The following is a 57,671-nucleotide window of genomic DNA, read 5'->3' as shown; positions in this document are numbered from 1 at the left end:
TTCAAGATGCTCGCTTTGATCAAATCTCTAGCAAGCGTCGCTTTGGTTCCCTAGTCACTCGCTTGCCCTTTGTCCCCGGAGAGCCACAGGACTGGCGTAGCGATGAGGCTGCGGTGCTATATGAAACGATTCCCGATTTATTGCGCCGGTTGCCAACGTGGTCGCACTATGTGTTCACCGGCAATCGCAAGCTTGAAGACCTGCTAGGGCGTCCAGCTGATCGCCGTCGTAAGCTGTATGACGGCAAGTTCTCGTGCACCTATTATCAGTTTCATGGCCCCCGGCCAGTGGTTGAACAGCGATCGGTCAACGAGGCCGCGACGACGGTCAATGAATCAGACGCCAATCCTGGCCAAGAGGTCGCTCAGGCGCCCAGTACGATGACCCTTGTTCATGCTGAGGGTAAAGCAGCGTTCGGGGAGCTCAATGACAAAGCGCTGCACCAGGCGGGGCTGTTTACCAGTCGGCTAACCAAGCGTGCCAAGCATCTCCGTCGTTGGCCGACCCAGCGTGGTATCACTTGCTTTCGATTGTATGAACGAGACATTCCCGAGATTCCATTGGTGGTCGATCGGTACGAAGATCATTTGCACATCACGGAGTTTGAGCGACCACATGATCGTGATCCAGCGCAACACGGCAACTGGCTGGACTTGATGGCCGAAACCGCTGGCAAGGCGTTGAATGTGCCCAGCAATCAGATTCACTTCAAGCGTCGCGGCCGGCAAGAGAACTTTTCGCAGCATGAAAAAGTGGCCCAAACCGGGAATCGGATGGAGGTCGGGGAAGGCGGTTTGAAGTTCTGGGTGAACTTAAGTGACTACATCGATACAGGCCTGTTCTTGGATCATCGCGTCACCCGCGACATGGTACGCAAGGAATCCGCCGGCAAAGACGTTCTGAATCTCTTTGCGTACACCGGATCGTTCTCCGTGTATGCGGCGGACGGTGGTGCACGCAGCACAACAACGGTCGATCTTTCCAACACCTACACGCGCTGGGCAGAGGACAATCTAAAGCTCAATGGCTTTCTAGATGATGGAGCCGTTGGGGATCATCAGTTGATCACCCGCGACGTAGGCCGCTTTGTTAAAGACCAAATAGGGCAAGCGGAGTACGATTTGGTTGTGCTCGATCCGCCCACGTATTCGCGTAGCAAGAAGACTGACCAAGACTGGAACGTTCAGCGTGATGCGCTGCCGTTATTGCAAGACCTCTTGCAGTTGGTTCGGCCTGGGGGAGTGGTTTACTTTTCAAACAACTTTCGTCGTTTCAAGTTTGATCCACAGTCGCTTGAACTGTCGGCTTGTCATGAGATTTCCAAGCAGACGGTGCCAGAGGATTTTCGCAATCGGCGGATACACCGCTGTTGGCGAATGGTGCGCCGATAGACGCAGCATCTTGCCGCTGACGGCACTCACCAGAAACAGTGACAGCGGATGGGGTTTTACTGCCTGCTCGCGTTTCGCGGGGTCCCTGGCTTCGCGGGGTCCCCGACTTCGCGTTGCGGGGGCGACAGCGATCATCTCCCCGAAATTCCCGCCGCCACGTTGTGGCTGCGCGGCGTTGCGATTCCGTGCGCAACGATCGCAGGATTGTCGAAGCTGTTTTAGCCTTCGTACTTTTCGATCACGATACAGGCGTTGTGACCGCCGAATCCAAAGCTGTTGCTCATGGCGACTTTGACAGCTTTCGACGCCGCCTGATTCGGCGTGTAGTCCAAGTCGCAATCGGGGTCAGGGTTGGTCAAGTTGATCGTTGGAGCAATGGTTTCGGTTTCGATCGTCTTGCACAGGATCGCAGCTTCGATCCCACCGCTGGCACCCAGCGAGTGCCCAAGGCTGCTCTTGGTGCTGCTGACACTGGTTTTGTAAGCTGCGTCACCAAAAACACGCTTGATGGCATTGGTTTCAGCTTTGTCACCCAGTGGTGTGCTGGTGCCGTGAGCGTTGATGTAATCGACTTGATCGGGAGAGACGCCGGCATCATCCAAGGCCGCTTGCATGGCTGCTGCGGCGCCGGTACCTTCTGGATCTGGTGCCGTGATGTGTCCTGCATCGCAGGTCGTGCCATAGCCAATCACTTCGCCATAGATCTTTGCGCCGCGATTCAAGGCGTGCTGCAGTTCTTCAAAGACCAAAACGCCGGAGCCTTCGGATAGGACGAAGCCATCGCGTTCGGTGTCGAAGGGGCGACTGGCCTCGGTAGGTGCATCGACGCGAGCCGACAGCGCTTTCATGTTTTGGAATGCAGCAAAGCCCATGCGGGTCATGGCTGCTTCACTGCCACCGGTGATGACAAAGTCGGTTTCGTTTTGGCGAATGCTGCGGAGTGCGTCGCCCATGGCGTTGGTTGCACTGGCGCAAGCGGTGGCGACGGCAAAGTTTGGGCCACGTAAGCCATGGGTGATGGCAATGTTGCCGCCGGCAGCGTTGACCATCATTTTGGGAATCGTAAAGGGGCTGACGCGAGATGGACCTTTGGTCAGCATCTTTTCGATCTGTGCTTCGATCTCCAGTAGACCACCAATGCCGCTGCCTAAGATGACACCGCAGCGTGAGCGATCGGTTTGATCGAAATCGATGCCGCAGTCTTTGACGGCTTGCTCGGCAGCATGCACAGCTAACTGTGTGAAACGGTCCAGTCGCCTGGCTTCTTTGGGATCACAGATCCCTTCCAAGCTGAACTCGTGGATCTGGCCGCCAAAGTTAATTTTGTACTGTGTGGTGTCAATGCAGGTGATCGGGGCGATACCGCTTTCGCCAGCAGTGAGTGCAGACCAGAACTGTTCGATTTCACAGCCCAGGGGAGTAACAACGCCGATACCGGTGATCACGATACGGCGATCGCCTTTGAAAACAGAAGCGTTGGATGATGAATCGGCTGAACCTTGTGACATCTTGGTTGCCTTGTCTTAAGTTACGAACCAGTTGCGGAGTACAGAGTATTAGGAACGCGCTGCAAAACGACAGGAGGTATTCCTGGGTCGATAAAAATATCAGATGAAAAAAATGCCGCCTGATGTCACGTCGATCGTTGAATCAGATTCAAGTCACGACGTTTCAGTGGCGGCAATGGAACCCCGAGGTCTGTGAAGACCAGGGGCTAATGAGTTGCAGAAGAATGCCGTTTGCCATCTTGGCTCAAACAAGTTTGAGCAGCTTCGATCGCAAACAATGCATTCTCGTCAGACTTCACAACGCATCCGCGTCACGACACGGATGCGAGGTGTTATTCGTCGCCTTTGGCGCTTTCAATGAAGTCGATGGCTTCACCGACCTTTTGAATTTTCTCAGCGGCTTCATCGGGAATGCTGATATTGAACTCTTCTTCAAGTTCCATCACCAATTCCACGGTGTCCAACGAGTCGGCACCCAGGTCATTGACGAAGTTCGTCTCGCGGGTGATTTTGTCTTTATCGTGACCTAGTTGTTCGGCAACGATCTCGATCACGCGCTCTTCGACGCTGGCCATACGCATTCTCCAATCTTTGAATGTAATAGGGGTATAGGTTTGTCTTCACGAAACACCCCACAGAGGGCAGGGGAAACGCGACATCCGGCATTAGAGCCTTGAGACTCTTTGTTGATTTGGTGAAAAGATAGGTGAAACAAGCAAAAGGCGTCAATATCCCACGCCAAAACGCTTAGCCTGTCATTCCGCCGTCAACGACGATGGTTTGACCCGAAATGTATCCCGCATCGGCCGAAGCCAGGAATAAAACCGCTGCTGCGACGTCGGCGGGGTCGCCCATTCGCTTGGCAGGAATCGCTTTGACGACTTCGTCACGAATCGCTACGGGGATTGCCTCGGTCATTTCACTAGCAATAAAGCCGGGGGCGACCGCATTGACGGTAATCCCGCGACTGACCAATTCTTTGCTCATTGTGCGAGTCATGCCCATCATACCCGCCTTGCTGGCGGAGTAGTTTGCTTGGCCGGGGTTGCCAATGATCCCCGAAATGCTGGCCATGTTGATGATTCGGCCCGATTTTTTCTTTCGCATGATTCCGGCGGCTGCCCGGCAAGCGACGAAGCTGCTGGTCAGGTTGGTCGCTAAAACAGCGTCCCAGTCCTCGTCGCTCATCCCGCGAGCCAGTTTGTCACGGGTGATCCCGGCATTGTTGACCAGGATATCCAGTCGGCCTTGGTCGGCGGCGACTTGCTTGATCGCTCCGTCAAGCGCCTGGCGGTCGGTCACATCGCAGGGAACCGCAATGCCTTTCCCGCCAGCAGCTTCGATCTCGCTGACGGTGGCGGCCAATTTCTCGGCATTTCTGGCCAAGCATGCAACGGTGGCTCCGTTGGACGCTAGGGCCACCGCGACAGCCTTGCCCAAGCCCTGTGAAGCGCCGGTGACGATGGCGACCTGGCCGTTTAAATCTACTTGTAGTCCCATTTCAGTTCCTAGTTTTCAGTGTGCTGTGCTGTCGGATTGATTTCAGCGGATTCGTTCTCGGGCGCTGGGAAGGAATCCGAGGAAATTCAGGACGCTTCGTCGCCAAAGCCATCGGTGGGGAGTTTTCGCTGGATGCGTTTTAAGGTTCCACGCAGTATTCGACCAGTCCCCGCTTCCAAAAAGCCTTCGATTCCGTCGTCGATCATCTTGCGAATGGATGCTTCCCACAAGACCGGTTGAGTGACTTGGCGGCTGAGCAAGGACCGAATTTCGTCGGCTGATTGGTGTGGTGCGGCGTCCACGTTGCTGTAAACGGGAATTTGCGTGTCCTGAATTGGCATCTCGGCCAAAGCTTCGCTCAACGCAGCCACGGCGGGTTCCATCAAACTGGTGTGGAAAGCCCCAGCAACCGTCAGTGGAATGAATTTCATCGCGCCGGCTTCCAGGACGGCAGGTTCCAGTCGTGCCAAGGCGGTTTGATGTCCGGACACAGCGATGTTGCCTGGGCACAGCAGGTTAGCGGGCCGCAGGACATCGCCCTCTTTGACCTGGTCGCAAACCGCTTGCAGGTCGTCCAGTTTCATGCCAATCACGCTGGCCATGCCGCTTTCCACTGCGTCGGCAGCCGCTTGCATGGCTTGTCCTCGACGCTGGACCAATCGCAGAGCGTCGGCAAACTCCAGGCCGCCGGCAAAGCAAACGGCGGTGTATTCACCCAGGCTTAATCCAGCCGTCGCTTTGATGTTTGCTAGACGTTCTGGCTGTTGATCTTGCAGAACCTTTGCTGCCGCCATGCCGACGGTGAACAATGCGGGTTGGCTAAATTCCGTCGCATCAAGGCGTTCTTTGGGTCCGTCTTTGCAAAGGGCTTGCAGGTCGTAACCAAGAATCTCGTTGGCCTGTTGGAACAGTTCGTTGGCAATGGGGGATGATTCGCAAAGCCATTGTCCCATGCCAATGTCTTGAGCCCCTTGACCGGGGAACAGAATCGCTGCTGTGGAGACGTCCATAATTTACCGAGAGAGAGAACGGTGCTTTGCAAGCACTCAATCGCTGGGAGGCCAATCATCGGCCAAAGGTTGACTCATGCTTGTTCGGTCAACCAGTCCAATTGAAAGCAATCGAAGGCAAACAGGGAGACTGTTTGCGGTTAATTTCCAGCCGAGAGAATGCAGGGTGAACGGCGGAGTTCTGTCCCGCTTTTCGTTCAGTGGCAGACTGTCCGAGATAGCACGCTGAAATCGGCGTGATTCGCGTTGGGCAACAAGGCTTCGTCTCGCCCGGCAGAACTTGCATCGAGGAAGAAAGCCGGCGAAGGCCCGCAACTGATCTCAGCAGGTCCGTCAGCTGTTATGCAATTCGCTTCCGCACCGCTGCAGGCCGCCAATCCCGAGCTTGCCCAGAGCGCCAGTTGCGTGGCGCAACGGATTCTTGTGCAAGTGCTTAGCAGTTCGGGCTACCGACTGCATTGCAGTGGCAGATTGGCGCTGAGACCGAGCCTTGGGAATCCTGGAAGTCCGCCGCTGAACGGGGACTACTCTTCGGTTGGCTCGACCAAGGTGCGGCCCATGTAGTGCCCGCATTTGGGGCAGATCGTGTGCGTAGGCACTGCCTGACTGCACTGTGGGCAGTAGGCGATCTGGGCTTTCTTGACGCGGTCGTGGCTGCGCCGATTACCGGTACGACTGTTACTGTGTTTTCTTTTTGGGACAGCCATCGCTGCAGGGGGGTAAAAGTGTTCGCTGAAGGTCAAACTTGGCCCAGCATCCTAGGAACCAAAGTCCTAGTTCGTCAATCCTCGTTACCGAAAATATTGGCTTCAGCGGTCAACAATCCCGGAAGCTGGTGTCTATCTGCGGGATCGGGGTCACTTTTCCGCCACCAGCATCCCCAGGCCTTGTTCGCTGGCGACCAAGTAGCTGAACTGAATTCCCGTAAAACCGGCGTCTCTCAGCAGTTTGTCGCAGTCTCGCAAGTCGCGCACTTTGCCATGTGGGGTGCAAACGCTGACTTCTAGCCTTCCCAGGGATTCTTTGAGTCCCGCTTTGGCTGGCCCGACGTACAGATCTGGAATCGCTACGCGGCCGCCCGCTTTCAAGGCGGCGAAGACGGATTTCAGCAACCCGGCGGCGGTCTGGTCATCCAGGCAGGAGACCAATTGTGGGAGCACGGCCAAGTCAAATGCGTCGCCGGGAAGTTCCGCCGTGATCGGATTCTCAGCCAGCGTTTCGTACCGCTCGCCGAGTTCGATCGAGTTGGCGGTTTCCTGTGCCGATTGAAGCAGTTCAGCCTGATCGACCGCCAGCACGGTGGATCCGGGAACTTGGTGGGCAATCGCACAGCTCCAGACCCCTGCTCCGCAGCCCAAGTCCAACAGGCGCCATTCGGCATGCTTGGGATTGGCGACGTCCAGAATTTCAGCGGCCTGCAGAGCGGCGCTGGTGTGGATCCACTGGGTGGCTGCCAGGCGGCTGCGATACTGTGCCAGTTTTCCCGGATCAGGTTCGGGCTGGCGCGGCTGCATCTTTTCGCCCAAGTTCTCCCAGCGAGCGTCGCCAAGATCTTGGTCGTACTGGCACAGCAGATGGCCAGCGCGTGCAAGTGCGTAATCTTCGCCGTATTGCTCAACGATCCCAATCGAGGTCAGGCAGGCCAAGTACGGCTCGGCAGATTCAGGATCCAGCGAGAGCCGATCACAGACCTGTTCGAGGGTCTGTTGGCCTTGCTGCAGTAATTCGATCAAGCCGCATTGTCTGGCCGCACGCAGTAGGTGTGAGGCGGCGTTGATCTGCATCCAGTTTTGGTATTGCTGGATCGTGCGGTCGCCAGAGGCGCGGACTGAGGCCTTGGTGGTTTCCGCATCGGGCGTTTCCATGCCGGCGTCACCGGCGGGAGGTTCTGTGCTCATGACTGTCGCGTTGCATGGGTGATGTGTTCATCGCGCGTCAAGCGTCATTGAAAGCACTGCTGGCGATGAACCCGGAAGGGGTCTGTGTTTCGTCATGCGTGCAAGCACGCAACTGCAGGGCTTGTCGGCTTATTCAGCCAAGGCTCGCTGGACCTTTTGGCAGCGGGTCATGGTTTCAGCAAACTGCTCAAACGTCTGTGACTGGTAGCCGTCGCTCTGGGCGTTGGGCGGATCGGGGTGCATCTCGATGATCAGCCCATCGGCTCCAGCGGCAACCGCAGCCACGGCCAGGTCATGAACCATGTAGGTGTGTCCGGTGCCGTGCGATGGATCAATGATCACTGGCAAGTGCGTGCGGCGATGCAGATAAGGAATGCTGGCCAAGGGCAGTGTGAATCGAGTGTGTGATTCAAAGGTGCGGATCCCCCGTTCGCAAAGCATGACTTGGTCATTGCCTTCGTTCAGGATGTATTCGGCCGCCAGCAAGAACTCATCCATGGTGGCCGAGGCACCACGTTTTAGCAGCACGGGCTTGCCGCTTTTTCCAACCGCTTCTAACAGCCGGTAGTTCTGCATGTTGCGAGCTCCCACCTGCAGCACGTCGGCGTAGCGACAGACGAGGTCAACATCTTCGGTTGCCATGACTTCGGTGAAGACCGCCAGGCCGGTTTCTTCGCGGGCTTGGGCTAGCAGTTTCAGTCCTTCCTCTTTCATGCCTTGGAAGCTGTAGGGGCTGGTGCGAGGTTTGAAAGCACCGCCACGGAGGCCGGTTCCGCCAGCTGCTTTGACCGCTCTGGCTGACGAGATGAGCTGTTCTTCGCTTTCCACGCTGCAGGGTCCGCCAACGTAGCCCACATGGCCCCCGCCCGCGGTGAAACTGCCAACCTGAATCGTGCTTGGTTCCGTTCGTACTTCCCGACTGGCCATTTTGTAGGGTGCCGAGATCGGTGTCAGTGCGGACACGCCGGGGAAGCTCTCGATGGATTCTTTGAAGCTGCCGCGTTTTTCTCCGATGGCCGCGATCACGGTTCGCTCGGTGCCATTGATGATGGTTGACTTCAGCCCAAAGGACTCAACCTTCGCCGCAACCGCTTGGATTTGATCTTCTGTTGCGTTCTGTTCCATCACCACAATCATGCTACTTGCCTAGTCTAAGAATGTACGCGTAAAGGGGGAGAATGCCTCAGCCTCGCCGCAACGCTAAAGCATGGACAGTTGCATGTCAGAGAATGTTCGCGGCGGTTTCAGAAGTGTGGCAGCTTCTGACCGGCTTTCCAAGCGGGCAAGCCGGAGAAACCTCGCGCAAGAAGAAACGGTGTCCCGCCGCTTGGTCAGAACTCGTCGACGCGGCCGTGAATGATCGACGCGGCAACTGCCTGGCGGTCAATCCCAAGGCACAGCAGCTGGCGGAATGTCGCTCAGCAGGTCATTCGTTGGCTTCACGCTAGGCCACGCTAGGCTGCCAAACGCGTCTGCGAATCAGTGATTCGCAACCCGGCAAGGCAGGCCATGTTTGGGTTGCCGTGTGAATTACCGTCGCACGTATTTTAGAAACGCGTCGACGAACTGCTCGGGGGTTTGCTTGAAACCGACTTGAAACGATTGCTCGAAGCTCAGTCCATCGGTTAGCTGACGGAGCGCGGCTTCGAGTCCACGGCGTTTGCTGCGATCAAGCATTGCCATGCCGATCGCCGTTGACAGTGAATCGGTTTGCTCTGGCGTCAGGCGATTGCCCAGGAAGACCTTGGCGTTGTTGGCTTCGGCGGCAGCCTGTGAGGCCAGCAGTTGCAAGCGTTCCTTGTCATCGCTGTCCGCCGCGTTCATGTTCATCGCTTGTGCATTTCCAAGTCCCCAGGCAAACCAACGTGGCACGCCGGGGTTTCGAGTGGCAATGGCCAAGCTGGTCACGGGGGCAACGAGGGTGGAGCTGATCTCATCTGGCTCGGCACTGTCGTTGGCAACCATGGCGATGTAGGCGTCAATGCCGTCGTATCGCCAGTGTGCCGACCAGTTGCCTGGGATCGCGCGCGACTCAACCATCTTGCTGAATTCGCTGTAGTCATAACGGCGCGGCAGAACAAAGATTGTCGCGCGGCCACGGAAGAAGTTCTCGCCTTTTCGCTCGCCGGATGGCTTGGCTAGCTTTTGTGCTGCAGCGAGGTGCTTTTCGCTTTCGCGGCCAATGATCTCTAAAGTCGCTTGCGATGCCGTGCCTACGATTCGGAAGTGATCAGTGATGACTTCTTCGGGTGCTGCGGTTGCGTTGGCCAAGCGAATGTTTTTGTCCGCAATCTCACGACGACGCGCGGTAAGTTCTTCAGCACTTGCAGCGGCCGCCCAAGCGAGACGACTGATCCGTTCTAGCGGTGCACGCTCATCGGCATCGATGGTGGCTCCTTCATCAATCCATTTGGAAATCAAAGCGATGGAGTCATCGGACAGTGCTGGGCGGCCACCGGCGGGCATCTGAACTCCCTCGGCGGCAGTGCCACGAAGCTTCTTGACCAGCAGGCTTTCTTCGCCTTTGCCTGGTGTGATGATGGCACCGCTATCGCCACCGCGAAGCAATTGTGCAAAGGTGTCCATGTTCAATCCACCGCGGGTTTGCATGGCGTTGATGTGACAGCCATTGCAGTTTTCAACCAGCAGTGGTGCGATGTCACGAGAGAAGCTGACGGATTCACGGCCCGTGGCTTTTACCACCATTAGCTCCGTCTCTGGCATCGGGGCAGCGGCCTGTTCACCCGCTGTGATTCGTTGATTGGGGTCTTCGCCGTCGAAGTTGGCGCCTTGAGCGATCCAGTCTTTGAGTTTCTTTAAATCTTCTGCCGGAATGCCATTCCCGTTGGGCGGCATCTCACGCGATTCGATGGTTTCAATCAAAACGCTGCTAGCGACATCACGAGCGAAGACCACCACGCCAGCAGGTGGACCTTTCATAAGCGAGGCGTAACTCGCGGCGCTAAAGCCACCACTGGAACGATTGACATGGCAGCGGCCACAGCGGTTCAGCAAGATGGGGCCGACTTCTTTGGTGAAACTGACCAGCGAGAAAATGCTGTTGGGCTCGCCGGGATTGGTCGGCTCCATCGGCTTGTCCTCATCCTGCTTCACCATGGCATCGCTGGAAAGACCGGGCTCGTGATACGGAGGCATCGAAGCACCGTCCAGTTCAAGTCTGGCATGCAGTCGACCAAACAGGCCAAAGCCCTTGCTGAGCTCTTCGTAGACATCCGGGTTGCCTTGGTCGATGACCTTTTGCATTTGCCCGGCAGCCTTGATCCACAACTCGGTGGCTTCTTTGGTGTTGCCGGTGAACTGCAGCTCGCTGGCCCGTTCCAGGGTTTTGATGACCGCGGCGATGATGCTTCGCTCGCGGCGGCTCAGTTCCAGCGAGAACGCGCTGCTGGTAAACATGACGGTGCTAAGAGCCAATGACATCAGTGCCAGCGAAAGGCCAGCGAAGCGACGAGATGACAGCATGGTTCAACTAGGGATGAAAGGAAGCGATGGCAATGGGTAGTGATTCGGTAACCTCTCGGCCACTCTGGGGGCCTCAGAATGCACCGGAGCTCTTTATTGGAACATTGTACATGGGCTGGGTGAGCCCAAAAATGTCGTTTTTTGCCCCAGATATCGGAGCCGATAGGCCGCTAACGACTGGAATAGCCGGTGGGGTGGCTTTGGTGCCAGCGCCAAGCGGTTTCGATGGTTTCGTGCAAGTCCGTGTATTGCGGGGTCCAGTCCAGGACCTGCCGAGCCAACGTGGCGTCGGCCACCAATTCTGGCGGGTCGCCGGCACGTCGCTGTCCCATGATTTCCGGGATCGCGTGACCGGTGACATCTCGCGCGGCCTGAATGATTTGCCGCACGCTGGTGCCTTGGCCGGTGCCCAGGTTCACGCGAATGCCTGACCCTGGTTTCAGTCGCTGTAACGCTGACAAGTGGGCCGTGGCCAAGTCTTGAACGTGGATGTAGTCGCGAATGCAGGTCCCGTCTGGAGTCGGGTAGTCGTCGCCGAAGATCGTGATGTGTTCGCGCTGTCCAAGGGCGACTTGCAACACAATCGGAATCAAATGCGACTCCGGTGTGTGGTCTTCACCGATCTCGCCAGACGGGTGCGCACCGGCCGCGTTGAAGTAACGCAGGGCGGCATAACCCAGCCCATAGGCAGCGCTATAGTCGGCCAGGGCTCGCTCAAAGACCAGCTTGGTGAACCCGTAGGGATTGATCGGATCTTGTCTGGTGGTTTCTGCAATCGGAATCAAGTCCGGTTCACCATAGGTGGCCGTCGTGCTGCTGAAGACAATCTTGTTGACGCCTGCTTCACGCATGGCATCCAAAAGTTCGACCGCCGCGATCACATTGTTGCGATAGTAGATCGCCGGGTTCTCCACCGATTCGCCGACCAAGGCAAACGCGGCAAAGTGCATGACCGCTTCGATCTTGTGTTCCTTCATCACCTGGACCAAGTGCTTGCGGTCCGCCAGGTCGCCAACGATTAAGGACTGTTCAGGGACGCTTTCACGGTGCCCATAAGAGAGGTTGTCAAAGACCGTGACGTGATGACCTGCATCAATCAGACAACGCACTGCATGGGAACCGATGTAACCGGCACCACCAACGATCAAAACATTCATCTGGGATGGTTCAGAGAGCAAGGTAAGCGAGAGAAAAGCCGACAATGAAAAGAAGATTGTTTGAACATAGACCATGATTCCCGGCAAAGGAAAGGCACGACGTGGCGAAACGCCGAACGAAGCTGCAAATGCTGCAGACCGCCCCACCGTCTGCACAAGCGGCGCAAACCGCAGAGTCGGTGCGATTGGAGTTTTTGGACTATTTGCGCGGTGAATGTCACTTGGCAGAGAACACCATCGCTGCCTACGGACGCGACATGACGCGGTTTGTGCAATGGCTTGGCCAACGCCGCTTCGAACAGATCACCGTGGATGACTTGACACACTTCATGGGCGTCTTGCATCAAGAGGGACTGGCTCCAACCTCCGTGTCTCGCTGCGTGGTGACGACACGAATGTTCTTCAAGTACTTGCAACTGGAAGGCCGTGTTCAGCAGAACCCGGCCGAGCTGCTGGCGGCACAGAAACTTTGGGAACGAATCCCCGGCGTGCTCTCAGCCGCTCAGGTCGAGACATTGCTGCATGCCCCTCGGAAGACTGATCGCTTCTGGCAACGCGATCGCGCTCTGTTGGAAGTGCTGTATGCGACCGGTTGCCGAGCGAGCGAAGTCTGTGGCCTGCAGATGCGGAACCTGCACTTCGACCAACGCCACTTGAAATGCACCGGTAAAGGTGGCAAGCAACGCATGGTGCCGCTAGGAATGCCAGCGATCAGTGCCGTGCAGCAATACATCGATCAGCTTCGAGGCACGTTGGCCGGGCGAACCACACCTAGCCCCAGTCACGTGTTTCTCTCACGGACCGGCAAACCACTTGATCGCATTCAGTTGTGGCGACTGGTCAAACGCTACACGCGACGCGTTGGCATCACCCGGAATGTCAGCCCTCACTCACTGCGTCACAGTTTTGCCACGCATTTGCTGGCCGGCGGTGCTGACCTGCGACAAGTGCAAGAGATGCTGGGGCACGCGAACATTCAGACGACCCAGATCTATACTCACGTGGAGCACTCGCGTTTAAAGAAGGTCCACAACCAGTTTCATCCACGCGCCTGAAGTTGCCGGTGACCATCAGCGCCAACCCTTCAGCCGACAAACAGCTTGCCGGAGCGATCTTGGATCTTGTTTTCTGCGGTCAACTGTTCAATCAGCTGACGGATCACCGCTTGGAACGGCTTGCTATTGCTCATCCCAAAATCCTTGGCCACCGAACTGAAGAGCTCCGTTTGATCGGGACCAATGTGATCTTTGACAACAGTTAAAATCGCCTGGCGCAACTCTTCCGGAGCAATGTGTTCAACTTTGCGCAGCGAGCTGGATTCTACGTGGCGGCGATTGCGAACCGGAAACGCCTGCTGCTCAGGTTGATACAGGAAATCACCGCGATAATCGATTGCATGATTGCTGGCTAGCTTCTGTGCTGCCTCGTCAATCTTTCGTTTCAGTGCTGAAGTCAAACGTCCTCTGCCGAGTAAGCTGATGCAGCGTCGCCCCACTTCGTCCACATGAATCGGTGATTCCGTGGTGACGATTTCTACCACCAGGTTCTCGAACTGCTCGGAATTCATCTCCGTTGGTCCGCCGACATAGCCGTTGGCTTCCATCTCGGCCAGTTGGTACGGCGTGTCACCCTGGACTGGTTTTTCGAGTTCCGGTTGGGCTTCGCGACGATCCCAACGGGTTCCCTGGTTGGCGACCGGAGTGATGCTACGAGGCTTGAAGAGCGCGGCAGCCTTCGCCGCATCTTGGTCGACGTTGGCCCAATGCTGTCGCGCGTTTTCCAAAGCCTCCAGCACGCTGTTGAGTTGCTCGTCGGGGCGCTGGAACCAATCGGTGCTCCAGACTCGATGAATCACCCAGCCACGTGATTCCAAGATTTGCTGCCGAATACGATCCCGGTCTCGCACCCAGCGAGCGCTGTGATACTGGGCTCCATCACATTCAATGCCCAGTAAATAGCGGCCCGGTTGATCTGGGTCTCGGATCGCCAAGTCGATGAAGAAACCGCCTTCGCCAATCTGATGATCCACATGCAGTCCACGCTCACGCAGTTTTTTCGCGACCTGTTCTTCAAAGAGGCTGTCTGCTGAACCGTGCGACCGAGTCGCCTCTAGATGGCCGTGTTCTGCATAGTGCAGGTACATCTTCAGGGCCGCGACGCCTTCGCCTTTTGCGCGTGCAAGGTTGATGTCATCCGAACGGATCGATGAGAAGACTTCGCAAGCAGAAGACGCGCGACTGATCAAGACATTCAGTCGTCGTTCGCCCCCTTCGCGATTCAGGGGGCCAAAGTTGTGAGCAAAGTAGCCGTCCTTGTCATGGCCATAGCCGATCGAGATGTAAATCACGTCACGTTCATCGCCTTGGACATTTTCTAAGCTTTTGACGAAAAACGGGGACGCGCCTCCGGTGGCAAAGAAGGCTTCGTGTTCATGATTGTTGCGACGCAGTTGTTCAAGTTCGTCCAAAATCGCATCGCGTTGAGCGCTGCTAAACGTAGCCACCCCCAGGGACAGATTCGGGTGATTGGCGGCATGCTCCATGACGGCATTGGCGACGGCGATGGCTTCCTGACGGTTGGCTCGTGAGCCACCGCGATCGTAGCAACCATTTTCGATGTACCGAAACGACAGTCCCAGCGGTCCACCACCTCTGATTGGACTGGGGATGATGAACAGGCGGTCGTCGTAGAATTTGCGATTGCTAACCGCGATCAGCGATTCGTGCTTGCTGCGATAATGCCAACGCAGCATGCGACTGGGCAGGCCTTGGGCTTCGCACAGTCCAAGAATGCTTTCCAAGTCGCCGGCATGGTAGACGGCTTCGTCGCCGTCGTCGTCCATGGTGTCGCCCGACATGCGGCTGAAGAAGTCGGTGGGTGGCAATTGTTTTTGGTCGCCAACGACGACAATTTGTTTGCTGCGAGCAATGGCACCGAGCGCATCGACTGGCTGGACTTGGCTGGCTTCATCGATCACCAGCAGGTCGAATTCAACGCTACCGGGTTTCAAGTACTGAGCCACCGACAGTGGGCTCATCATGAACACGGGTTTGATTTTCTGAATCGCTTGTCCCGCTTCGCGCAACAGGACTCGCAACGGCATGTGACGGCGTTTTTTGTTGATCTCTCGCCTCACCACGCTGACTTGGCCACTGTCGGCCAGCGAGGAAGGGATTTGCCGGTAGTGAGTTCGTGCGACGTCCAGGCGGCTAAGCTCGATGCGCTGTTGGTCGAGGTTGGCAAATCGAGTGCGTAATTGTTCAAAGGTTTCGCCATGGAACTGTGCCAGATCGTCACGCGTTGCCCAAGCCTGTTCGATGACTGCTTCGCTGCGAATCGCACGCAGTTGGGGTTCAACTCGGCCGGGCGGCAGGACGCCGGTTTCGACTTCATCCGCCAAAGGGGACAGGTCCATTGTGCGCAGTTTGCTGACACGTGAGGCGCTGGCAAGGTAATGGCTCAGTTGCTCTGGAACGGCTTGCCAGGCTTGCATCCGCTGTTGCCAATCCTGAAGCTTGGCGGTCGCCACGTGATCGGCTTGCAAGGCGACCGTGGGAACTAATTTCAGCTCTCCGGCAAGTTCCTCCAGTTGCGACCGGACGGTTTGCAAGCTTTTGGCAACGTGTTGGAGTGGCTGTTCGATTGCCTGCAGGTCGATTGCCCGCGCGATCAGGGGCCGAGCGTGTTGGGATTGCAGTGGACAGTCTAGGGAGTGGCGGCACCACTGGACGATCGCTTGCGCCGACTTGAAATCCGTTTGTTTGCCATGCCATGCGCTGCCCAGCAATCGCTTGGCGAATTTGCTCTCGTCGGCAAACTGCTCGGTGGCTTTTTGAAATCCGATGATTTGATCAATCAGAGCCAGGCGGGCGTCCCGGTCTGCGGGGGGCTGACCAAGGCAGACACCTTTCAATTGATTGATGGCGTTGCGATGAGTTGAAATCAGCAAGCGCCACCATTTGGTTCCATGTGCAGCGATCGCCAATCGAGTCGTTGACCAATTGAAGTCAAACGCCGTTTCACTGACTTGTTTGAGAAGCGATGCTTCTTGATCAACCAAGGTTTGCGTTCGCTTGACAATGGATTCCAATCGATCGAGCTCAGTGGCCCATTGTGGGTTTTCGATGGTGGTTGGATCCAGTTTTGCTGGGCACTGTTTAATGTGCTCGGCAAGCAGGGCAACCCGGGAGATCTCATCCAAGCCGCCAGCGGTTGGCAGTTGCAGTTGCAGTTTGCCGCTCAATTCATCGGCGTCATCGAGCAGTTTTTGCAGACCGGTTTGGATGCTGGGTAGTTTGCGAAGTAAGCGTTCTTGGTGGGCTGGTGACAAGGGGTCGCATGTCACGCCATACCAAGCGTTATCGCAGGGACTGCCAGAGGCTTCCAGTAACTGGTCCAGGTCTTTGGCAAGCGCCAGTCGTTGTTCGTATTCCTGGGGTGTCCAGTTGGCCGCTGCGTCGATGCGATAGGGCACTGTTTTGCCGCCATTGGAACGCAACTGGAGCGTTCGCCCGATGGCTTGGTAGGGCGATGTGCCACTGCCTTCGACCGGTTGATGCAACGCCTGATCGTGTTCTCGCAAACGAATCGCGGTGCTGCGAAGTTCTTCGATCGGCACATTGCGTTGGTCGTTGATCTCGGTCAGGTACAGAGTGGCCTTCAGGTTGTCCAGCACGTTGCGTTTGCGAGCCTTGTGGCTGTGAAGTTCCAGCACCATGTCGCCGACGCCAGCATGTTCTAAACGCCGCCGCACAACATCTAAGGCGGCCATCTTTTCGGCAATGAACAAGACTCGTTTGCCGGCATGAACCGCAGCCGCGATGGCGTTGGTGATGGTTTGTGATTTGCCGGTCCCTGGCGGTCCTTGCACGACCAGGTTACGGCCGCGAGCGATCTCTTCAATGACGACTGCTTGGGAGGAATCAGCGTCGGCGATATGAATCACATCGGCGGGGTTGAGGACTTGATCAATGGGTTCATCATCGCCACAGAGCGGTGGCAGCATGGAGTCGGTCTCAAAGCCATTGCCGAGCAGTCCTTGCAGCATGGCATGATTGGCCAACAGATTTTTGTCTGGCCATGCTTCAGGCGACAGATCGCGATACATCAAGAACTTCGTAAACGAAAACATCCACAGCAGGATCTCGTCATCCAGCACTTGCCAGCCGTCGCGGTGCATGGTGATCTCGCGCACCTGATCGAAGTAGGTCGTGGGTGACCAGTCGTCGTCGTGTTCCACAGACTCTGGCAGGTCGGGCAGCGTGATGCCGAAGTCTTCTTTTAGCCTGGCTTGAATGGACAGGTTGGTCACTAAGTCTTCGTCACGGAATCGTAGCTGAAAACGACTTCGTGCCGTGTTACGTGTCAGTTCAACGGGGATCAGCAGCAGTGGTGCAAAGCGTTCGTGCGAACCTTCTGTCTCTTCGCGCCACTTGAGAAAGCCGCATGCCAAATACAGAATGCTGACGCCCTGCTCTTCTTCGGCCGTGCGCGCGTCGTAGTAGCAGTTGAGCAGTTTTTTCTGAAGCGGTTCTTCGGTCAGGTCCGTTTGCAGAAAGCGATCAATGTGCGACGCTGGAATCTCTTTGGCGGCGTCTTCAGAGTTCTCTGGCGAACTTGCCGCAGCTTCGTTGGCTGCTTTGGCTTGATCCGAATCGCCGTCGCTGGATTCGTTTTGATCGAAGGCTTCGATGAACTGGCGCCGCTCGTCATCGACCTGGTCGTCGGCCGATTCTTGGCTTGATTCAGTCTGGGGCGGTTCTTGTCGAGGCAGAAACGACAGCGTCTTGCCTTGACGCACCAGCAGGTCAAACAGGCGCTCACTGCTCTCGTCGACCACCTGCAGCCAGCTTTTTCGCTTTCCGGCCAGCGGTGTGTGGATCAAGCGGTTGCGAGCGGTCAATTCCAGTAGGTCTTGGCGGGCCTGTTGCAGCGCCTGTTCAATATCCACCATTGGTCCTCGTCAACCGTTCTTCACCGCCTGTGTGTTTCTGATCTCCGCTGCTTTATTGTAGGGCTTTACCCCCTGTGGCGTGGGGGAATCTGGGGATTGGCCGTCAGTTCACTGCGGATGTGATCCCCAGTGGTGATGATTGGAGCGATCGGTGCAGGTTTGTCGCCAGCGATGAAATCAAGTTTTGCTGGCGAATGCTTGGCCAGCGCATAGGAATCTGAGGACGATTCGTTAGGATTGTCAGACTCAACCGGTGAGTCATGGGAGCTTGTTGCAGCCGCCGACACGTCTCGTTCAGTCTTGCCGAATTGCCGACCTCTGCCCCCAGGAGCCCAATTGATGCAGTTCAATGCCCAACAGCAACGCGCTGTCGAATTCGACGGTGGCCATGTCTTGGTGTTGGCTGGGGCAGGCACCGGAAAAACCAGCACCATCGTTGGCCGAGTGGTGCACTTGCTCGAACAGGGCGTCGATCCGCGTCGCATCTTGCTGTTGACTTTCACGCGACGGGCCGCTCGCGAGATGCGCCATCGCTTGGGACAGCAGGTGGGACCGACGGCGAAGAAAGTCCCGGCAGGCACGTTTCACAACTTTTGTTTGCAGTACCTCCGCCGCTGGCCCGATCTGTTCGATTGCCAAGGGCTGTCGATCATCGACCGCGACGATCAACTGCAACTGATGAAGCTGGCGCGCGGAACCGTGATCGGCAAAGACGCTCGCTTTCCCAAAGCAGCTGAACTGGCGAACTATTACTCCTATGCTCGCAATACCAATCGCCGGCTGCAGGAGTATCTCAAACGCTTTACCGATCACAGCGAAGAGATCATTCAGCTGATCGAAAACGTGATCGATGATTACAGCAAACGCAAACGCGATTGTCGGTACTTCGATTACGACGACATCTTGTACATTTTTGCTCGCCAGATGCATCGTCGGAAATCGTTGCGAGAGAAGATTCAAAAGCGCTATGATCATTTGCTGGTCGATGAAATGCAGGACACCAATCCATTGCAATGGATGATTTTGGATGCGATGCGTGACCCGGCCAAGTTGTTTTGCGTCGGTGATGATGCACAAAGCATCTATGCTTTCCGCGGCGCCGATTTTCGTAACGTGCATGGTTTTGCGGATCGCTTACCGGGCGCGTCGACGTTGAAGCTGGAGGAGAACTACCGGAGCACGCAAGAGATTTTGGACGTTGCTAATTGGTTGCTGGATCAATCTCCGTTGGGCTACGAAAAGAAGCTGCATGCCGCGCGTGGTAACGGTGAAAAACCCATTTGGTTGCAAGTCGACGACGAACAAGATGAAGCAACCACCGTGGTCGAGGATCTGCTTGAACGTCGTGACGGCGGCGCCAATTGGCGAGATCACATGATTCTGACGCGCACTGCCTGGGCCGCTCGGACCGTAGAAGCCGGGCTGATTCAGGAAGACATTCCCTATCGGTTTGTGGGTGGAACCGCACTGATGCAGTCCGCGCATATCAAGGACCTGATCAGCTTGTTGCGCGTGGCGGACAATCGGTCTGATCAACTGGCTTGGATTCGTTTTCTGACTCTGTGGCCGCGCGTCGGCGAAAAGACCGCTGCCAGTGCGATTCTAGAGGTCTTTAAGCAGCCTAACACCGACGCGATCAGCGAACGTTTGCAGAATCGCTTTGGCGCCAATCCAAGGTTGGGCGAAGCCTACCAGCAGTGCGTTGGCTTGCTGGACGCGCCGGCCAAGGCCATCGAGGTGGCGATCGAGAAACTGGAGCCACTCCTGGAAAAGAAGTTCGATGATTGGGACCGTCGTAGCAAGGACTTCAAGTTGCTTAAAAAGCTCGCCCGCGATCATGCCACCGTCGGCGAGTTTTTAGAAACCTACACCCTTGACCCGATTTCCGAATCCGAGGCGTCGCAAGAAGAGCAAGACGATCTTGTCACGTTGATCACCGTGCACAGTGCCAAAGGAACCGAGGCGCCGGTGTGCTATTTGATTGGCGTGCAGCCTGGCAACTATCCGCACTCTCGCAACAATGGCGATGAAGATCAGATCGAAGAGGAGCGCCGCGTCTTGTATGTCGCCATGACTCGTGCCAAGGATTCGATGATGATCACAGGCAAGGTGCGTTCGCACGGCGCTTACACCCCGTATTACAACCAAAAGAGCCTCGATAGCGGCACCGAGATTCCATTTTTTCTAACCGACATTCCCAATGCGTTAGTTGAAAGCGATTGTCAGTACGGTGCGACCAACGAGTTCGGTGATGAATTGACTGAAGACGATGACGATTGGTCGGGCCCCATCATGTCGTTCCGTGATTGAGCCATCGCATGAATCATCATGCAGCCGTTTGCCGGGCAGCCAGTCTGCCAGCTATCATCGGTCTGCCAGCTATCATCGGTCTGCCAGCTATCATCGGTCTGCCAGCTATCATCGGGGCGATGTTTCACAAGCGACTGAGCACCATCACCGCCGTGTCGGCGTTGAGATTCGGATCGTTGTCAGCTGCGATCTGCGTGTTGAGGGCGTTGTCAAAGTAAATGGCTTTCTCGATCGTAAGCCCCTTTTGCTGGCAAAGGTCTTCCACGTCGGCGATGCTGGGGAAGCGTCGATTGGGTGTGTTGTACCATTCGTAGCTAAAGCGGCCCGGAGCTTTGGGGGACCGTCCGCCTTTCGCATAGGCTTCACGCAGCGAGCGATAGGCGAAGTTCGGAAAGCTGACAATCACCTGCTTGCCCACTCGCATCATTTCATCCACTAGGCGTTCGATGTTGGGGACAACTTGCAGTGTCTCGTTCATCACCACGATGTCGAACTGATCGACCCCGAAAGCAGGCAGGCCTTCGTTCAAGTCATAATCGATCACATCCAAGCCACGGCGGCCAGCGCTGAGTAGGTTCTCTTGTTGAACCTCGACACCGACGACACGTTGATGTCCACGGCGTTTGAGTTCAGCGAGCAAGCGCCCATCGCCGCAACCCAGGTCCAGTACAGAGGCAACCTCTGGGATTTCATCGACGATGATTTTTTCAACTTGGCTGAGCTGGAAGTCGGCTGCGGTAAGGTCGCCCAGTTTGGCTTGAATCAGCGGCGCATACTGAGCAACATCTTCGGCAATTAAAAACGAGTCATGACCGCGCGGCGAAGTGATCTCGGCATAACTGACGGGTTTATCAAGTGTTGTCAGTGCATTGACAATCTCACGCGATTGGTGAGGTGGAAACAACCAGTCGCTGCTAAAGCTAACCAGCAGGAACTCGCAGTCCGCCTCGGCAAAGGTCTCGCATAACAGTTTTCGTTCACTGCCCAGATCAAACAGGTCCATCGCCATCGTGATCGCGATATAGCTGTTGGCATCAAAGCGAGAGGTGAACTTTTGGCCTTGGTGTGCCAGATAGGAGCCGACGCTAAAACGCTGTTCAAAGTCGGTGGCGATTTCGCGCGGGTCATGGCGATCGTGACCAAACTTTGACTCCATCGCTTCGTTGGACAAGTAAGTCACATGGCCCAGCATGCGAGCGATCGCCAGCCCTGTGTCGGGGCGTTCGGGGTAATCGTAATACTGGCCATCGCGAAAGTGAGGATCGGTCTGGATTGCATTGCGACCGATGATGTCAAAGCCCAGTGCCTGGCTGGTCAGCCGAGGGCTGGAGGCCACGATCACGCACAGGTCCGTGCAGTCGGGTTGGCGGTGGATCCAGGTCATCGCTTGGTGACCGCCTAGCGAGCCACCGATGATCGCTCGCCAGCGCTTGATGCCCAGGTGTTCGGCCAGCAATTGCTGAAGGGCCACCATGTCATCAATTGTGATATTGGGAAAGTCGGCGCCGAAGTGCTTGCCGGTTTCGGGATGCTTGTCCTCCGGTCCCGTGCTGCCGCGGCAGCCACCGAGAACGTTTGGGCAAACGACAAAGTAGCGATCCGTGTCGATCGCTTTTCCAGGCCCAATCAAGTCCTCCCACCAGCCAGGGTCATCATTCGAGTGGTGGCTGGCTGCATGTGAATCGCCACTCAATGCATGGCAGATTAACACCGCGTTGGAAGCCTGTGGGTTCAGCTTGCCCCACGTTTCATAGGCACACTGAACAGGCTGTAATTGACCACCGCGTGACAGTTCAAGCCCTTGCTCGAAAACCGCATACTGCGCATAAGCCAATGGGCCAGCAACACGATTGGCATCGGTGCTGGCAAAGGGCTCATCGGGCGAGGCACTGGATGGCTGGGGACCAGAGTTCACGAATCAAAACCGTTGGCAAACAAGATCAGCTGACTGCAACCGCCAGGGCTTGCTTGAGGTCATCAATGATGTCTTCGACATCTTCAATGCCAACGGAGATCCGAATGTATTCAGGGACAACACCGGTTTTGGCTTGCTCCTCGGGCGAAAGCTGTTGGTGCGTGGTGCTAGCCGGGTGGATCACCAAAGTCTTCGCGTCACCAATGTTTGCCAAGTGAGAGCAAAGTTCGCAGGCGTTGATGAACTTTGCGCCAGCTTCGACACCGCCTTTGATGCCAAAGCCGATGATGGCACCTTGTCCGTTTGGTAAATATTGCAAAGCACGCTGGTGATCCTTGTGCGAAGGCAAGCCAGGGTAATTCACCCACTGGACCGCATCACTTGATTCCAAGAACTGTGCCACCTTGAGCGAGTTTTCGCAGTGACGAGGCATTCGCAGGTGCAATGTCTCCAAACCTTGCAAGAACAAGAACGCCGCAAAGGGGCTCATCGCAGCACCGGTGTCACGCAGCCAGTGAGTTCGGGCGTGCAGCAAGTACGCGATGTTGCCCATCGGTCGGAGGTGTTCTTCAAACACGGCGCCATGATAGGATGGCGATGGAGCACAGAACTCAGGCCACTTCTCTGGCTGATCAGCCCACTTGAAGTTTCCGCTGTCAACAATCGCTCCACCAACGTGCGTTCCATGGCCGCCCAAGAACTTGGTGGTGCTGTAAACCACGATGTCGACGCCGTGTTCAATGGGCTTGAGCAACATCGGTGTCATCACCGTGTTGTCGCAGATCACTGGAATCGATCCGTGCGGCGCGCTGTGCGCGGCATCGGTGATCGCTTTAAAGTCCGGCACGTCGTTTTTGGGATTGCCGATGGATTCCATGTAAACCAGTCGCGTGTTCTCGTCGACAAGTTCATGAATCGTTTCAGGCTGATCAGGATCAAAGAAGCGAACTTCAATGCCAAGGTTCTTTAGCGTTTGGGTGAACAGCGTCCACGTGCCACCATACAGCGAGGTGCTGCTGAGGATGTTTTGTCCCGCATGGGCGATCGTGAGGATCGATGCGGTGATCGCGGATTGACCCGATGCAAAGCAAAGTCCCGTCACGCCACCATCAAGTGCCGCCAGTCGCTTTTCCAACACGTCGACCGTTGGGTTCATCAAGCGGCTGTAGATGTTGCCGAACTCGGTTAAACCAAAGAGCGCTTTTGCGTGATCGGTGTCGTTAAAGACGTAACTGGTCGTCGCGTAGATGGGAACCGCCCGCGCATTGGTGGCGGGGTCTGGTTCCTGACCAGCGTGCAAAGCAAGTGTACCGGGGCGAAAGTTCTCACTCATCGAAGGCATTCCTGAAGAAACAGATGATGGGGCGGGAGGTTTCAAGACGGGGTGAATCCTAGGAGTCTAAGCCATCTGCTGTGCCGTTTGTAGTGGCAGTGGCGGTGACCAGGGAAGTGTCTACTGAGACGCTAACGCAGTGTCTATTGAGGCGATAGCGTGGTGTCTGTTGAGACGCTATCGCAGTGTCTATTGAGACGCTAGCGCGGTGTCTATTGAGGCGATAGCGTGGGCGGCGGCACCGCGCGCAAAAAAAGCCATGTAACAAGACCTGCTACATGGCTTCGGTGTTTTGGCTTGGGGGCTGACTGATCAGCCAGTCACCACGTTGATGCGGCGGCCCTTTTGGTCGAACATGACTTTGCCGTCGACCAATGCGAACAAGGTGTAATCATTGCCTTGTCCAACGCCACGTCCAGCACGCCACTTGGTGCCACACTGACGAATCAGAATGTTGCCCGCAGCGACTGCTTCGCCGCCGAACTTTTTGACGCCACGTCGTTGTGCGTTGGAATCGCGACCGTTGCGGCTCGATCCCTGTCCTTTCTTGTGTGCCATTGCTTCACCAATAATAAGATTAAGCCAGCGGGCGAATCGAGCGCTCTGCGATGGCAAAATCAAGATGCTTGTTCGAATTGAATTGTAGCGATCTTTGCAAGCCCGAAGCCGTTTATGAGGCTACCTTGGTGCGTCCATTACCAGGTCCACAACCAGTCCCGGGGGCGTGCTGCAAAGTCGGAAGCCCAGAAGAATATCGACACAGGGGCCTCCATTCAACCCGTTTCGCAAGAATTCAGGCAGGCTCTTTCTTGCCAAATTTGCCCAGATTGCGTTTAGGCGGTTCATTCACACAGGGTTGGGGTCCCCAAACGGGGTGTTTTTGACTGGTTCGGCGGATTCTTGCCCCTTCCGATGCGGAAATCGGGCATATTAGATGTTGCCAAAATTCGGGCAAATTGTCGCTTCAGCATCCCTCCCCCCGCTGACTTTTCCACGCCGTTGGTTCAGCCAAGGTCTCGTCATGAGCGCTTCACTGCCGCCTCGCACCGCCCCGTCATCGGTTCCACCGGTGCCAGCGCCACCGGTGGTCCAGCAGGACTGCCAGGAGGTTTTCGTCGCTGGGCAGTTGCGAGTCGATCCCGCAGAAGTGCCGCTGCCAGGGCGAGTCGTGCCGGCACGCAAGCCACCTCGCGCGGTGCCCCCGCGGCTGGAAATTCCGCGGCTGGCAACCGCTGGGACGTTTAAGCCGCCAGCAGAGTTGCCGCAAGAGTCTTTGCCTGCTGCCGAGGCCTCCAGTGATGATTCGTCGTTGTTCGAAATTACTGGGCTCGATTCGCCGGTCAACAGCTGGACAGATCGGCTGGATAAAGCCAATACGATGCTGGTCACAACGGTCGTGCATTTGGTGATCCTGATCTTGCTGGCGCTCTGGATCTTGCCCAGCGACAGACCGCGCGACGTGTTGATCATGTCACAGTCCGATCAGGACGCCGAGCCATTTGCCGAGATCGAGGTGCAGGAGATCAGTGAAGATCTGACTCCGCAGATCAATCCCAATCAGCCCGTGCCGTTGGAAGCATTGGAGGTCCAGTATGATGTGACGGAGGCCATGGAGGCGATCACCGAGAGTCCTCTGACTTCCAGCATTGACTTCACATCGCTCAACGCCGTCAGCCAGACCCAGGCTCTGAACGCCACAAACGGCAAGAAGGGGCGGAACATGGTGTTGTTCTGCGGTGTTCATGGCTATGGCCAGCGCGTGGTCTTCATTGTCGATCGCTCCGGCAGCATGGGAGGTTCGCGGCTCCATCTGCTCAAGGCCGAGATGATGCGGTCGCTGCAAGGGCTGAACGAAAAACAGTACTACACGATCTTTGCGTACAACTCGATGTCCGTGCAGATGCCCACCGATCCGGCCTACAACGAGGACGCCGGATTGGTCTCCGCTGAAGGTAGCTTGGGGATGGCGTCGTATTGGATTCGCTCGCTGCAGGCCGGAGGCGGGACAGACCCCTCACGGGCGGTGGTGCAGGCGTTGGAGCTGAATCCGAATGTGATTTTCTTGCTCTCCGATGGCGAATTCTCGATCACGCCTGAGCTGGGAGTTGCAATCAGGGAGTCAGGCAAAGAGATTCCCATTCACACCATTGCTTTCCAGACCGCTGGCAATTTGCCTAGTTTGGTCAATATCGCCAAGGCCACCGGCGGCAAGTATCGACGCTATGTCAGGCAGTAGCGATCCGCTTTCTTGAGTTTCCTTGCCAGCGGGACAGTTAGCGGGTAAACCGATCTTTACGCGTTTTGGTGTTTCCCGCTACGATCGAGCGTGAAACACCAGATTTGGCTGAACACTGCCAGGGGCGGATCGAATCGGATCCGCTCGGCAAACTGTTCAGTATCGATTGATCCGGCAGTGGATGCCGGCAATGCGTCGCTTTGCCCTGCGGTTGCCCATTGATGCAGCCGCAGTCCAAGTTGTTTGTTCAAGGAAGAATGTCATGGGTCGGAATGCCATGGACTGGAACGTGAAGTGCCAGGCCATTGTCAACGTAATGGTCCCCTTCGTTGCCACGTTTGCAATGTTGGTCTGCCAGTCCGTTGCGCATTGTCAGTCCAGCATCTCTGCGAATCCACAAGCGGTTGCCGGTGGAAGTGCATTCGGGCTGGGCTTGCCAACGCACGTCCAGCCTGTGCTGAGTCAGCCTAATGCAGGGCAGGACGTTACGAACCTTCGAAGCAGCGGCATGGCGACGACCAATGACGCCAGTCCGGTTCCTGTTCCCACGGTTCACACGCCTGTTGCGTCACGGCCAGCGAACGCGTTCTCGGCGACCGGCCGTCACGACGCCGTGATCACTCATGGAGCGTCCGTCGTTCACGCAGACGTCAACCGCGCGGGGCCTTCAACCACCGTTGCTGGAGACAGCAGTGATGTTGTCTTTCAAGAGCGTTTGGTTCAAGGAGCCGCTCGTTTTCCAAGTACCAGCTCGGGGGCTGCTCAAGGCAGCCTCGCTGGTGGCCCAGTGGTTCCAGTTTCCGGCGCCTTACCTGTCTCCGATCAAGATCCAGCCTCCACCGCGATCAGTGTGCCGCCAGCTAGCATGGCTGCCCCTCCGTTAGCAGGCAGCAGTGCTCTGCCAGCCGGAGATGCTTTGTCGGCATTGCCAGCGGCCGGTGACATCGCGGCTAGCGACGCAGCGTCTAGCAACACAGCGTCTCTACCAAGTCCTTTGCCCGCCAGCGCTGGGATGTCTGTCCCTGATACGTTGTTGGCTTTGCCTGACAACCCGGATCCCGCGTTGCCAACGACCAGCCCCGCTGGCGAGTTGCCGGCAAACCTGCCCACAGCGGCTTTGCCAGCAATAAACGCGATGAATCCCGGCAGCCAGGCTGCAGCGCCTAGCAACAGCGCGGCGTCTGAAGTGGCGCTGCCCGCCAGCAATGTTCCAGCCAGCAATGTTCCGGCGGCCATGGCTGGTGCACCTGCTGAACCCGCTTCAACACCAGGCTTTAATACCCTGCCGCGTTCGGTCAACTTGCCAGCGAATCCAAACTTGCCAGCAACCCCAGCACCGTCACTGGCCGCACAGTCGCTGGCCGCACAGCCTGCCGATGCAATGAACTCCGGTCTGTCGAGTTCTGGCATGTCGAATGCGCCAGCAGCCAGCGCTTGGAAAACGCTTGATCGGACAACGTTGCCAGCGTCCAGTGGTTATCCTTCGACGGGCTATCCAGCGATGGCTGGCAACACCAACACAACGACAGCAGCACCGGCTCCAGTGGCACCGGTTCCAGCAGCACCGGCTCCAGTGGCGGCCGCCTCGCTGCCAAGGCTGCCTGGCACGTACACCGATGAACAAGTGCTGGCGATGTTGGCAACGATGGGGATTAGCAAGACCGATCCTCGCTTGGCTCAGCCAGGGTTCTTGGATGACGTTTATCGGGCTTTCTATCAGCAATACCTTTTGCCCAATGGACTGGTCGCACCAGCGTCGCCGTCTGGGGCTTTGGCAACCGGCCAACCAGCATCTGCAGCGTCTGGGTCGGAGATGGCATTGTCAGTTCCTCGCACCAACGCGCCCCAGCCATGGCCTGATTCGGCAGAGCGTTCGCGGCTCGCGGAAACCCCCGGCACTGCAGTCAATCAAACACTCGGTGGGCCTGCAACCCGTTGGAGCCCCGTCAATCAGCCCGACCGAAGCGTGATGCCAACGAGTCACACCGCCGATGCCAATCGCATGTTAAATGGGGATCGTGCTGGGACAGATCGTGCTGGGGCAGATCTGGTCTCGTCCACCGGCGGGCAACCTGACCGCAGGATGCGTTCGCGAGCCTCTGAAGAGAACTTCGATGATCTCGAAGGCAGTGACGTGTTCAATGTCAGCAAGACCAATGGGTCCACGGGAGCTGCAACCGGATCAGAGCAACCAGGGGCATCGGAAAATAATCCCTTTGTCAGTCTGTTGCTGCTGATTTCAATTGCTGGCAACTTCTTTCTGTTCATCGGTCTGCGGCGGGTTTGGTATCGTCACCGCGACCTGATCGCCAGTACACGTTTGGTTAGCAGCGAATAGAGCTGGCAACGGTTACCGGCTGTGGGGTCGAATCCACCCTGGCAAGCCGAGTGAACAGGCACCTTGTTCTGCGTCGACGCGTTTCTGGGCCGTTTGGCATTCCGTCGACGGATGTTGCGGCAAGAGAAGACGAACGATGGTAGGGCATCGTTCGTCGCTGAGAAGCCAGTCCGAAAACTGGCAGGTGGCGTTTGGCGATTCGATTTTGCGACTATTGTCGCGCTTCTTCAAGCATGCCAACCATTTCGCCCACGACCAGGGCGCTTGGCAGAGCGTAGCTAACAACTCGCCCGGCGCGAGCGATGTTGATTCCAACAACGTTCCCTTTGCTGTCTAGCAAGGGGCCGCCGCACTGGTTCGGTGGCAGCACAGTGTCGTGCTGAATCACGGATTCAAAACCACTGAGCCGAACATTCCGAGGGCCGTTGACGCGGGTGTCGTTCTTGGACTCCATCATGACTTTCTGATCGGTCATTTGAGCGTCCAGTTCCAAGGTGTTTCCATCGCGCAAGATGGTCAGGTGGACCACTTCGCCAGGGTACATGCTGCCCAGGGTATCAAAGGCCGCTCGCGCGTTGGCGAGTGCTTGGCCGTTGATTGCCATGATCGTGTCCCCATTTTTGACGCCTGCTGCATCGGCGCCGCTGGCCGGTTTGACACTCCGAACCAATGCCGGGCCATCTTCGGTGCGTGGCAGTTCAATGCCGAGGCGACCTTTATGAGCAATCGGACGTGCCTGCACACCTAGAACACCCAAGCCGACGACTTGACCATCGCGTCCTGGAGAAACCAAGAACGTGCCCACACGCGGTTCTTCGACCTGGAACTTGGCCGGTTTGAATGTCGGATCTTCGTCGTTTGATTTGATCGCCAGCAGCGCCAGGTCGTTCTCGCGACGAACCACTGCCACGCGTGCCGAAGCCTTTTCACCATTAGGCAAGCGAACGGTGACGGGGTCGCCGGAGAGTTCGCTGCGTTTGGTCAACACAAAACCATCTTCGGAAACGATTGTTCCCAGTGACACCAGGCGGCTGCCGCTAAAAATTTGCACGACCGAGGGATGCATCGCTTCGGCCAGGGGACGCAGCAGGCTTCGCATCGCGGTGCTGTCACGCGACACACGACGTGGGGTTTTATCAAACAGGTCCCAGCCATCGGGCCGCTGAGCAAAGGTTGAACTGGTCGGCAGCAATCCGGATAACAAGATTGCGATCACCAGTGCGACACGAGTTTTGTACTTCACAAGGTCAATCATTTTGGAATCACCGTATGGATAAGTCACTCTATGAATCAGTCGCTGTATCGCTACAGCCCGTGCTTGGGGTGGCCAGGGGCCAAAAAATCATGCGGGAATGTGTTTTGTGGGAGGTGTCTAGTTGTCGTCTGGGGAGGCAGGAATCGATTTTGCCGGTCCGTGTGTCCGTCGCAGAGTTGCGTTCACTAGCGAGCGTTGCCGATGCGAATGACTAGCTTCTTTTCTTCTGAACCACGGATGACGATCAGCGGCACTCGCATGTCTGGCATGGTTTCCGTCACGGCCTTTTTCAGCGAATCAAAGTCGGTGATTTCTTTGTCCCCGAATTTGACGATCACGTCTTGGACGTTGACGCCAGCTTTCTCTGCAGGCGAACCAGGTCGCACATGAATCACAACGGCTTTGCCATCTTCGGTTTTGCCGCGAACGCCAATGGCTGGACGGAACCCAGGCAACATGCCCCAGGATTCGCCGCTTGACATGCGGTCCCAAGCGCGGTCGTAATGGGCAACTGGGACATGCAGGTTGGTTTCGACGTTGTTGCCAATCCGGCTGTGAATGCCAATCAATTCGCCTTGCAGATTAAACAGTGGACCACCGCTGTCACCGCCAATGAGCGCACAGTCGGTCAGCAAGCGATCGGGGTGCGCTGCCAGGACTCGACCGACTCGCAGCACTGAACCACGAGCATTGTCGTAGCCGCCGGGGTGGCCGACGGCCAAACACCATGATCCGTCCGCTAAGTCTTTACTGGATCCCAGTGTGGCGAAGGGATAAGGCTTGCCACCGTTTTGATCAGGCAGGATCTGAATCATGCCTGCATCCACCGAACGGTTCATGCCCAGTGAAGTCCCTTTGACGCGTTTGCCGTCACTGAAGGTGATCACGGCTTCTTTGCCTGGCTGAACCGCAACGTGAGCAGCGGTCAGAATGTAACCCTTTTCAGTCACGATCACGCCACTGCCCTGAGCTTGACCAATTCGAATGCCAACGGTGCAGGATTTGGCTTCCTTGGAAACCTGGTTGACCTGATCTTCCATTGCATGCAGTTGGTCAAGCGACTTGGGGACCTCTCCCTTGGCAAGTGACTTCAAGGAAGCAGGCAGGGCAACAAAGGTGCGCCCGTTGGGACGAAACTCGGCAGTCTTCACTGGAGTTTTGACAGCCGCAGGTTTGACAACGCTCTGAGCAGGCTTAGCTGGTTTCGGCGGTTCGCTGTCCTTGGCGTTACTGTCCGATTCGGAGTCTGCCTTCGGGGTGCCCAGTTGTGTTGCTTTGTCTGGTTTGGTTGCCTGCTGCTTCTGCTCGGAACCGGCTTCAGACTGGGCATCGGCTTCAGACTGGGCATCGGCGGCAGGTGGATCAGCAACAGCGCGACCCATGAAGGTGGTTTCCGACCCGACCAACAGCAACACTGCAGCGATCAACGCGACTGATGCACGCACTGGGAAGTGCGCCAAGAGGGCATTCAATCGAAGCCATGATGGTTTACAAGCGGCCCTCTGAGAGGCGATAATTCGTTGAATAGACAATGTGCTGTGCAATAAGATGAAGAGGTCGGAAATGCCACCAAGCGTCTATTTTAATTTCGCGATGGAAAAGGCAAGAAAATCATGGAGATTTCATTGTGAATGAAGTGGACTCGGACGTGCTCATTGTAGGCGCTGGCTACCTGGGAAGTTGTGTTGCAACCGAGATTTCTAAAAAAGCAGCCATCCAGGCGGGGGGGCTGGTCCGGTCGCAAAGTACTTTAGGGATCAGGCGAAACAATCAGTTCACGGTGCCTGAGCAAAGTCGCTTGGCTGCCCCTTTGCAACATTCTGATGGCTTGATCACTCCCTTTCAGGGTCACGGTAGGTGTTACGCGACCACCAGGGGAGCGGACCGCAAAAGGCCGGCCCGGTCGGCTATGGCCAGTGCGGTTGGCTCTCCATGGCAGCCCCTCCAACTGGACTGGACAGATGGTCGAACGATCCAGCGATTGGGGCTGCACCATTTATCCCCTGGTGCCCGCGTGCTGATCGCAATCAGCTATGACCGTTCGAGTCGACACAGTCGTTACGAGTCGCAGGTCGGAGGCTTGATCAATCTACTGGGGCATTTGCCGACCGATGCACGGGTTTGTTACGTCAGCACGACCGGGGTGTATCACCAAAAGGATGGCCGCTGGGTTGATGAGACATCGCCAACGTTTCCAGCTCGCCCTGGCGGCCAGGCGCACTTGCAAGCGGAACAGCAACTTCACGTCCAGCGTCCCAACAGTCCTTGGATGGTCCTGCGTCTGGCGGGGATCTATGGTCCGGGGCGAGTGCCGCGAGCCGCTGACGTGATTGCAGGCCGCCCGATCGCTTCGCCACAGCATGGGCATTTGAATCTGATTCATGTCCAGGATGCGGCGCGCGCCGTGATGGCTGCTTGGGATCGTCTGCAGCAACCGCGACCAGCTTCGATGCAAGAACGTCTGTATCTTGTCAGTGATGACCGGCCAGTGATTCGCAGTGACTTCTATCGCTTCATTGCCGATCACTATCGAGCCCCTGCGCCGACCTATGTTCAGCCGGCACCGGGTTCACCGGCGCTGTTGCGCAGCGACTCGGACAAACGGGTAAGCAATGGCAAACTGCGTCGGGACCTTTTGCCCTCTTTGCTCTATCCAGATTATCGAGACGGGCTGTTAAATGTGCTGACTTGATTTATAACTCAGACTCAACTCGCATCCTCCAATTGACCTTGCGGTCCTTGTGCCGCGTTACCCGTCATCCTCCATGATTGAACGAAACCCAATTTACCCCGGGATTATCGAGCTGAACTTTCAGGCACGTGAGGTGCTTGGCTGCAACGTTTACCTGATCTATGACCAGGACGAGTGGGCGTTGGTGGACATTGGGTATGAGGAAACCGTTGATGACTACGTGGAAATCATTCGCAAGCTTGATTTTCCGCTCTCGCGTTGCAAAGCACTGATCGCCACGCACGCTGATGTCGATCACGTGCAGGGCTTGGCGAAACTGAAGACATTATTGAAAGCGCCCGTCTATGCTCATCCCGCCGCCGTCAAGCCCTTAGCAGAAGGCGATCCGCTGTGGACGATGGCTGCGATCGAGGCTCAAGGCTTGTCCTTGGAAATGCCCAAGGTTGATGTCGATCATGAAGTCAGTGACGGTGACACCATCCAGGTTGGCAATCTGAACGTTGAAGTCTGGCACACACCCGGACACACCAACAGCCAATTAGCGTTTCGCATCGGCGATGTACTGCTAAGCGGAGACAACATTTATCGCGACGGATGCATCGGAGCGATTGATGCTCATCACGGCAGCGATATCAAGGCCTTCGTCGAATCGCTCAAGCGGATTCGTGACAGCGATGTCAAATGGTTGGCCCCTAGTCATGGCCCCATTTTTGCCAATGACTCCGAGTTCCTGAATCAAACCATCCGTCGCGTCGAAGGCTATTTAAAGATGGCCGACTTCGGGACGCTGGCCGAATCATGGCCGCTGATGGATCAGTGGGACGAGGAAGTCGAAAACGGCATTCTGCCTGACGGACTTCGTCGGTAACCGAGCCAGCGGTCTGCGGCTGGCGGGACAAGGCGAGACACCTCGCCTGGATGTGCTGTCTCGATCGATCCAAGCGGCAGTTCGCCGCTGTTGGAATAGAGTGCGCGGCCAAGGGCCGCGCGAACTTGGCTGCAACGAGGCGACTAAGCTGTTTTGCTGTCGCTAGCAGAGACATCGGCCGAGCCACTGTTGCGAAGCAGCAGCGTGAACTCGTCGACGCCTTGTTGCTCTTCTTCCAAGATGTTTTCCAGGAAGATCACCAAGGGTCGGTTGCCTTCGGCGAGCTCCAGCGCTTTGCTGTACATCTCGACAGCCTTGGATTCGAAATCCAAGCTGTTCTGAAGGATCTCTTTCAGGTCACGAGTCTGCTTGATTTCGTTGCGAGTCACAGCAGGCACTCCACCCAACGCAGAGATCTTTTCGCCGACAAGCTTGGCGTGTCCAAAGGACTCCTCAGCATTGTCTTGGAAGGTGCTGGCGTAAACTTCACGCCAAACGCCTTCGACGATGAAGCTGGCTTGTGAATACTGAGCAACACCTGTCCACTCGTGTTTCAGGCATTCGTTCAATTGGTCGATGACGGCTTGCAAATCCATATCAATTCACCTCGGGTTAGTAGTTGGACGTTTGAGTGCGATGTCGCGGCAGAGACAAACCATAGCGCTTGGATCGTCGGTTCGACAAGCGAGATCTCAGCGCATTTTGCCAATTTTGACCTCGATTTACCGACATTTTCCTTTGTTGAGAATGGTTCTAATTCCAGCCCCTGATTTTGCTGCGTTACTAATGAGACTGCGTCTCAGTTAGGCGTGGTTTGGGGATCCAAGCGTGCTCTGAAGCTCAACCGCTTGGCGTCCGATGTCATCGACACTGTCTGTGGTGTAGCATGGTGCGTGCGATTGCAGCAACACCGCTCTGCTTGAAGACGCGCCTCCCTTCGTATGACCACTGCTTGATCACCGTGGTCGCTGTCTCCTTCGTTCACCCTTCGTCCCACGTCGACTGTCATGCGTAACGATCCCGCTCTGTGTCTCTGTTTAACGACGGTTGCCGAAGTTGCCGAAGCAAACGCATTGGCACAGAAATTGATTGAGCAGCGTGCGGCCGCTTGTGTGCAGTTGGATGCTCCGATCCAAAGCCTTTACCGCTGGGACGGTAAGCTCTGTCAGCAGAGTGAAGTGCGATTGGTCATTAAGACAACCGTCAATGCCAAGGGACGGGTGGAGCAACTGCTTGCCGAGCATCATCCCTATCAAGTGCCACAGGTCATTTGGATTCACGCCGCGGATGCGCCTGCCGACTATGCAGCTTGGGTGCATCAGCAGACCGAGACGCGTTGACTATTCTAGCCCTTCGATGCCTGGTGGCGGAATCATTCCACCACCGATCGAGCCCAGGGTGCGGGCAAAGAACCTCGGTTCGATCAAGAATCCTAAGCCGACGGTATCGCGTCCGTGATCAATATTCATGCGCAGTCTGACCAGCATGGATTCACCGATACGCGTCAAACCATAGGACTGGCCAATGTTGCCAACGCTGCCAAAGTCGTACGTCGTGCCGCCACTGAAGATCCACTTTTCGTTCATGCGGTAATCGACTGTTGTTCGCAGCACCGTACTGCTGATGGGGCCTTCAAGTGACAACAGCCCAACGTACCAGTTGGAAGTTCCAGGGCGACTCGATCGCAGGCCAGCACTGACCGAGCGTAAGCCGCCGCCAAACCAATCAAAGTAGCCGTCGCTGATCAATGAATAGCGATCGCCCAGGTGGTAGCGGAAATCATAAACGGTCGGGCCAATCGATTCGCCGTAGTTGTTTTGATCTGCATCCGGGAAAAAGAGGGTGTCCAAATCAAACTGGATTAAGTCAACGATGCGTTCTTGTCCCGGAATGCCGCGTTTGGTCTGAAAGCGATGGTGCATGCCAAGGGTAAGGCTTTGCAAGTTGTCCACAATGTCATCGCTGGGGCTGACCAAGTCGGTTTGAATGCCCTGACGAAACGCGTACGTGCGAGGGTCAAAGCGCGCTGGCAGTGCGCCCCCGAACGTGTCTCCAATGAAGCGTCGGCGGAATTGTTCTTGGGCGTTGTCATCCAGCGAGTTGTACAGCGGCAAGTCGTCCAGGTTCTGATCACTTTTGGCGTACCAGTATTCGGCTCGCCAGTCGACTTTGTGTGCCAAGCCATTCATGTTCAGCAGTTTGCTGTGAATGCTGCGGTCCACTTTCATCATCGGCAAGTTCATTTGCAAGCCGCCCTGCCCTAGCAATCGTCCCGTGGAATTTCCGTTGATGTCTTGGCCGTAATAGGAGGCTTGCAATGAAGCGATCGGACGAAGGTTGAACGGTCCAACCGGGAGCACCGTCGAGAGCTCTTGCTTGGTCGAAGCGATCAGGCCGCTGCGGTCGGCCTCGCCGGGCAAGGCGAAGTTCTCGGCAGCTTCGGCGGGATCTTTCGCAATGTCTGCGACGTTGGTGTCAGAGTAGGAAATGTGATTGTTCATCTGCCACGAGACACGATCATTCAAGATCGATCCGCCCAGCATGTAGTGGTCAATGGCTGGCAAACGCTGAGTGTCTTGGAAGAAGGGATTGACGCGGAAATCGGCATGAATGTCCAGCAGGTGGTTGCCGGCGTAACGCCGCAGGCGTAGCCCGGTGGCTGGATCGGCCAGATTGTCCCATTCACGCTCCAAGTACTGTTCCATGAAATTTCGATCGCTGATCCAGCCGACGTTGCCAACCAGTTCCCAGCCCGAACCGAGTTGTTGACGATGATCCCAGATCCACCGCCCACGGGTGCTGGTCTCCGGAGTCAGCATCATGCGGTCGCGTCCCAGTTGATCGAAACCCGTGTCGTGAATGCCCCAGAAATCCATGCGTCCTCGAGTCGGACCAATCCAGCGAAAGAATCGCGGCGTGTCGTATTCCAGTTGAGTCCCGAGTGCAAATCCACGTTTGCTGAGATAATCCGTTGACATCTCCCAGGTCACGTTCTCGGGCGCTTTGTCATAGCCCAGTAATTGAAACAGATCCCAGTCCAACAGAATCTGAGTTCCAAACGCGCTGTCGCTGCCGACCTTGAGATTGGTCAGGTAAAAGGCTGGCCGAGAAAGCGTGGTGGAGAACGTTGGCCAGTACAGGACCGGGACGCCACCCAAAAAGACAAAGCTATTGTCTGCACTGACTTTGGCAGTCCGGCGAGGCTGCATCGTGCCGGTGGTTGGGTCGTAGACCGGCATCGTCTGTTGTAGCAGCTGCAGTTGTTCGCTTTGCAGCCAGTACTTGGGGACACCCATGCGACTGCTGGTGACCGCGGCATCAAATGCACGAAAGTATCCGGGCCCGATTTGTTGCAGAACTTCGGCTTTGACGCGAGCTACACCTTGGTAAGCATCGATCGATGTGATGGCTTCGGCATCCAAGATCGTGCCCGCTTGGCGATCGACGTTGTAATACATCGACTGAGCATAAATGATGTTCTCGCCGGCGCGGAAAACGACGTCGCCTTCCAAGTACATCTCGATTTCACCGGGCTGTTGATCCGACTTTTGGAACAAGTCAATCAGCCCTTGCTGTCCCCAAACAACCACGTTGTCTGCCGAGAGCGACACGGACGCAAAGTTGATCGCTTGACCGCTAGGCAGTTGAGCATTGACGTCATTGATCTGGACGCTAACACCACCACGAGCCATGGTGATCCATTCCTTGGTCCCCTCACGCTGAGTGTGGGTTAATTCGGGCTCTCGTGTTCCATCGCGAGCGCCAATCTGCAGCATCTTGCCGCTGCCAGCGGAAAGCTGAAAACTGCTGCCGCCGCTTCCACTGGTGGCCGGTGGAATCTGGCCGGCTGGAGCTGGTGCAATGAATTCAGGTGGTGGCCCGTTGGGAGCGGGCAGTGGATTGACCGCTGCCGGCGGATTGCCCACTTGAGGAAACCGAGTTTGTTGGACCGCTGAATCGGTGGGAAGTTCAATGCCGCCGGGTTGCATGATGGCGCCACCATTGGCACCCAACTCCTGGTTGTACATCGCAGCCTGAGTCGGACCGTTTTCGATCAGTGACGCATTCATCGGCGGCAACTCTGCCGGCGAATTTTGGTTGGCCGGACCACCGATCGCAGTCACTGCTCGGTCGGGCAGGAATTGCAAGAGGAATGGGTCGGTCTTGGGTTTGCCACGGTAGTTGGGGGCGTCGATGCTGGGCACGTCTTTGCTGATCCAGACGGCGGTAGCAGGACTCCGGTTCACGCCGTTTGAATCGCTGTCTTTTTCAGTCACCAGGCGGTTGCGCACCCGACCCTGCGGGCCATCACTGACCAAGAGAACGCGTTTGGAGCTGAGCTTGGTTTCACCTCGTTGCAGCTGAACGTCGCCTTCAAGCAGCGATGCCTGGGCGTCACCGATTTGCCAGCGATGGACCAATCGTGCTTGAATCGAAATCTGCGGCCCCAGACCGCTGGCTTGTTGGTTCGTCGTTTCCGGCGAAGCCGTTGCGGTGCTTTGAAAAGCGTTGTCCTGGGGCTGCCAAGATTGATCCAATGGCGGCGGATCAGCCAGGACATGTGAGCCGGCCAAAGCCAAGCAGAACAGCCAAGCCACGAGCCGCTGGGGTGTCGCGCTCAGAGGCCCTCTGAGAGACCCGATAAGGCTGAGAAACTGGCAACGAACAGGCGCATCGTTCGCCCGCGCACCGCTGACTGTTTTTTCAGCGGCTTGTGTCAGTGATTCTGTAAAGGCTTCCGTGCCGGACAACTGAATCTGGGAGGAAAGTCAATCGGAAGGTGGCCAGTCGGCGCGCAATCACAGCGGACAATCTTTCCGCGACGCCGACAATTTCGCCGATCCTAAACATTTTCACTCATGGATCACAAGTTGAAACCAACAGAATCATCGGGCTGGGCACGGCAAGGGCGTGAAACAGAGCCGTGAAACAGAAAATCACCGGCTGTGCCCCGTTGGAGAGGCCCATTGAGAGGCCCGTTGGAGAGCTCAATTTGGCTGGCTGGCTGGCTAGACTTCTTCTTCGGTGTCCGCGTACTCCGTTTCGTCGGCGTACTCGATGTCCTCGTAGAGGTCCTCTTCGTCGGACGGGTAGCTGCTGTTCTGGTAGCTGCTGTTCTGGTAGCCTGCTTTGCCAGCGTCATGGTGGTCACTGTCGTCGACTTCGTCATCGTCTTGTGCAGTGACCGTCAAGACGGCAGAGTCAGGGGGCGTCAGCGATTCAGCAGGCGAATTCGTCGGCGTTGCGGTGGGTTTCATGCCGTGCGTGGTTTCGGTCCGTCTGGGCACGATGGCTTGTGGCTCGTCATCCTCTTCCTCATCGTCATCGGATTCAATGCCCTGCATTTCCTCCCACTGGCTCATTGAAAGAAGGACTTCGCGAGCTTTGCTGCCGTTGTACTGGCCGACGATTCCATCTTCAGCCATATAGTCGATCAGCTTGGCGGCTCGACCGTAACCGATTCCCAGATGGCGTTGCAGCAGTGAGCAGGATCCACGGCCTTCGCGAATGATCACTTCGACAGCGCTCTCGTAGATGTCAGGGCGTTTCTCGCTGGAGCTGGCTGCGCTGCCGTCGCCTTCGGGGTCACTGACTTTCAAATTGATCAGTTCGCCGACGAAGTGCTGTTCACCCACGCTGCAGTGATCGCAAACCGATTCGATTTCCTCATCCGAGAGGAACGTACCTTGTCCCCGAATCAAGGTGCTGGTGCCCGGCCACAGGAAGAGCATGTCACCGCTACCGAGCAGCTTGTCGGCACCGTTTTCGTCAAGCACCACGCGGCTGTCGGTCTTACTCGCGACTTGGAAGCTAAGTCGCGCGGGCAAGTTACTCTTAATCAAGCCGGTGATCACGTCGACGGTTGGTTTCTGTGTGGCCAAGATCAAGTGAATGCCCACCGCGCGACTCTTTTGAGCCAGACGAATGATGTGCTGTTCCACGTCTTTGCCGGCGGTCATCATCAAGTCAGCCATCTCGTCGGCGACAATCACAATGAATGGCAGGCTCTCTGGAATCGATGAGTCATCCGCTTCGGCATCGATATCGAGACGTCGCTTGAGTTCATCACGGCTCAAGTTGTTATAGCTATTGATGTGTCGGACGCCGACACTGGCCAGCAGCGAATAACGCTCTTCCATCTTTTCAACGGCCCAGGCCAAAATGGCTTCCGCTTTTCGCATGTCCGTGATCACGGGGTGCATCAGGTGCGGAAGCTTTCCATAGCCGCTGAGCTCAACCATCTTGGGGTCAATCATCAACATGCGGACTTGATCCGGTCGACAGGTCATCAAGATGGACGCGATGATGGCATTCAAACAAACACTTTTACCTGTCCCGGTTCGACCTGCGATCAAGAGGTGAGGCATTTTGGCAAGGTCAACCACCATGGGATTGCCGGAGACATCCTTGCCCAGGAAGACCGGAATGTTCATGCCATTGGATGCCGAATCGGCTTCTTCCATGACGTCCCGCAGGCGAACCGCTTGGCGTTTCTCGTTGGGAACTTCGATGCCAACGGTATTCTTGCCAGGGATCGGAGCGACGATCCGCACACTGGGCACGCGCAGGGCGATCGCCAGGTCATCGGAGAGGCCGGTGATCTTGCTCAGTCGTAGGCCCGCTTCGAGTTCAATTTCGTACTGCGCAATCACAGGCCCGGTTTCAATTTCAACCACGCGAATGTTAAACCCAAAATCGGCAAAGGTCGACTCAAGCACTTTGGCTTTGCGACGCACTTCGGTCAGTTGTTCTTCGTAGTCAACTTCATCACTGCCGTTTAGTAAGTGCAACGAGGGCAGGTGGTAGTTTTCGCTGCCAAACGGAGCCTCTTCAATGACCTCATCGTACAGGTTGTTGAGTTCCTCTTCTTTGGCGGCTTGTTTCGTTTTGCGTTTGGGAACGCGTACCTTCGGTTCGGGAACGTCATGGCCGTCTTCTTGACGCAGCGAGACGTCCTCGCCTTCAACGCTTACATCGCGTGTTGTGCCAGCTTCGATGGCATAGTCATCTTCGTCGCTGGCGGAGTGTTCTTGGTAGTCGTCGTCGGTTTCCAGCGGCTCGCCGGTCGCTTCCTGGCCGTCGTCATTTTGCGAGCTTCGTTTTCCGGGGAACTTGATGCGCAGCGCTCCGGAATCTTCGTCGGATTCGGGTTCGGATTCGGCGGTGGCTTCATCCGATGCTGCTTGGTCCCCGAACGGACCGGCTTCGTTGTCGAAGGGTTTTCGATTGCGTCGGCGCAGCACGATGGTTTTCGCTGCGTTGGCCATTCCTTGCCGCGATGCTCGGGTGCGCTGAGCGAACTTGCGTCCCATCGCCAGCACGGCGTAATCCGTCGTCAGCAGCACACCAACGACGGCCATGGTCAATGTCAAAATCCAAGCACCGCTGACGTTGAAGTGCTCCAGCAGCCACGCAGAGGTCATCCCACCGAGCACTCCGCCCGCACCAACCAGTGGTGTGTTGGCGGTTTGGATCGGCAGCAAGGCCAGCGCCGAGGCGAGCGCGACCAGCGCGATGCAGGCCCCGATCGACCTCATGAAAACTGCCTGAACCGGCTTGCGAAAAAAGATCTTGAACGCCACCGTCAACGCGGTGGCAATGACTGCAAAGGAACTGAGCCCCAGGCTTGACATCATCCACGATGAACTCAGTGCACCCCAGTAACCACAGGCGTTGGAAATGTGTCCCGCGGTGGGGTAAACCAATTGGTCCGGAGTGTACAACGCGCCCAGTGGCCAGATCGGTTCGGAAATCGGATCAGCAGGGCTCTGGGTCAGCAACGCAATGGTTAGAAACACCGCTAACGCCGTCAGCAGAATCGCTGACACGTTCAAGGCAATCTCTTGGGGTTGCTGCTGAGCTTGGGTAACCGATGCCGACATAGCCAGATGGGGGTCCTGTTCGTTTGGAAAGCCGCTGCCGCTGGTTCTGCTGAAACGCTGCACAATCGGAAGCGTGTTGCTTTCCAATCTCACTCGCAGCGCAGAACCAGATCTATCGCTTCCTTTCGGTCAGCGCTGCGCCAGTCATGAGCCAGATCGACGCGCTGCGATTCGGCATACCCCGACCCTTCGTAGTAACCGGAGCAAGCGCTACAGATAGCCGATCACCCGGGGGCGGTGACATGCAAAGGCGACCGACCCGTCGCCGTTTCGCTAATCGGATTTCTTTCGCTAGCGGTCAAGCTTTGACCAGAGCAGATCACCCGCGATGCAAGCGGCCATGTGAGCCCTGAGCACAAAAATCCAGTTGCCTGGTTTTAACTACAGTAAAGAATGAACTTGCCGTTGGTCATGAAGACCACGTGTGTGTGGGCTAGTGACCGTCTGTGTTGGCCCGCGACAAAGAGCGAAATGGGAATCGTCTGGATCAAGCTCTTTCAACGCAACCCAAAACACACCAAACAACGAAGGCCATGGATCGGGCATTTCACATCAAATCGCGATGGAAAGGAAACACGCCGATGCATTTTGAAATTCTACATGCCTCTTTGGGCCTGCTTTTTACCTTGGTCTGGTTGTTTGTGGGACAAATCCTGGTTGCCAGTCGCTAACCCAACCGCTTGCTAGCACGATAGAGAAACGTTGCGGTGGCAATCGCCCAAGTGGCTCATGCTAGCAGAGCTATTTTTTGCTGGTTTTATTCCGTCCCAGTTTGTTGATCGCCGCTGCTTCGCTATTCGCGTCGTAGTTCGGATTCGGTGTGCTGGGAACCGGCGCGTTGGTCGCTCGGCGCCAAGCTTGCATCTCATCATGAAGACGCTTGGCGACGTCGGGCTGTGTGCTGACAAGGTTGTTCTGTTCACCTGCATCGGCTTCCAGATCATAAAGTTCCAAGTCGCCGTCTTCAAAGTATTCGTGCAGTTTCCATTTTCCCGATCGCATCACGGTGCAGGGCCGGCTGCGAAACAGCGGATCGCGCTGTTGATCGGTTCGAGCATAACTTTGCAGGTAAGCCGGGAAGTGCCAGTAGATCGATCGATCCTGCATGTCGCTGGACGCCTGTCCTGTTAGCAGGGGTGTAAGACTGACGCCGTCGATCGCCTGATTCGGTAACTGAGCGCCCGTCATGGAGCAAAACGTTGGCAACAGATCAACATTGATCACAGGCCAGTCGCAGGTCGTCCCAGGCTTGGTGACGCCCGGCCAGACCACGAACATGGGCTCACGAATGCCACCTTCGTAATAGGTGCCTTTGTATCCTTTCAGGGGTGCCATCGAGGTCGCGGGGCCATAACCACCATTGTCGCTGGTGAAGACAATGATCGTGTTGTCGGCCAAATCAAGGCGATCCAGAGCGGCAGTGATCTTGCCAACGCCTCGGTCCATGCTTTCGATCATGGCTGCCATCACGGGATGTTGGTGCAGTTTGCCGGGCGGCAAGTTTTGGTACTTGCGGACCAGTTCTGGTTCACCTTGGATCGGTGTGTGAACGGCAAAGTGGGTGAGGTACAGGAACCAAGGTTGCTGTTGGTTGCGTTCGATGAATCCAATCGCTTCGTCGGTCAGACGATTGGTCAGGTATTCGTCCTTGGGAGCGTCCTTGAGTTCAGCAATGTTGCCGTGCGGCGGATAGTATCCTCGCGGTGGGCTGCCACTGTGAGTGCCGGCGAAGTTAAAGTCAAATCCATAAGGCAGCGGGTCGTTGCTGAGATGCCACTTGCCAATCGTTCCCGTCCGGTAGCCAGCTTCGTGAACGCAATGAGCCCATGTTTTGATGTCTTTGCGCAACGTGTCGGTGCCCGGGACGTGCATCAGTTTGCCATGCTGTTTCTTGCCTCGGCGAGTGGTTCCCACGTTGTAGATTTCATGTCGAGGTGAATACTGACCAGACAACAAGCAGGCTCGAGACGGAGCACAGTTGGCCGCCCCGGCGTAGGCGTTGTTGAACACCATTCCCTTGGCCGCCAAGGCATCCAGGTTGGGTGTCTGGTAGAAATCGCTGCCCATGAAGCCTGCATCACGCCAGCCAAAATCATCCAAGAAAATGAACAGCACATTTGGTTTGGTCGGCGTTTCGGTCTCATTTGCCTGAGCCCTAACGTTGGCAACTGAGCAGGTGATCAGGACGGCAATGATGAAGTGTGACAGGGTGCGCATGGAGGTGTAACTGTGGGAAGGATCGATGAAGCGTCGCCAGCGAAGGCTAGCGAGTCCTTTTTGGGAACCGAAATCCGAACGATGGCTGGAGGTGATGTGGCTGGGGGCAATGGCTCTGATTCGATCAGGCCACCAGCTCTTGGACAACATGGCCGTGAACATCGGTCAGGCGATAATTGCGCCCCGCATGACTGAAGGTCAAGCGTTCGTGATTGATGCCCAGTTGATGCAAAATGGTGGCTTGAATGTCATGGACGTGCACGGGCTGTTCGACAGGATGGAAACCGAGTTCGTCGGTTTTGCCGATGGTTTGGCCGTTCTTGATTCCGCCCCCTGCCATCCACATGGTGTAGGCTTGTGGGTGATGGTCACGGCCCAGTGATCGGCCCAACGCGGCGCTGGCTTCGACCATTGGGGTTCTGCCAAATTCTCCACCCCAGACGACCAAGGTGTCTTCCAGCATGCCCTGTTGCTTAAGGTCTTTGATCAGCGCGGCGCAGGCTTGATCGGTCTGCTTGCACTGCCCTTTAACGCCGCCTTCGACGTTGCTGTGATGGTCCCAGCCACTGTGATAGAGCTGGATGAATCGGACCCCACGCTCAGCCATTCTCCGGGCGAGCAGGCAATTCTTGGCGAAGGAACCACGGTCATTGGCACTGGTGCCGTAGAGTTTCAATGTGTCCTCGGACTCTTGGCTCAGGTCCATCAGTTCCGGAGCTCGGGACTGCATGCGAAACGCCATTTCGTAGGATTCGATGCGAGCGTTCACCTCATCGATGCCTAACGCGTTGGCTCGTTTGCGGTTCAGTTTCCCCAGCAGTTCAACGGTGGCCTGTTGCGTGTCGCGATCGATGCCTTTGGGGTTGGCAACGTGTAAGATGGGGTCGCCGCTCGATCGAAAGGGGACGCCTTGGTGTTGGCCGGGCAAGAATCCATTGCTCCACATCGCCGCGCCACCGGAAACATTTCCGCTGCTATGCATGACCACAAACCCTGGCAGGTCGCTGGCGAGGCTGCCAATGCCGTAGCTGAGCCATGATCCCATCGCTGGCCGCCCAGGAATGCCGCTGCCCGTGTTCACAAATAATTGCGCCGGCGAATGATTGAACTGATCGGTGTGCACGCTGCGGATGAAGGCTAGGTCGTCAACGACGGTCGCTAAGTGCGGCAGAGTGGAAGCCAGTTCGACACCACTTTCACCGTGTTTGGCAAACTCGAATCGGGGTGCCAGCACCGCCGCATCAGGTTGGATGAACGCATAACGTTGTCCGGCGATGACTGAGGGAGGGATGGGTTTGCCTTCAAGTTCCTTCAGTTTGGGTTTGTAATCAAACAGGTCCAATTGGCTAGGCGCCCCGGCCATGAACAAGTAGATCACACGTTTGGCGCGGGCGGGATGATGCAAGCCGTCAGCCAGCGGCTGATCGGCTGCCTGTGCAGAACCAGGCAGTTGACTGGCCAGCATGGATGCCAAGGAGATTTTGCCCAGTCCAACGCCACAGGTTTGAAACAACTGGCGTCGGGTGATGTCTTGGAGCGTTGTGTCGATGTTGGTCATGGCGTGGTAATGGCCTCGTCGGTGTTCAAGAGCACACGAGCAACCAACATCCAAGGATTGGGATGCTGGGACTGTTGTTGGAAGAAATCAACGAACGCCTTCAGTTCATCGTCGCTCGGCTGGCGAATCAGGACGCGGCGAAACAGGGTGCTCGCGATTTGTTCGGGACTTGGATTTGGCGTTTGATGGCGGCATTCTCGCAGCGTGTCTTCGGCTAGTTTGCCAGCGATTTCCACGAACATGGCATCGTTCAGTAACGTTAATGCTTGCAGGGGCGTGGTGCTGCTGTCACGCCGAGCCAAACATTGTTCTCCCGATGGTGCATCAAAGGTCACTGCCGCGGCGAATGGCGCGGTGCGTTTGCTGAATGTGTACAGCGAGCGACGATAGCGATTCGCTCCATTGGCCACTGGCCAGGGTGCATTGCCCCAGGCTAAGGCGACAACGGCCTTGGGCTGCGGCGGATAAACGCTTGGGCCACCGACCTGCTGGCTGAGCAATCCCGCCGATCGCAACATCGAGTCACGAATCCGTTCGGCGTCATAACGGTGATAAGGAAACACGGACAGAAGCTGGTTGTCGGGATCCCTGTCCGGAGGCGAGCCCACCGCCTGGCGATAGGTTGCGGAGAGCACGATCTCGCGATGCAATCGTTTCAGAGACCAAGCATCACCACGGGGCGAACGATCACGCAGTCGTGCGTCGAGGTAATCCATCAGATCCGGATGAGTGGGCGGCAGGCTTTGAGTGCCAAAGTCACCCGCAGTCTGCACGATTCCCGATCCAAAGAAGAGACGCCAGGAGCGATTCGCGGTCACTCGGCCGACCAAGGGATTGCCATCGCTAACGAGCCATTGGGCAAGTTCCAATCGATCGCTCGGTTGCTTTGAATGGGGACGCTGGAAGATGGTGGGAATGCGTGGTGGAACCACTTCACGGGCTTGTAAATATTCACCACGATGACGCAGCATGGTTTCGCGATGGAAGTCAGCGGGGCGTTGTTTCATCACCAGCGTGCGTGTTTCACCAGGCAGTCTTCGTCGCAGTTGGTCGATCGGTTTGCGTTGCTCGGCCATGGCGGGGCTGAGACGCAGGTACTGTGTCGCCAGTTGCTGATCCAAGTCCGCCGGCAGTGGTTGCGGGCTTTGGGCGAGTTCGAATTGAAGGTCGCTTGGCAAGGCAGAGGCCGCCGGGTTTTTATCGCCCGTCACATCGATTCGGAAATGTCCCAGTCCCGCCACGTAATGGCGTTCAAACAGCAATTCAATCGTCCAGGGTTGATCCAGTCGCGTGGCCTGCTTGAGCGGCAGCACCAGTCGATGGCTCTGGCCGCTGCCACCGGGGATGGACCAGCCGGTGGACCCATTTTCGTCCAGCACATTGCCGGGGAAGGTTTTGCCGTTGCCTTTCTTTGCATTGGGGACAGAGGTGCTGCCGATATCCAATTCGACGGAGCCCTGTTCGGTGGTGATGCGGATTTCACTGAGGAAGAAGTCTCCTCGGCGGCCTTCATAGAATGCCAAGCCGGGGCCGTTGGACGGTAGCGATGGATGTGCGAGGGCTTCAATGCGGATCGCCGTGATAGGATCGTCTGTGGCAAGTGGCGGCATCGTCAGCGTATACACATCGCGTTTGGTCGCATCACCGGAGGCCAAGACCGATCCATCGGCCAACGTTTCCAGTCGCGGCATCGTCGACTTCATGGATTGGGGCGGAACGGTTGCCCAGGCGATGGTTTGGGAAAGCTGCTGGTGTTTCCAAGTGGCATAGGCTGATGCCGACGGTTTGTCTGTCTTGGCGTTTAACAGATCAAGCTGCTCGATGGTCTGCTCTTCCAAGTTGGCGATCTGTTCTTGGATCTGCTCTCTCTGGCTGATGACTTGTGGTGAATCGGCATTCATTTCCGGTTCGTCCGCGCTATCCATCAAAGCCATCAACGCGTAATAATCATGATGCGTGATGGGATCAAACTTGTGAGTGTGACATTGGGCGCAGCCGGTCGTCAGTCCCATCCAAACGGTGCCGGTGGTGGCAACGCGGTCGACCATCGCATAGAACCGGTACTCAAGCGGGTCGATGCCGCCTTCTTCATTGAGCATCGTGTTGCGATGAAATCCCGTCGCGATACGTTGTTGCTCTGTCGCATCGGGCAGCATGTCACCGGCAAGTTGTTCGATCGAAAATTGATCGAAGGGCATGTCTTGGTTGATCGCATCGATGACCCAGTTTCGGTAGGGCCAAATGGTTCGCGGACGATCCTTTTCATAGCCGTTGGTATCGCTGTAACGTGCCAGGTCGAGCCATGGCCGTGCGAAACGTTCGCCGTACTGAGGGCTGGCAAGCAAGTGATCGACGATCTGCTGGTAGTGTGTGTCACTGGGATCGGCAGCGAAACGGTCGGCCTGCTCCGGCGTGGGGGGAACGCCAATGAGATCCATGTAGACGCGTCGAAGCAACGCGGTGGGAGCGGCTGGTGACGCTGGCGACAAACCTGCAGCTTCCAGACGACTGAGAACAAAGCAATCGATCGGGCCGCGTGGCCAGGTCTTGTCGTTGACTAAGGGGACACTGACGGTTCGAGTGGGACGTAACGCCCAGTGCAATTCATACTCAGCACCGGACTCAATCCAACGCTTTAAGATGTCCCGTGAGTTCTGGTCTAACGCTGGGTGCGCGTCCGCCGGTGGCATGCGCAGGTCTTCGTCGTCGCTGATCACGCGCAACCAAACTTCGCTGGCTTCGGGGTCGCCGGGTTCGATAGCTTGCCGCGAACCATCCAGCGTGTCCAGTCGCAGATCGGCTTCGCGGGTCTTGTCGTCCATACCATGGCAGGCATAGCAGTGCTTGGCCAGGATCGGTCGCACTTGGCGATTGAAGTCCGGTGGACCGTCTTCGGTTGGCAGTTGCTGAGCCACAGCTGTCTGCGAGAACGTGGCGCAGGCCATCAACAGACCAATGGCCGTTTGCAAGCTCATGTTGCGAAACCGTCGGAAGCGGCTGCGTTGACGAGTGCGGCAATCCGACGCCGGTTCGGCAGACTGAGCTTGGTGACAGCAAAGAGGTGACTTCATGAAGTCAGACACAGAGTTGGAGGCAGGGGATTGGCCACCCTGGCAGCAGGTGGCAGATCATCCTGATAGTATACCCGCAACCAGATTTGATTCCTGCGCCTTCGTGTTTGGTTTTCCAGACCCTCAGCCCGCTTGGCGTCGATCCGGCAATGGTTCGCATGAACACAAAGGCTCTGTGCTGGTTGCTGGCAAGCGTTCCAAGGCCGGTTCCGTTGGGTCAATCATCGGGAGGTGGCTGATGGCTGGGGTTGTCGTTGGAATCTGCAGGGGGGGCAGGGCGATCATCCGCAGTTGCCGCGTCGTCCTCGTCTTCCCGTGGATGGCGTTCCTGAACGGGCAGCTTCTTTTCGGCATCGCTGACGTCACTGGTCAGGGCTTTCGCCCGGCTCGCTTGTTTGACGCCGCCCATGATTTCGTATCCCACCAATAACGACATGCCCACCATCAGCGGCAGCCAGTAATATAGGATGCGAAAGATCAAGATCGATGCAACGACGGAGTTTTCCGAAGCGTCTTTGAGCAGCGTCAGCAGAATCACATCCAAGATTCCTAAGCCGCCGGGAATCTGGGAAAGCACCGCCGCTCCCATGGCCACCAAGTACGCCGCCAACACCAGCGAGAACGGAACTTGCGCGCCTTCGGGCAAGACCAAGTACAGCGCAGTTGCGGAGATCAGTAAGTCGATGGCGGCGACCGATGCTTGAGCAAACATCAAACCGGGCCGAGGAGGACGCAGGTGCATCTTGCCAATCGGCCATGGCTTTCGCCAAAACACGCAGATGCAGATGTAAACCACGGCGATCCCGATCAGCACCCATCCCAGCGTTTGTGAATCGAGCGGCAGCTTGACTTTTTCTGGCAACTGCAAGGGCACGCTGGAGAGCACCAGTCCGCTGATGAAAATCCAGCCGCTCCAGAAGGTCACGCCGATGACAGAGATCAAGGCCAAGACATGTCCGGGCGACAGGCCCCACTGTGTATAGAATCGAAACCGGATCGGAGAAGCAGCCAGAATCGTGCCCAGATTGTTGCCCAGTGAAAAACTGGAAACGGACACCAACGAGACGCGGCGAACGGGAACGGAACGTGCGATGTAACGCAGGCCCAGCAAGTCATAGGCGATCAGCAACACATAGTTCATCGCCACCAGCAGAGCGGCCATGAAGATCTGAGCGATGGGGACGTTGCTCATGCCCAGGCGGAATTCCTCCCACGTTACGTTTTTTAACTCATTGAGTAGCAAACGCATGGCCAGCACAAACATGATGGTCGCAAATGCAGGACCAATCAGCTTGCGCAGGAGCGGTAGTTTTTCGCGGAGCTGTTTCACGGGCGGGGAAGTGAGCCGAGGCGCGGAGTCAAACACCAAGTAGTGAACTGTGCAATTCTCGCAGAGTTCTCCCGAGAATAGATCCCGTCAAATCGTAAAGTCTTCGTGAAAAACACGCGTCGCAGCGATTTGATGGATATTGTCACGTCCAGCTGAAGGTGTAGTTCTGGTCTGCCCCTCGCCTGACGTCAATGGCCGCGGCGGTGGACGCAGGCAATTCCATCGCGTGGCAACCGCTGCTTGGATGGCTGTCAGCTCCATTGGCTGCGACAGTTTGCCATGTCTGCATCAAGCCACATCCATCGTCCAGCAGTGGATCAACCGGTGACATCACGTTGCCAATCGCCACCGCCCTGGTGACGTTCGCCAACGCCATGACCGTTTCCTGGTCGCGCCAGTTGCTTGGGTCAAAGCGTCTGTGTGGCGCGAGAATGACGATTCGTCGCTGACCGTTCACCCGGTGGGCCTGTCATTTATTCTTGGCCTGAGGGTATGATTGTTTCAGGCGATGAGAGAAGTGGCTGCGGGGTGCCGCGGTGAGTCCATGGGCTTGCTGGAGGCCCCGGTGATTGAACAGCTCGTTTCAACACGTTCCACTCAACGATGGACGGCGGCGAACATGGCCGCGGATGACGCTTCATGGTGTGGCTCAAAGGCGGGGCTTCATTCATTCACATGCTCTCAACCGGTGACTTGGCTGCCCAGAGTGTACTGGGTTCCAGCGAACAACAGCTTCGAAATACTTGATCAAACCAAGCAGCGAAACAAATGAAAACGGTTCGACATGAATTGGTAGTGGTGGGCGGTGGCCCAGCGGGATACGTGGCAGCCATCCGTGCTGCACAGTTGGGTTTTGATGCGGCTTGCATTGACGAAAACAGTCGTTTTGGCGGCACGTGTCTTCGCGTGGGATGCATCCCCAGCAAGGCGTTGTTGGAATCAAGCCATCTTTATGAAGAGGCCCAGCATCGCTTTGCCGAGCACGGCATGGCCTTTGACGGACTGTCGTTGGATCTTGAGGCGATGATGAATCGCAAAGCGAAGATTGTGGACACGCTCACCGGCGGCATTGACATGCTGTTTAAGAAAAACAAAGTCACCGGATATCGCGGCCGTGGCAAACTGCGTGACGGGCAATCCGTGGAAGTCCAAGGTGACGAGCCCGTGATCATCGAAGCGGATCGGATTCTGCTTTGCACCGGCAGTGTGCCGGCTTCGCTGCGAGGGGTGGAGGAAGACGGCGATCGAATCGGTAACAGCACGACCGCATTGAGTTTCCCCGAAGTGCCCAAGCGACTGGTCGTGATCGGTGGTGGCTATATCGGGATGGAACTCGGCAGTGTTTGGAATCGCTTGGGAAGCGAAACCATCGTCTTGGAAGCAAGCGATCGAATCTTTCCAGGCATTGATTCCGAAATGGCAAACTTGGCCGCGCGGCAATTTAAGCGTCAAGGCATCAAAGTGCATACCAAGACCTTTGTGAAATCCGCTAAGGTTCAAGGTGATGGTTGCCTAGTCGAAGTCCAAGACTCAGATCCGATCGAATGCGATCGCGTGCTGCTGGCCACAGGGCGACGCCCCGCGACGGATAATTTGAATTTGGAATCGATTGGATTGGAACTCGATCAACGCGGCTTCATCCCCGTCAACGAAAACTTCGAAACGAATGTCGAGAACGTTTACGCCGTGGGTGACTGCATTGGTGGAGCCATGCTGGCTCACAAAGCCATGGAAGAAGGCATCGTCTGTGCGGAGCGGATGGTGGGCATGGCGTCACACTGCAATTACGATGTGATTCCAGCGATTGTCTATACCCATCCTGAAATCGCCAGTGTCGGCAAGATGGAAGACGAGCTCAAAGCGGACGGTGTTGACTACCGAAAAGGTGTCGGAGTGTTCGGAGCCAATGGTCGCGCTCGAACCCTGGGAGAACCCGAGGGACGCGTCAAGATTCTCGCGGACGCCAAGACCGATCGTGTCTTGGGTGTGCACATCATTGGCGCTCGCGCCGGGGACTTGATCGCCGAAGCGGCTGCGGCGATGGAATTTGGCGCCAGCAGCGAGGACATCGCTCGCACCTGCCATGCTCACCCGACGCTCGCAGAAGCTGTGCATGAAGCGGCACTGGCAGTCGATAATCGTGCGATTCACAGCGCTTAATCGCTGCTATTCCTTGAGCTGAAATTCCTTCGGCAAGACGTAGCCCTTTTTCTGGGCTGCGTCTCGTGTGGTGATCAGAATTTCGGTTTCAGCCGGCGGTTTGCCAACGGGATTGACGACCCAAAGCAGTGCTTGTTTGGGGTCGTCAGGGCCCGTCGCGGTCTTGTCTGGGTTGGCTCCCCGAACGATCTTGGTCAAGACATCTCGCAGCGGCACGTTGTTTTCTTCAAAGTCGCGGATCTGTTGGTTTTGAGTGATCCCGTTTAGCTGCAGATCACCGCCAATGATTTTCATGTTTGGCATCTTGGTGCCATCAGGAAGTCCGCTGGCGAACTCTTCGCCGACCGCATCGATCGCAAACTGTAACGAGAGTTGCACAAAGGCAATGCTCATCGGGCGATTCAACATTTCGTCCACCGTCAGCGCTTTTTGCGGTGCCGCAGGTTGTGCTGCAGCAACACTGCCCGCAGGCGTGTTCATGGCCAGAAACGTTCCCAGAGCGACCTGTGCTCCAGCGTCGCTGGGCAAGTAGAACGAAGCGACCACTTGTTGGTTGATGATGGTGCTGCGGGTATGGTCTCCGACAAACTGAAGCATGCCTGGCAACTTGCTGGCCAGCAATCGCCACGAGGCATCCGGAACCGCACTGACAATGAACTGGTTACCCCAGTCAGGCCAGGTGGTGATTTGATTCCGCAGACTTTCCAGTAGCGACGCTGGGGTGGAGGTGCCGCTGGCAGCTTCACGAAGTTCAACGTACACCGTGTCCGATTGTGTGTGGATGGAAATCGAGGCGGCAGCAACATCCGGTATCAGCCAGCCCTTGAGAATTGGGACAAACTCCGGCACGCTATTGGCCAGCATTTCACGGCCGTCAGCAAACAGAAAGTTTGGTGTGACCAAGGCAACCAGATTGGCTTCCTGGGAACTGCTATCCCAAAGTGATTGCAAGCTGCGAGCGAGCGGAATGGCGCCACCTTCGTTCTTGGCGACTTCCTCGATCTGCTTGCCAGGGGCAATCGCAAAGGCAGAGACGCCATCCGCTGGCGGTTTCCCTTTCTCGCCACCGCCAACGAAGTAGCCGTCGGCGCGTTCGCCTGCGCCGACGTGCATCGTGACACCCTCAAACATGACTTCCTGGGTTTTCCACGTCTCGAAAAGTGTTTTGGCGTCTTTCGGGCCGGTCAGTTCAATTGCCAAGGCAACCTCCGGCCAGCCCGTTTTGGGGCCTTTGTAAAATGCGGCGGTGCAACGTTTGATCTCCGATGCCTGGACGCCGGCACGCTTTTCAACCATTTGCACCCAGCGGTCAAGTTCTGGGGCAAAGGTCGTTCGCAGCGGTGACGCTGCCGGTGACTGCACCCAGTCTGATAAAGGGACAGTGATGATCATCGCGGGACCCGGCGGCAGCAAAGCCAGCGACGATGGCTTGGTGTCTGCTGGATACGGTGGCACCCATAATAGGCGATCACTTTCGGTGACTTGGAAACCGTTGACTGATGCGTTGACGGGATTCGTCTTCGGCGTGTTCTCGGGTTTTCTGGTCACCGGCGGAACCCGGTTTAAATCGCCGAGTGTTGGCTTGGGAGCTTCGACGGTTTTCTGGCCAACACCATTTAAAATCACTGCAACGGTGAGCAGCACCATGGGGACGGCCAGCATGCCGATCAATAAGGGGACGCGGTTGGAGCGTTTGCGACGGCGGCGACGCGGTCGCTGTGGTTCGTCGTCCTCATCGCTGGGTGCCGCCGAGGCAGGGGCCACCGGAGGCGCCGCCGGCGGTGTGGGAGCCGCAGTCGCCGCGGTGCTGGCGGGAGCAGCTGGTGCAGGCTGGCTTGCGGCCGGTGTTTTGGCCGTCGCTTGAGGAGGGGCCGTCTGAGATGCAGTGGATCGGGGCGCAGGAGCCGGCGTTGTTTGTGCTGGTGCTGCTGCCGTTTGCTTTGCTGCTGGTGGGCTTGGCGATGTTTCGCTTGGCGGTGCTGGGCTTGGTGTTGCCACCGTTTGGCTTGCCGCAGCGGATTGGGTTGGCGTTGCTGGAGCCGGTGGCATCGGCGCTGCCGGGCTTGCGGTGGCAGCTGGACTTGTTGGTGCAGTGGCTGGTGCGGATTGCGGAGACTGCGCGACCAGTTCGCCGGCTCGTTGCAAGGCCACCGAAAAAGCCTCGGCGGACTCAAACCGTGCAGCGGGGTCCTTGGACATAGCGCAGGCCAGGACGCGCAAGATTGGATTGCCTTGGGCACCGGCGTTGATTGCTTGTTCGATTTCCGGTGGCGCGGTTTCGGCGTGGCTGCGCATCAGCGCGGCGACGTCGTTCCCGGAAAAGGGGGCACGTCCGATGTAGATTTGGAACAGCAGGCAGCTGAGCGAATAAATGTCGCTCTTGGGAGTCGGTTGATGGGCAGCGTTGGCAAGCTCGGGGGCGGCATGCAAGGCGGGGTGTTCCATCCGCGTGATCCAACTGGTCGACCAGTCAGCCAACGGTGATCGAGCAGGGGACGAGGGGTCGCGGAGCAGGCAACCATGTCCTTTGGCGTTCACCCAGACGTGATCGGCTGAAACGGCACCATGTGGAATTGCCACGGTCCCATCGTGGTGCATGGCATGTAAAGCCGTTGCAATGTCCACTCCGATGCGAACCGTTTTGCGAGCGCTTAGCTGTGGCTTGTTCTGCAGGACATTGAATAGACTGGCACCATCGGGAAGCGGTGTGAAAATCATCACCGTTTGATCTGCCGATTGAGCTCCGCCGGAGAGTTCAAAACCTTGCAAGCTAGGGGCATGAATTTGGCTATGGGCTGCGATCCACCCGCGCAGGTTCTCGTTCAAGCTCTGTAAGGGAACTCGCATCAGGAATCCGTGACGCGGCTGTGGCGTTTCGGCCGACACGCAGCTCTGGCTGGGAAGCCAATAATCCAAGGGTTGCGTCGGTTGATCATTGCGTGAAATGAAGTCGCCGACGCGCAGCGACATCGGGCTGTCGCTCAGCAGCAGGCCGGCTTGATAAGCCGTTAATGTTCCCTGTTGAATCAGACGCTGGGCAATGGCGGACGTGTCCGTGCCCACATCAGCCTGAATCTGTGCGGACAATTGCTGACATGCTGCCAGGTCGGTGAATCCAACCTGGATGAGGCGATTGAAAAATTCGGTCGGTGGGATCGACATCCAGCTACACGCTTCGAGGGAAGGCTTGATTAAAGATTGAAGGCAGTGAGATTAACGGCAATGGCAGGGGCAGCCTTGCAGCAGCGATGTGACACGCAATTCTACCGGAAACCCCGATGTGTGAGGTCGTTGTTAGACAGCGTATTTTAGCTGATCAAAAAAGGAGATTGCCAGCGATGAAGCCAACGGCGAGCGGTTTATTCGAATCTTGCTGACGAAATGAAGGTCGCGCAGTTTTTCCAGGTGAATCTGGTTGCTGCGTCGGCCATTAAGTGTGCCGTGCAGCCCAAAAAGCCTTGGCAGGGTCACGAGAGGTGTGGGGGGGGGCGTCTAGCAGGCGCGATGTGACGCTGGAGTGGGATTGCGTTCGTTTAGCGAGCGCGTCCACAGGCAGACGTGGGGGATTGAGTTGGCTATTTGGATTGTGTGAATTGGCCCGGTTGTTGCAGTGTTATGTGCCATGTGCATTGCATGAGATCGCCGGTCCCGATGCGGCAGCAATTTGCGTTGCTTGGCCGAATGCGGGTCAAAAACATTTAGGCAGGTGGAAAACTATCAGTAGTCATGATTTTGGGAACGTCTGTTTTCAGCAACGGAGTGATTTGACCGCCGGGGTTGTCCCCGCAACTGGGCGAGCACTGCTGCCGTTTTTCATCCTGCTTGGGTTTTCAGCGATCGTCTTCCAGATCACACTTCCGCCCGCGCGTGGAATTGCCACCGCTTTGATTTATGATGCCTTGATTGACAAGGACGGCCTGTTTTGAACATCGTTTTTTTGACATCCGAAGTTGTTCCCTTCGCCAAGACGGGAGGGTTGGCTGATGTTTGCGGCGCCTTGCCGATTGAGGTTTCGCGACTTGGGCATCGTTGCTCGATCATCATGCCGGCCTTTCGTGGCGTTGAACGCTCCGGGATCGACATCCAGCCTACGGACATTAGCTTTGCCATTCCGTTGTCAGCCGACAAATTGGTTGGCGGTCGATTACTGCATGCCAAGCTTGGCGGCAGCGAGGTTGATGTTTGGCTGATCGATCAACCGCAGTACTTTGATCGTCCTGCGTTGTATGGCGAGTCAGGGTTTGACTACCACGACAATGGCGAACGGTTCACGTTCTTTTGTCGCGCTGCGATTGCAGCCATGTTGCGACTGGAGCAAGCACCGGACGTCGTGCACTGCAATGATTGGCAGTCAGGTCTGGCCCCTTTGTTGCTGAAATCCAATCCAAAGTTGGCACAGCAATTGGGCTTTCCGGTCTCCGTCATGACGATTCACAACATGGCGTACCAGGGAGTCTTCCCCGCGGAGTTGTTCCCGCTTAGTGGGTTGGACTGGAATGACTTTCATAGCGACTGTGAATTCTACGGTCAGGTGAACTTTTTGAAGGCTGGCTTGAACGCGGCCGACTTCATCACCACCGTCAGCCCGCGTTATGCGAAAGAAATTCAAACCCCACAGCACGGTTGTGGTTTGGATGGAGTGCTCTCGGCGCGTCAGGGACGAGTGGTGGGGATTACCAACGGGATCGACGTTGAGGTTTGGGATCCATCGAGTGATGTCAAGTTGCCAATGCGCTACGACAGCGAGCATTGGCAGTTTGGCAAAGTAGGTAACAAGCGGTCGTTGCAGGAAGAGTTTGGATTGGAACTCAATGACGACGTGCCAATGATTGGTTTGGTCGGTCGATTGGCTGAACAGAAGGGCTGGGATTTGATCTTGCCCGTGATCAAGCAGCATGTCCAAGAACAACGCCCCACCCAGTGGATCATTCTCGGCAGCGGTGATCCCTGGGTGGAATACGAGCTCAAAAACCTATGCGAGCAAGCGCCTCAGCAAGTCGCCGCTCACATCGGTTTTCACGATGCTTTGGCGCATCGCATCGAAGCCGGTTCGGACTTGTTTGTCATGCCTAGTCACTATGAGCCTTGTGGGCTAAACCAGCTTTATAGCTTGCGTTATGGAACCGTTCCCGTTGTCACAGCGACCGGTGGACTGGCCGATACGGTGGTGGATGCCAGCGATGAGAACGTTGCCAACCAGACGGCGACTGGATTTCATTTGCCAGAGAAAACCCCGCAAGGGCTGGATCAGGCAATCGGCCGAGCACTGAACATGCGGCACCATCAGAAAAAAAATTGGCAGGATTTGGTGCTGCGGGGCATGAGGAAAGATTCGTCGTGGCGGCAAAGTGCTGCCCAGTATCAGGCGCTTTATGAAGAGGCGGTTTCCCTTAAAGCCAGTCGCTGATGGTGCCCTCGCGGAGCGACAGGAAGCGTTTTCTGCGCTTTGCTGCTCTGCGGTCTGGTATTTCTCTTGAAAGTGTTACACTACCCGGCGGCAACCAACCTGCCGGAACGGTGACACATCACTCTTTGACGACCGATGCGGAAGCTTCTACAGTGCGATTGTAAGCGTGCCATCATGCGCTCGCTGGTGTTCGTAGAGGTGAGTGAAGCGTCAATCGACTGCGTTGAAACGGGCATTTGCCTGTGAGTTTTCGGTTCGCGTCGCTTCAAAACTGCTAGCCGATCAAGCAGGTTGCACCTCGTTTAGGCACTTTGTTCAGGCAGCGTGCACGTCGAAGAAAAATTACATCGGGATTCATTTTTTAATGCTTACCGATGGCACTGTTCCGATGGCACGTGAGTCGAAAGACCCTGCTCTGGCGAACCCGTGCACCCATTCGATGCGGACGTGAGCACAAGAAGCGGGTGAGTTGCTGTGATAAGAAGGGGGGAATGCGCGGCCTGAGGGGCAGTCAGGTTGAGCAACGTTTGGCGCTAGCACCGATCTGTGTTGGCATTTGATGAAGGATAGGTGGATTTGGAAGGAAATTAGGAACGTTATTTGCACTGTAATTCTGCCATTTGATGGCATTGGTTTTACAGCGTCCATTGTGGTGCAATGCAATGGTTCAGAAACGAAACACAAAGGGCCAAGAGATTGGTCCTCAAGCTCCCCAGGGTCGACTTCTCCTTGGACGCGAGGCTGAGTCTGCTGTTTCGCGTTCCAGCGAACGATCGGTAACGGACCGTGATAGTTTGCCTGAGTGCGTCGGTGATGCGACCGCTCTGACAAATTCTTCCACAAACAGCTGTGAACGATTGCAATCAACCTCTGAGACTGCCCGATCGCAGTCGCCGAGTGATGATTGCATCCAGAGTGAGCATCAGGACGAGATGGCAGAGACGAGCGAATCCCAATCAAAACGTGTTGCAATGTCGCGCGTGCAAATGCGCCCAGTTGATCGCTGGAGCACAGCTGCCAGTGTTTCAGGCGAAGTGGGAACGAACGAACTGCACGGAATGGTTGAGCCCGGCGATGACCGTTTCCCTCCGATCAGTAGACCGGAAGAGACCTCGCGTGAGGCGGCTGCCGATTTTCACTTGAGTCTCGGGCAGACTGCCGAGTCACAGGAGGAAGATCGCGAGACCCGCTTGATGAG

35 protein-coding genes and 1 pseudogene (2 of these 36 running past the window's edge) are annotated in these 57,671 nt (G+C 56.5%); 11 read left to right on the top strand and 25 right to left on the bottom strand.

All coding sequences use genetic code 11. The features are described from left to right. A protein-coding gene (gene rlmKL / locus SV7mr_RS21195) for a bifunctional 23S rRNA (guanine(2069)-N(7))-methyltransferase RlmK/23S rRNA (guanine(2445)-N(2))-methyltransferase RlmL (RefSeq protein WP_145276460.1) crosses the window boundary here: on the top strand, window positions 1-1,391 show its 3' portion. Its footprint begins 856 nt before the window's first position; only the last 1,391 of its 2,247 coding nucleotides appear in the window; its start codon lies beyond the left edge, outside the window; the stop codon is at window positions 1,389-1,391. A gap of 218 nt (window positions 1,392-1,609) precedes the next feature. Here the strand turns inward: rlmKL and fabF are convergent, their stop codons facing one another. The 9 genes from fabF to galE all read right to left on the bottom strand — a co-directional run bounded on the left by fabF (window position 1,610) and on the right by galE (window position 11,947). Continuing rightward, a complete protein-coding gene (fabF, locus tag SV7mr_RS21190; protein WP_145276458.1) occupies window positions 1,610-2,899 on the bottom strand; it encodes a beta-ketoacyl-ACP synthase II in 1,290 nt (429 codons plus the stop codon). A gap of 332 nt (window positions 2,900-3,231) precedes the next feature. Next, entirely contained in the window at window positions 3,232-3,474 is a 243-nt protein-coding gene (gene acpP, locus SV7mr_RS21185) for an acyl carrier protein (protein WP_145278820.1), read from the bottom strand. A gap of 172 nt (window positions 3,475-3,646) precedes the next feature. After that, on the bottom strand, window positions 3,647-4,399 hold the full coding sequence (gene fabG, locus SV7mr_RS21180) for a 3-oxoacyl-[acyl-carrier-protein] reductase (RefSeq protein ID WP_145276455.1): 753 nt from the start codon (window positions 4,397-4,399) through the stop codon (window positions 3,647-3,649). Between the two features lie 86 nt (window positions 4,400-4,485). Further along, a complete protein-coding gene (gene fabD, locus SV7mr_RS21175) occupies window positions 4,486-5,409 on the bottom strand; it encodes an ACP S-malonyltransferase (protein WP_145276452.1) in 924 nt (307 codons plus the stop codon). A gap of 524 nt (window positions 5,410-5,933) precedes the next feature. Next, on the bottom strand, window positions 5,934-6,116 hold the full coding sequence (gene rpmF / locus SV7mr_RS21170; protein ID WP_145276450.1) for a 50S ribosomal protein L32: 183 nt from the start codon (window positions 6,114-6,116) through the stop codon (window positions 5,934-5,936). 150 nt (window positions 6,117-6,266) lie between these two features. Next, window positions 6,267-7,307: a methyltransferase gene (locus SV7mr_RS21165; protein ID WP_145276446.1), complete on the bottom strand. Its 1,041-nt coding sequence runs from the start codon at window positions 7,305-7,307 to the stop codon at window positions 6,267-6,269. Between the two features lie 129 nt (window positions 7,308-7,436). Then, the gene (aroF, locus tag SV7mr_RS21160; RefSeq protein WP_473163657.1) at window positions 7,437-8,432 is read right to left on the bottom strand and encodes a 3-deoxy-7-phosphoheptulonate synthase; all 996 of its coding nucleotides are present in this window, start codon (window positions 8,430-8,432) and stop codon (window positions 7,437-7,439) included. A 405-nt stretch (window positions 8,433-8,837) separates the two neighbouring features. Next, complete coding sequence (locus tag SV7mr_RS21155) at window positions 8,838-10,790, bottom strand: c-type cytochrome domain-containing protein (RefSeq protein ID WP_145276441.1); 1,953 nt, start codon at window positions 10,788-10,790, stop codon at window positions 8,838-8,840. Between the two features lie 170 nt (window positions 10,791-10,960). Continuing rightward, entirely contained in the window at window positions 10,961-11,947 is a 987-nt protein-coding gene (galE, locus tag SV7mr_RS21150) for a UDP-glucose 4-epimerase GalE (RefSeq protein ID WP_145276438.1), read from the bottom strand. A 101-nt stretch (window positions 11,948-12,048) separates the two neighbouring features. Here galE and xerD point away from each other — a divergent pair, with 101 nt between their 5' ends. Further along, on the top strand, window positions 12,049-13,002 hold the full coding sequence (gene xerD / locus SV7mr_RS21145) for a site-specific tyrosine recombinase XerD (RefSeq protein WP_145276436.1): 954 nt from the start codon (window positions 12,049-12,051) through the stop codon (window positions 13,000-13,002). A gap of 395 nt (window positions 13,003-13,397) precedes the next feature. Here xerD and SV7mr_RS21140 read toward each other — a convergent pair. After that, a pseudogene (locus SV7mr_RS21140) lies at window positions 13,398-17,900 on the bottom strand (DUF4011 domain-containing protein); the annotation flags it as partial. Window positions 17,901-18,239: 339 nt separating this feature from the next. Between SV7mr_RS21140 and SV7mr_RS21135 the strand changes: the two are divergent. Continuing rightward, a complete protein-coding gene (locus SV7mr_RS21135; RefSeq protein ID WP_145276432.1) occupies window positions 18,240-20,210 on the top strand; it encodes an ATP-dependent helicase in 1,971 nt (656 codons plus the stop codon). Window positions 20,211-20,334: 124 nt separating this feature from the next. Here the strand turns inward: SV7mr_RS21135 and metX are convergent, their stop codons facing one another. From metX to rpmA, 3 genes are all read right to left on the bottom strand, one after another. Then, on the bottom strand, window positions 20,335-22,125 hold the full coding sequence (gene metX, locus SV7mr_RS21130) for a homoserine O-acetyltransferase MetX (protein ID WP_145276430.1): 1,791 nt from the start codon (window positions 22,123-22,125) through the stop codon (window positions 20,335-20,337). Window positions 22,126-22,150: 25 nt separating this feature from the next. Next, complete coding sequence (locus SV7mr_RS21125) at window positions 22,151-23,458, bottom strand: O-acetylhomoserine aminocarboxypropyltransferase/cysteine synthase family protein (RefSeq protein WP_145276428.1); 1,308 nt, start codon at window positions 23,456-23,458, stop codon at window positions 22,151-22,153. A 312-nt stretch (window positions 23,459-23,770) separates the two neighbouring features. Then, window positions 23,771-24,016: a 50S ribosomal protein L27 gene (gene rpmA / locus SV7mr_RS21120; protein WP_145276426.1), complete on the bottom strand. Its 246-nt coding sequence runs from the start codon at window positions 24,014-24,016 to the stop codon at window positions 23,771-23,773. 463 nt (window positions 24,017-24,479) lie between these two features. Between rpmA and SV7mr_RS21115 the strand changes: the two genes are divergently transcribed. Continuing rightward, window positions 24,480-25,694 (top strand): vWA domain-containing protein, encoded by a 1,215-nt coding sequence (locus tag SV7mr_RS21115; RefSeq protein ID WP_419187720.1) that lies wholly within the window; start codon window positions 24,480-24,482, stop codon window positions 25,692-25,694. A gap of 56 nt (window positions 25,695-25,750) precedes the next feature. On the opposite strand, the gene SV7mr_RS21110 is transcribed toward SV7mr_RS21115, so the two are convergent. After that, entirely contained in the window at window positions 25,751-25,945 is a 195-nt protein-coding gene (locus SV7mr_RS21110) for a hypothetical protein (RefSeq protein ID WP_145276422.1), read from the bottom strand. An 11-nt stretch (window positions 25,946-25,956) separates the two neighbouring features. Here SV7mr_RS21110 and SV7mr_RS21105 point away from each other — a divergent pair, with 11 nt between their 5' ends. Next, window positions 25,957-28,032 (top strand): hypothetical protein, encoded by a 2,076-nt coding sequence (locus tag SV7mr_RS21105; RefSeq protein WP_145276419.1) that lies wholly within the window; start codon window positions 25,957-25,959, stop codon window positions 28,030-28,032. A 211-nt stretch (window positions 28,033-28,243) separates the two neighbouring features. Here the strand turns inward: SV7mr_RS21105 and SV7mr_RS21100 are convergent, their stop codons facing one another. Further along, the gene (locus SV7mr_RS21100; RefSeq protein WP_419187719.1) at window positions 28,244-29,287 is read right to left on the bottom strand and encodes a PDZ domain-containing protein; all 1,044 of its coding nucleotides are present in this window, start codon (window positions 29,285-29,287) and stop codon (window positions 28,244-28,246) included. A gap of 185 nt (window positions 29,288-29,472) precedes the next feature. Continuing rightward, window positions 29,473-30,732: a S1C family serine protease gene (locus SV7mr_RS21095; protein WP_419187718.1), complete on the bottom strand. Its 1,260-nt coding sequence runs from the start codon at window positions 30,730-30,732 to the stop codon at window positions 29,473-29,475. A gap of 182 nt (window positions 30,733-30,914) precedes the next feature. Here SV7mr_RS21095 and SV7mr_RS21090 point away from each other — a divergent pair, with 182 nt between their 5' ends. Both SV7mr_RS21090 and SV7mr_RS21085 read left to right on the top strand, forming a co-directional pair. Continuing rightward, window positions 30,915-31,979: an NAD-dependent epimerase/dehydratase family protein gene (locus tag SV7mr_RS21090; protein ID WP_419187717.1), complete on the top strand. Its 1,065-nt coding sequence runs from the start codon at window positions 30,915-30,917 to the stop codon at window positions 31,977-31,979. Between the two features lie 73 nt (window positions 31,980-32,052). Then, the gene (locus SV7mr_RS21085) at window positions 32,053-32,847 is read left to right on the top strand and encodes an MBL fold metallo-hydrolase (protein ID WP_145276411.1); all 795 of its coding nucleotides are present in this window, start codon (window positions 32,053-32,055) and stop codon (window positions 32,845-32,847) included. 143 nt (window positions 32,848-32,990) lie between these two features. On the opposite strand, the gene SV7mr_RS21080 is transcribed toward SV7mr_RS21085, so the two are convergent. After that, window positions 32,991-33,443, bottom strand: coding sequence for a ferritin-like domain-containing protein (locus tag SV7mr_RS21080; RefSeq protein ID WP_145276408.1), 453 nt, complete (start codon window positions 33,441-33,443; stop codon window positions 32,991-32,993). A gap of 411 nt (window positions 33,444-33,854) precedes the next feature. Here SV7mr_RS21080 and cutA point away from each other — a divergent pair, with 411 nt between their 5' ends. Then, complete coding sequence (cutA, locus tag SV7mr_RS21075) at window positions 33,855-34,187, top strand: divalent-cation tolerance protein CutA (protein ID WP_145276406.1); 333 nt, start codon at window positions 33,855-33,857, stop codon at window positions 34,185-34,187. Here cutA and lptD read toward each other — a convergent pair whose 3' ends face one another. The 7 genes from lptD to SV7mr_RS21040 form a co-directional block, all read right to left on the bottom strand. Next, window positions 34,188-37,445 (bottom strand): LPS assembly protein LptD, encoded by a 3,258-nt coding sequence (lptD, locus tag SV7mr_RS21070; protein ID WP_145276404.1) that lies wholly within the window; start codon window positions 37,443-37,445, stop codon window positions 34,188-34,190. 411 nt (window positions 37,446-37,856) lie between these two features. Continuing rightward, complete coding sequence (locus SV7mr_RS21065; RefSeq protein ID WP_145276402.1) at window positions 37,857-40,730, bottom strand: FtsK/SpoIIIE family DNA translocase; 2,874 nt, start codon at window positions 40,728-40,730, stop codon at window positions 37,857-37,859. 741 nt (window positions 40,731-41,471) lie between these two features. Then, entirely contained in the window at window positions 41,472-43,109 is a 1,638-nt protein-coding gene (locus SV7mr_RS21060) for a sulfatase (RefSeq protein ID WP_419187716.1), read from the bottom strand. Beyond that, complete coding sequence (locus tag SV7mr_RS21055; RefSeq protein ID WP_145276400.1) at window positions 43,072-44,505, bottom strand: DUF1501 domain-containing protein; 1,434 nt, start codon at window positions 44,503-44,505, stop codon at window positions 43,072-43,074. Before SV7mr_RS21055 ends, SV7mr_RS21060 begins: the two co-directional genes overlap by 38 nt. Next, window positions 44,502-47,480, bottom strand: a complete 2,979-nt coding sequence (locus tag SV7mr_RS21050) for a PSD1 and planctomycete cytochrome C domain-containing protein (protein ID WP_419187715.1) — start codon at window positions 47,478-47,480, stop codon at window positions 44,502-44,504. The genes SV7mr_RS21055 and SV7mr_RS21050 overlap by 4 nt, the downstream gene beginning before the upstream one ends. A gap of 313 nt (window positions 47,481-47,793) precedes the next feature. Continuing rightward, window positions 47,794-48,906, bottom strand: a complete 1,113-nt coding sequence (locus SV7mr_RS21045; protein WP_419187714.1) for a putative bifunctional lysylphosphatidylglycerol flippase/synthetase — start codon at window positions 48,904-48,906, stop codon at window positions 47,794-47,796. A 142-nt stretch (window positions 48,907-49,048) separates the two neighbouring features. Next, window positions 49,049-49,282, bottom strand: coding sequence for a hypothetical protein (locus SV7mr_RS21040; protein WP_145276396.1), 234 nt, complete (start codon window positions 49,280-49,282; stop codon window positions 49,049-49,051). Between the two features lie 392 nt (window positions 49,283-49,674). Here SV7mr_RS21040 and lpdA point away from each other — a divergent pair, with 392 nt between their 5' ends. Further along, window positions 49,675-51,066: a dihydrolipoyl dehydrogenase gene (lpdA, locus tag SV7mr_RS21035; protein ID WP_145276394.1), complete on the top strand. Its 1,392-nt coding sequence runs from the start codon at window positions 49,675-49,677 to the stop codon at window positions 51,064-51,066. Between the two features lie 6 nt (window positions 51,067-51,072). Here the strand turns inward: lpdA and SV7mr_RS21030 are convergent, their stop codons facing one another. Beyond that, complete coding sequence (locus SV7mr_RS21030) at window positions 51,073-54,228, bottom strand: protein kinase (protein WP_145276392.1); 3,156 nt, start codon at window positions 54,226-54,228, stop codon at window positions 51,073-51,075. A 760-nt stretch (window positions 54,229-54,988) separates the two neighbouring features. Here SV7mr_RS21030 and glgA point away from each other — a divergent pair. Together glgA and SV7mr_RS21020 are read left to right on the top strand one after the other, a co-directional pair. Continuing rightward, window positions 54,989-56,473 carry a glycogen synthase GlgA gene (gene glgA, locus SV7mr_RS21025; RefSeq protein ID WP_145276390.1) on the top strand — a complete coding sequence of 495 codons (1,485 nt, stop codon included), beginning with the start codon at window positions 54,989-54,991 and terminating at the stop codon, window positions 56,471-56,473. Between the two features lie 971 nt (window positions 56,474-57,444). After that, window positions 57,445-57,671, top strand: the beginning of a protein-coding gene (locus tag SV7mr_RS21020) for a galactose-1-phosphate uridylyltransferase (RefSeq protein ID WP_419187713.1). It continues 1,297 nt past the right edge of the window; only the first 227 of its 1,524 coding nucleotides appear in the window; it begins with the start codon at window positions 57,445-57,447; its stop codon lies off the right edge, out of view.

Origin of the sequence: Stieleria bergensis (assembly GCA_007745635.1) — a bacterium.
GTDB lineage: Bacteria > Planctomycetota > Planctomycetia > Pirellulales > Pirellulaceae > Stieleria > Stieleria bergensis.
Note: the sequence above shows the minus strand (reverse complement) of the source record. Positions and strands in the feature narration are given on the sequence as shown.

What these genes read in the sequence shown, in the direction of transcription:
- fabF (WP_145276458.1), bottom strand. Translation starts at nt 2,899, where the DNA reads ATGTCACAAGGTTCAGCCGATTCATCATCCAACGCTTCTGTTTTCAAA.
- acpP (WP_145278820.1), bottom strand. Translation starts at nt 3,474, where the DNA reads ATGGCCAGCGTCGAAGAGCGCGTGATCGAGATCGTTGCCGAACAACTA.
- fabG (WP_145276455.1), bottom strand. Translation starts at nt 4,399, where the DNA reads ATGGGACTACAAGTAGATTTAAACGGCCAGGTCGCCATCGTCACCGGC.
- fabD (WP_145276452.1), bottom strand. Translation starts at nt 5,409, where the DNA reads ATGGACGTCTCCACAGCAGCGATTCTGTTCCCCGGTCAAGGGGCTCAA.
- rpmF (WP_145276450.1), bottom strand. Translation starts at nt 6,116, where the DNA reads ATGGCTGTCCCAAAAAGAAAACACAGTAACAGTCGTACCGGTAATCGG.
- SV7mr_RS21165 (WP_145276446.1), bottom strand. Translation starts at nt 7,307, where the DNA reads ATGAGCACAGAACCTCCCGCCGGTGACGCCGGCATGGAAACGCCCGAT.
- aroF (WP_473163657.1), bottom strand. Translation starts at nt 8,432, where the DNA reads ATGGAACAGAACGCAACAGAAGATCAAATCCAAGCGGTTGCGGCGAAG.
- SV7mr_RS21155 (WP_145276441.1), bottom strand. Translation starts at nt 10,790, where the DNA reads ATGCTGTCATCTCGTCGCTTCGCTGGCCTTTCGCTGGCACTGATGTCA.
- galE (WP_145276438.1), bottom strand. Translation starts at nt 11,947, where the DNA reads ATGAATGTTTTGATCGTTGGTGGTGCCGGTTACATCGGTTCCCATGCA.
- SV7mr_RS21135 (WP_145276432.1), top strand. Translation starts at nt 18,240, where the DNA reads ATGCAGTTCAATGCCCAACAGCAACGCGCTGTCGAATTCGACGGTGGC.
- SV7mr_RS21125 (WP_145276428.1), bottom strand. Translation starts at nt 23,458, where the DNA reads ATGAGTGAGAACTTTCGCCCCGGTACACTTGCTTTGCACGCTGGTCAG.
- rpmA (WP_145276426.1), bottom strand. Translation starts at nt 24,016, where the DNA reads ATGGCACACAAGAAAGGACAGGGATCGAGCCGCAACGGTCGCGATTCC.
- SV7mr_RS21115 (WP_419187720.1), top strand. Translation starts at nt 24,480, where the DNA reads ATGAGCGCTTCACTGCCGCCTCGCACCGCCCCGTCATCGGTTCCACCG.
- SV7mr_RS21105 (WP_145276419.1), top strand. Translation starts at nt 25,957, where the DNA reads ATGGGTCGGAATGCCATGGACTGGAACGTGAAGTGCCAGGCCATTGTC.
- SV7mr_RS21100 (WP_419187719.1), bottom strand. Translation starts at nt 29,287, where the DNA reads ATGATTGACCTTGTGAAGTACAAAACTCGTGTCGCACTGGTGATCGCA.
- SV7mr_RS21085 (WP_145276411.1), top strand. Translation starts at nt 32,053, where the DNA reads ATGATTGAACGAAACCCAATTTACCCCGGGATTATCGAGCTGAACTTT.
- SV7mr_RS21080 (WP_145276408.1), bottom strand. Translation starts at nt 33,443, where the DNA reads ATGGATTTGCAAGCCGTCATCGACCAATTGAACGAATGCCTGAAACAC.
- cutA (WP_145276406.1), top strand. Translation starts at nt 33,855, where the DNA reads ATGCGTAACGATCCCGCTCTGTGTCTCTGTTTAACGACGGTTGCCGAA.
- SV7mr_RS21065 (WP_145276402.1), bottom strand. Translation starts at nt 40,730, where the DNA reads ATGTCGGCATCGGTTACCCAAGCTCAGCAGCAACCCCAAGAGATTGCC.
- SV7mr_RS21060 (WP_419187716.1), bottom strand. Translation starts at nt 43,109, where the DNA reads ATGTTCACGGCCATGTTGTCCAAGAGCTGGTGGCCTGATCGAATCAGA.
- SV7mr_RS21055 (WP_145276400.1), bottom strand. Translation starts at nt 44,505, where the DNA reads ATGACCAACATCGACACAACGCTCCAAGACATCACCCGACGCCAGTTG.
- SV7mr_RS21050 (WP_419187715.1), bottom strand. Translation starts at nt 47,480, where the DNA reads ATGAGCTTGCAAACGGCCATTGGTCTGTTGATGGCCTGCGCCACGTTC.
- SV7mr_RS21040 (WP_145276396.1), bottom strand. Translation starts at nt 49,282, where the DNA reads ATGGCGTTGGCGAACGTCACCAGGGCGGTGGCGATTGGCAACGTGATG.
- lpdA (WP_145276394.1), top strand. Translation starts at nt 49,675, where the DNA reads ATGAAAACGGTTCGACATGAATTGGTAGTGGTGGGCGGTGGCCCAGCG.
- SV7mr_RS21030 (WP_145276392.1), bottom strand. Translation starts at nt 54,228, where the DNA reads ATGTCGATCCCACCGACCGAATTTTTCAATCGCCTCATCCAGGTTGGA.